Annotated in this window: 56 protein-coding genes and 2 pseudogenes (1 of these 58 only partly in view); 31 read left to right on the plus strand and 27 right to left on the minus strand. The window is 44.0% G+C overall.

Going from position 1 to position 57671, the window contains the following annotated elements; all coding sequences use genetic code 11:
* Positions 1-411: 411 nt before the first annotated feature.
* Together FTU00_RS01635 and FTU00_RS01640 are read left to right on the plus strand one after the other, a co-directional pair.
* Positions 412-1467: an MBL fold metallo-hydrolase gene (locus FTU00_RS01635; protein WP_180178949.1), complete on the plus strand. Its 1056-nt coding sequence runs from the start codon at positions 412-414 to the stop codon at positions 1465-1467.
* Positions 1468-1551: 84 nt separating this feature from the next.
* Positions 1552-1671 (plus strand): annotated as a pseudogene (locus FTU00_RS01640) (catalase-peroxidase 2); the annotation flags it as partial.
* Positions 1672-1816: 145 nt separating this feature from the next.
* On the opposite strand, the gene FTU00_RS01645 reads toward FTU00_RS01640, so the two are convergent.
* A complete protein-coding gene (locus FTU00_RS01645) occupies positions 1817-3337 on the minus strand; it encodes a catalase (RefSeq protein ID WP_004781832.1) in 1521 nt (506 codons plus the stop codon).
* Positions 3338-3974: 637 nt separating this feature from the next.
* Between FTU00_RS01645 and FTU00_RS01650 the strand changes: the two genes are divergently transcribed.
* Positions 3975-4151: a hypothetical protein gene (locus FTU00_RS01650; protein WP_004781833.1), complete on the plus strand. Its 177-nt coding sequence runs from the start codon at positions 3975-3977 to the stop codon at positions 4149-4151.
* On the opposite strand, the gene FTU00_RS01655 is transcribed toward FTU00_RS01650, so the two are convergent.
* The 3 genes from FTU00_RS01655 to FTU00_RS01665 all read right to left on the minus strand — a co-directional run bounded on the left by FTU00_RS01655 (position 4148) and on the right by FTU00_RS01665 (position 7562).
* On the minus strand, positions 4148-4648 hold the full coding sequence (locus FTU00_RS01655; protein ID WP_166138117.1) for a hypothetical protein: 501 nt from the start codon (positions 4646-4648) through the stop codon (positions 4148-4150). The genes FTU00_RS01650 and FTU00_RS01655 overlap by 4 nt on opposite strands.
* A 42-nt stretch (positions 4649-4690) precedes the next feature.
* Positions 4691-6988, minus strand: a complete 2298-nt coding sequence (gene ptsP, locus FTU00_RS01660; protein ID WP_180057641.1) for a phosphoenolpyruvate--protein phosphotransferase — start codon at positions 6986-6988, stop codon at positions 4691-4693.
* A 91-nt stretch (positions 6989-7079) separates the two neighbouring features.
* Positions 7080-7562 (minus strand): RNA pyrophosphohydrolase, encoded by a 483-nt coding sequence (locus tag FTU00_RS01665; protein ID WP_004781838.1) that lies wholly within the window; start codon positions 7560-7562, stop codon positions 7080-7082.
* 182 nt (positions 7563-7744) lie between these two features.
* Between FTU00_RS01665 and FTU00_RS01670 the strand changes: the two genes are divergently transcribed.
* Together FTU00_RS01670 and FTU00_RS01675 are read left to right on the plus strand one after the other, a co-directional pair.
* On the plus strand, positions 7745-8395 hold the full coding sequence (locus FTU00_RS01670; protein ID WP_034702389.1) for an HAD family phosphatase: 651 nt from the start codon (positions 7745-7747) through the stop codon (positions 8393-8395).
* A gap of 156 nt (positions 8396-8551) precedes the next feature.
* Positions 8552-8803, plus strand: a complete 252-nt coding sequence (locus tag FTU00_RS01675; RefSeq protein ID WP_005232362.1) for a DUF2789 domain-containing protein — start codon at positions 8552-8554, stop codon at positions 8801-8803.
* Positions 8804-8846: 43 nt separating this feature from the next.
* Here FTU00_RS01675 and ovoA read toward each other — a convergent pair whose 3' ends face one another.
* The 3 genes from ovoA to FTU00_RS01690 form a co-directional block, all read right to left on the minus strand.
* Positions 8847-10970 (minus strand): 5-histidylcysteine sulfoxide synthase, encoded by a 2124-nt coding sequence (ovoA, locus tag FTU00_RS01680; RefSeq protein WP_257229776.1) that lies wholly within the window; start codon positions 10968-10970, stop codon positions 8847-8849.
* A gap of 217 nt (positions 10971-11187) precedes the next feature.
* Positions 11188-12057 (minus strand): LysR family transcriptional regulator, encoded by an 870-nt coding sequence (locus FTU00_RS01685; RefSeq protein WP_004781845.1) that lies wholly within the window; start codon positions 12055-12057, stop codon positions 11188-11190.
* Positions 12058-12242: 185 nt separating this feature from the next.
* Entirely contained in the window at positions 12243-12479 is a 237-nt protein-coding gene (locus tag FTU00_RS01690; protein WP_159123642.1) for a DUF2061 domain-containing protein, read from the minus strand.
* Between the two features lie 262 nt (positions 12480-12741).
* On the opposite strand from FTU00_RS01690, the gene leuC reads away from it, so the two are divergent.
* The 4 genes from leuC (at position 12742) to leuB (ending at position 16620) form a co-directional block, all read left to right on the plus strand.
* On the plus strand, positions 12742-14175 hold the full coding sequence (gene leuC / locus FTU00_RS01695; RefSeq protein WP_004781848.1) for a 3-isopropylmalate dehydratase large subunit: 1434 nt from the start codon (positions 12742-12744) through the stop codon (positions 14173-14175).
* Between the two features lie 21 nt (positions 14176-14196).
* Complete coding sequence (gene leuD / locus FTU00_RS01700) at positions 14197-14847, plus strand: 3-isopropylmalate dehydratase small subunit (protein ID WP_005232352.1); 651 nt, start codon at positions 14197-14199, stop codon at positions 14845-14847.
* An 88-nt stretch (positions 14848-14935) separates the two neighbouring features.
* Positions 14936-15499 (plus strand): hypothetical protein, encoded by a 564-nt coding sequence (locus tag FTU00_RS01705; protein WP_180178951.1) that lies wholly within the window; start codon positions 14936-14938, stop codon positions 15497-15499.
* A gap of 41 nt (positions 15500-15540) precedes the next feature.
* On the plus strand, positions 15541-16620 hold the full coding sequence (gene leuB, locus FTU00_RS01710; RefSeq protein WP_004781852.1) for a 3-isopropylmalate dehydrogenase: 1080 nt from the start codon (positions 15541-15543) through the stop codon (positions 16618-16620).
* Positions 16621-16686: 66 nt separating this feature from the next.
* On the opposite strand, the gene FTU00_RS01715 is transcribed toward leuB, so the two are convergent.
* From FTU00_RS01715 to infA, 3 genes are all read right to left on the minus strand, one after another.
* Entirely contained in the window at positions 16687-17100 is a 414-nt protein-coding gene (locus tag FTU00_RS01715) for a hypothetical protein (RefSeq protein WP_180178952.1), read from the minus strand.
* 182 nt (positions 17101-17282) lie between these two features.
* Positions 17283-17678, minus strand: coding sequence for a hypothetical protein (locus FTU00_RS01720; RefSeq protein WP_180178953.1), 396 nt, complete (start codon positions 17676-17678; stop codon positions 17283-17285).
* A 140-nt stretch (positions 17679-17818) separates the two neighbouring features.
* Positions 17819-18040 carry a translation initiation factor IF-1 gene (gene infA, locus FTU00_RS01725; protein WP_001284370.1) on the minus strand — a complete coding sequence of 74 codons (222 nt, stop codon included), beginning with the start codon at positions 18038-18040 and terminating at the stop codon, positions 17819-17821.
* Between the two features lie 231 nt (positions 18041-18271).
* On the opposite strand from infA, the gene FTU00_RS01730 reads away from it, so the two are divergent.
* A complete protein-coding gene (locus tag FTU00_RS01730) occupies positions 18272-19279 on the plus strand; it encodes an AraC family transcriptional regulator (RefSeq protein ID WP_004781856.1) in 1008 nt (335 codons plus the stop codon).
* A 108-nt stretch (positions 19280-19387) separates the two neighbouring features.
* Here the strand turns inward: FTU00_RS01730 and truA are convergent, their stop codons facing one another.
* The 5 genes from truA to asd form a co-directional block, all read right to left on the minus strand.
* Positions 19388-20185 (minus strand): tRNA pseudouridine(38-40) synthase TruA, encoded by a 798-nt coding sequence (truA, locus tag FTU00_RS01735; protein ID WP_180178954.1) that lies wholly within the window; start codon positions 20183-20185, stop codon positions 19388-19390.
* A gap of 18 nt (positions 20186-20203) precedes the next feature.
* A complete protein-coding gene (locus tag FTU00_RS01740; RefSeq protein ID WP_180178955.1) occupies positions 20204-21172 on the minus strand; it encodes an asparaginase domain-containing protein in 969 nt (322 codons plus the stop codon).
* Positions 21173-21218: 46 nt separating this feature from the next.
* Positions 21219-22547, minus strand: coding sequence for a fimbrial protein FimV (locus FTU00_RS01745; protein ID WP_179992829.1), 1329 nt, complete (start codon positions 22545-22547; stop codon positions 21219-21221).
* Positions 22548-22612: 65 nt separating this feature from the next.
* Positions 22613-24217: a hypothetical protein gene (locus tag FTU00_RS01750; protein ID WP_180178956.1), complete on the minus strand. Its 1605-nt coding sequence runs from the start codon at positions 24215-24217 to the stop codon at positions 22613-22615.
* Between the two features lie 138 nt (positions 24218-24355).
* Positions 24356-25474 carry an aspartate-semialdehyde dehydrogenase gene (gene asd / locus FTU00_RS01755; RefSeq protein ID WP_004781864.1) on the minus strand — a complete coding sequence of 373 codons (1119 nt, stop codon included), beginning with the start codon at positions 25472-25474 and terminating at the stop codon, positions 24356-24358.
* Positions 25475-25662: 188 nt separating this feature from the next.
* Between asd and FTU00_RS01760 the strand changes: the two genes are divergently transcribed.
* Together FTU00_RS01760 and FTU00_RS01765 are read left to right on the plus strand one after the other, a co-directional pair.
* Entirely contained in the window at positions 25663-26793 is a 1131-nt protein-coding gene (locus FTU00_RS01760) for an endonuclease/exonuclease/phosphatase family protein (protein WP_034702373.1), read from the plus strand.
* Positions 26794-27129: 336 nt separating this feature from the next.
* Complete coding sequence (locus tag FTU00_RS01765) at positions 27130-27537, plus strand: GNAT family N-acetyltransferase (protein ID WP_180178957.1); 408 nt, start codon at positions 27130-27132, stop codon at positions 27535-27537.
* Between the two features lie 40 nt (positions 27538-27577).
* Here the strand turns inward: FTU00_RS01765 and FTU00_RS01770 are convergent, their stop codons facing one another.
* Positions 27578-28513: a lauroyl acyltransferase gene (locus FTU00_RS01770; protein ID WP_180178958.1), complete on the minus strand. Its 936-nt coding sequence runs from the start codon at positions 28511-28513 to the stop codon at positions 27578-27580.
* A 123-nt stretch (positions 28514-28636) separates the two neighbouring features.
* A complete protein-coding gene (locus FTU00_RS01775) occupies positions 28637-30544 on the minus strand; it encodes an ATP-binding cassette domain-containing protein (protein WP_180053352.1) in 1908 nt (635 codons plus the stop codon).
* A gap of 39 nt (positions 30545-30583) precedes the next feature.
* Here FTU00_RS01775 and FTU00_RS01780 point away from each other — a divergent pair, with 39 nt between their 5' ends.
* From FTU00_RS01780 to FTU00_RS01840, 13 genes and pseudogenes are all read left to right on the plus strand, one after another.
* On the plus strand, positions 30584-30829 hold the full coding sequence (locus tag FTU00_RS01780) for a SlyX family protein (RefSeq protein ID WP_004781873.1): 246 nt from the start codon (positions 30584-30586) through the stop codon (positions 30827-30829).
* A 102-nt stretch (positions 30830-30931) separates the two neighbouring features.
* Positions 30932-32310: pseudogene (locus tag FTU00_RS01785) on the plus strand (IS3 family transposase).
* Between the two features lie 211 nt (positions 32311-32521).
* The gene (locus FTU00_RS01790) at positions 32522-33523 is read left to right on the plus strand and encodes a hypothetical protein (protein WP_180178959.1); all 1002 of its coding nucleotides are present in this window, start codon (positions 32522-32524) and stop codon (positions 33521-33523) included.
* Positions 33524-33542: 19 nt separating this feature from the next.
* Positions 33543-34544, plus strand: coding sequence for a PIN domain-containing protein (locus tag FTU00_RS01795; RefSeq protein ID WP_180178960.1), 1002 nt, complete (start codon positions 33543-33545; stop codon positions 34542-34544).
* Positions 34545-34656: 112 nt separating this feature from the next.
* On the plus strand, positions 34657-35106 hold the full coding sequence (locus FTU00_RS01800; RefSeq protein WP_004781877.1) for an ammonium transporter: 450 nt from the start codon (positions 34657-34659) through the stop codon (positions 35104-35106).
* Positions 35107-35137: 31 nt separating this feature from the next.
* Complete coding sequence (gene topA / locus FTU00_RS01805) at positions 35138-37780, plus strand: type I DNA topoisomerase (protein ID WP_005232311.1); 2643 nt, start codon at positions 35138-35140, stop codon at positions 37778-37780.
* 353 nt (positions 37781-38133) lie between these two features.
* Positions 38134-38892: a hypothetical protein gene (locus tag FTU00_RS01810; protein WP_159123624.1), complete on the plus strand. Its 759-nt coding sequence runs from the start codon at positions 38134-38136 to the stop codon at positions 38890-38892.
* Between the two features lie 125 nt (positions 38893-39017).
* Positions 39018-39590, plus strand: coding sequence for an HdeD family acid-resistance protein (locus tag FTU00_RS01815; protein WP_180178961.1), 573 nt, complete (start codon positions 39018-39020; stop codon positions 39588-39590).
* Between the two features lie 121 nt (positions 39591-39711).
* Positions 39712-40857, plus strand: a complete 1146-nt coding sequence (locus tag FTU00_RS01820) for a glycerate kinase (protein WP_180178962.1) — start codon at positions 39712-39714, stop codon at positions 40855-40857.
* 274 nt (positions 40858-41131) lie between these two features.
* On the plus strand, positions 41132-43120 hold the full coding sequence (locus FTU00_RS01825) for an ATP-dependent helicase (RefSeq protein ID WP_180178963.1): 1989 nt from the start codon (positions 41132-41134) through the stop codon (positions 43118-43120).
* A gap of 83 nt (positions 43121-43203) precedes the next feature.
* On the plus strand, positions 43204-43455 hold the full coding sequence (locus FTU00_RS01830; RefSeq protein WP_004781890.1) for an RNA-binding protein: 252 nt from the start codon (positions 43204-43206) through the stop codon (positions 43453-43455).
* Between the two features lie 209 nt (positions 43456-43664).
* Positions 43665-44168, plus strand: a complete 504-nt coding sequence (locus FTU00_RS01835; protein ID WP_159123620.1) for a DUF6586 family protein — start codon at positions 43665-43667, stop codon at positions 44166-44168.
* A 104-nt stretch (positions 44169-44272) separates the two neighbouring features.
* On the plus strand, positions 44273-44551 hold the full coding sequence (locus FTU00_RS01840) for a hypothetical protein (RefSeq protein WP_004781893.1): 279 nt from the start codon (positions 44273-44275) through the stop codon (positions 44549-44551).
* Positions 44552-44751: 200 nt separating this feature from the next.
* Here FTU00_RS01840 and FTU00_RS01845 read toward each other — a convergent pair whose 3' ends face one another.
* The 4 genes from FTU00_RS01845 to FTU00_RS01860 all read right to left on the minus strand — a co-directional run bounded on the left by FTU00_RS01845 (position 44752) and on the right by FTU00_RS01860 (position 48655).
* On the minus strand, positions 44752-46479 hold the full coding sequence (locus tag FTU00_RS01845; protein WP_180178964.1) for a cation:proton antiporter: 1728 nt from the start codon (positions 46477-46479) through the stop codon (positions 44752-44754).
* Between the two features lie 153 nt (positions 46480-46632).
* Positions 46633-46788, minus strand: coding sequence for a 50S ribosomal protein L33 (gene rpmG, locus FTU00_RS01850; RefSeq protein ID WP_001205031.1), 156 nt, complete (start codon positions 46786-46788; stop codon positions 46633-46635).
* A 16-nt stretch (positions 46789-46804) separates the two neighbouring features.
* Positions 46805-47041, minus strand: a complete 237-nt coding sequence (gene rpmB / locus FTU00_RS01855) for a 50S ribosomal protein L28 (RefSeq protein ID WP_000048256.1) — start codon at positions 47039-47041, stop codon at positions 46805-46807.
* 165 nt (positions 47042-47206) lie between these two features.
* Positions 47207-48655: a coniferyl aldehyde dehydrogenase gene (locus FTU00_RS01860; RefSeq protein ID WP_180012677.1), complete on the minus strand. Its 1449-nt coding sequence runs from the start codon at positions 48653-48655 to the stop codon at positions 47207-47209.
* Positions 48656-48770: 115 nt separating this feature from the next.
* Here FTU00_RS01860 and FTU00_RS01865 point away from each other — a divergent pair, with 115 nt between their 5' ends.
* From FTU00_RS01865 to FTU00_RS01885, 5 genes are all read left to right on the plus strand, one after another.
* Positions 48771-49490: a TetR/AcrR family transcriptional regulator gene (locus tag FTU00_RS01865; RefSeq protein WP_034580311.1), complete on the plus strand. Its 720-nt coding sequence runs from the start codon at positions 48771-48773 to the stop codon at positions 49488-49490.
* A gap of 61 nt (positions 49491-49551) precedes the next feature.
* A complete protein-coding gene (gene purU / locus FTU00_RS01870; protein ID WP_004781900.1) occupies positions 49552-50418 on the plus strand; it encodes a formyltetrahydrofolate deformylase in 867 nt (288 codons plus the stop codon).
* 193 nt (positions 50419-50611) lie between these two features.
* Positions 50612-51388: a TonB-dependent receptor gene (locus FTU00_RS01875; protein WP_179993114.1), complete on the plus strand. Its 777-nt coding sequence runs from the start codon at positions 50612-50614 to the stop codon at positions 51386-51388.
* A 25-nt stretch (positions 51389-51413) separates the two neighbouring features.
* Complete coding sequence (locus FTU00_RS01880; RefSeq protein ID WP_179993113.1) at positions 51414-52037, plus strand: MotA/TolQ/ExbB proton channel family protein; 624 nt, start codon at positions 51414-51416, stop codon at positions 52035-52037.
* Positions 52037-52441, plus strand: coding sequence for a biopolymer transporter ExbD (locus FTU00_RS01885; RefSeq protein ID WP_159123616.1), 405 nt, complete (start codon positions 52037-52039; stop codon positions 52439-52441). Before FTU00_RS01880 ends, FTU00_RS01885 begins: the two co-directional genes overlap by 1 nt.
* A gap of 89 nt (positions 52442-52530) precedes the next feature.
* Here the strand turns inward: FTU00_RS01885 and msrA are convergent, their stop codons facing one another.
* The 6 genes from msrA to FTU00_RS01915 all read right to left on the minus strand — a co-directional run bounded on the left by msrA (position 52531) and on the right by FTU00_RS01915 (position 56907).
* Complete coding sequence (msrA, locus tag FTU00_RS01890) at positions 52531-53055, minus strand: peptide-methionine (S)-S-oxide reductase MsrA (protein ID WP_004781907.1); 525 nt, start codon at positions 53053-53055, stop codon at positions 52531-52533.
* 98 nt (positions 53056-53153) lie between these two features.
* The gene (locus FTU00_RS01895; RefSeq protein WP_180178965.1) at positions 53154-53615 is read right to left on the minus strand and encodes an META domain-containing protein; all 462 of its coding nucleotides are present in this window, start codon (positions 53613-53615) and stop codon (positions 53154-53156) included.
* A 103-nt stretch (positions 53616-53718) separates the two neighbouring features.
* Positions 53719-54765, minus strand: a complete 1047-nt coding sequence (locus FTU00_RS01900) for a DUF4105 domain-containing protein (protein ID WP_180178966.1) — start codon at positions 54763-54765, stop codon at positions 53719-53721.
* 26 nt (positions 54766-54791) lie between these two features.
* A complete protein-coding gene (gene dfrA40, locus FTU00_RS01905) occupies positions 54792-55304 on the minus strand; it encodes a trimethoprim-resistant dihydrofolate reductase DfrA40 (RefSeq protein WP_179993111.1) in 513 nt (170 codons plus the stop codon).
* 98 nt (positions 55305-55402) lie between these two features.
* Positions 55403-56245: a thymidylate synthase gene (gene thyA, locus FTU00_RS01910; protein WP_180178967.1), complete on the minus strand. Its 843-nt coding sequence runs from the start codon at positions 56243-56245 to the stop codon at positions 55403-55405.
* A 170-nt stretch (positions 56246-56415) separates the two neighbouring features.
* A complete protein-coding gene (locus FTU00_RS01915; protein WP_180178968.1) occupies positions 56416-56907 on the minus strand; it encodes a lipocalin family protein in 492 nt (163 codons plus the stop codon).
* A gap of 388 nt (positions 56908-57295) precedes the next feature.
* On the opposite strand from FTU00_RS01915, the gene FTU00_RS01920 reads away from it, so the two are divergent.
* Positions 57296-57671: the 5' portion of a CHAP domain-containing protein gene (locus FTU00_RS01920; RefSeq protein ID WP_179992412.1), read on the plus strand. The gene runs 170 nt beyond the window's last position; 376 of the gene's 546 nt are visible here — the first part of the coding sequence; it begins with the start codon at positions 57296-57298; the stop codon falls past the right edge of the window.

Consider the following 57671-nt stretch of genomic DNA (forward strand, 5'->3'; position numbering starts at 1 on the left):
GGAAGTGAAGATTTCAGCAGATAACTTTCGTCGGATAGTCAGAAGGGCATTAAGCGTGATTACATGAATACGGGATAAAAATTTAGGTCATGAAATCATGTACAGTCAGGTATGGAGTGAGAATTATCGGATGAATATCGATCATTCTCCTGTCTTTTTAGAAAGCAGAATGGACACAAACTTGATCGCGAGTATTCATTTTTTTAGAAGCTTTTCATCGGTTTTGGTCTTTCCATTGGCTCGATGTTTTGCTAAAAATAACAAAAACATAAATGAATCTTAGGCACGTATTTCATACTATGCTGGAATACCGAAGTATATAAGTTTGTATGCGATTTAAAGAGATGCTCCGTTTGAAAATTCCAGGTGGATGCTGTCTTGCATATAACAAATAATAAATAGTGGATATTTATGCAAGATCTTTTCAAGACTAAAAAATTTCAGCTTGAGACTAAGTCCAGTTGGAAACATCTCTGGTCCAAGCCGGTATTTGATTATCTACATTCCGATCATTTTAATGGTGAGCGGTTTAAGAATCTGGAGCATCATTCGCTCGAGCAGAGTCGCTTTGACTTGTATAAATGGTTATTCACCAGAAAATCCAGAACTTGGGAAGTAAATCTGGAACAGGAACGTGCCGAGTTTTTTTCACGTCCGCGTGCCTTGCCACAAAATCGGCCGGAAGCCACTTTAGATGACTGGCAAATCTGGTTTATTGGGCATGCCACCGCTCTGATCCAGATCGGGCCGTATAATTTTCTGACTGATCCGGTCTGGTGTGAATATGCCAGTCCTTCTGCATCCCGAGGGCCACAGCGCGTCATTCCTGCTGGCATTGCCCTGGATGAGCTGCCGCATATTGATGCCGTATTGCTCAGCCATAACCATTATGATCATATGGATCTGGCGACCTTGGCCTGGCTGCATCAGACCTATCAAATGCCGATCTATACCGGCCTTGGTAATGGCTGGTACCTGCCTAAAGACTATAATGTCATTGAAATGGACTGGTGGGAAAATGCATTTTTTGAAGATATCCAGATTGTCTATTCGCCAGCACAGCACGCTTCAGGGCGTGGAATGCGCGATCAGAACTGTGCATTATGGGGTGGTTTTTCCTTATTGAATGGCAAGGATCATTGCTATTTTGCTGGGGATAGCGGCTATGCGCCGCATTTCAAGGAAATTCGCAAACGCCTTGGACCACCACGAATTGCGCTGTTGCCGATCGGTGCCTATGAACCGCGTGAACTGATGCGCAATATTCATATGAATCCGGAAGATGCTTTTCATGCCCATCAGGACTTAATGGCACGTTGTTCTATGGCCATTCATTATCGGACCTTCCAGCTCACCGATGAAGCACGTGACCAGCCTGAAAATGAATTGCAGCATATTATCCAGCATTCCTCCAAGCTGATTAACCCGTTTTACTGTATTCGTGAGGGCAAACGGATTATTGTCTAAGGGCTTAAGATCACTCCTGTATAACGATTGAGTCGTTAGCTAGCATATAGAGTAGCTCTCATTTGTATAGGATTAAATCCTATGCTGAAGGGTACAGGTGCCAATCGTGGTGGAAACAAGCATGGCATACTGACTGATCGGGTGGGTGTGTTGAGCAATGATTTCTTCGTGAATCTGATGGATATGAAAAAGATCTGGGTACCGGTAGAAGAACCTTTTTGAAATCCGTGACCGTCAAACACATGACCTGAAATGAACTGCAATTCATATTCCTAATGCTTTAATTTAACACCAATAAAAAAAACCACCCTCGGGTGGTTTTTTATTCGCTCAGTTCAAGCTAAAAAACTTAGAGAAAGCTTGGTAGGCCTTTAGCTGGATCAGTTGCTCGAGCCATCTGGGCATCAGCTACGCTCATCCCAAGAGCTTGAGCAATACCTTCACCATAGGCGGGATCACAGGCATAACAGTTACGGATATGACGGTACTTGATGAAATCAAGCGCATCACCCATTGCGGCTGCGGTATTATTAAATAGAGCCTGTTTCTGCTCATCATTCATCAGGTTGAACAGGGCACGTGGCTGGCTGAAGTAGTCATTATCATCTTTGCGATAATCCCAGAAATCTGCATCACCCGTGATTTTGAGGGGGGGCTCTCTGAATTCTGGCTGTTCCTGCCACTGGCTGAAACTGTTCGGCTCATAATGCGGCAATGAACCATAGTTGCCATCCATACGGCCCAAACCATCACGGTGATTTGAATGTACCGGGCAACGTGCGGCATTGACCGGAATCTGGGCATGATTCACACCTACACGGTAACGCGCTGCATCAGCATAATTGACCAAACGTGCCTGTAGCATGCGATCCGGTGAATAGCTGATACCTGGTACCAGATTGCTTGGCGCAAAAGCGGCTTGTTCTACGTCCTGGAAATAGTTTTCCGGATTACGGTTGAGTTCGAATTCACCTACTTCAATTAGTGGATAATCACCTTTCGGCCAGACTTTGGTCAGGTCAAACGGGTGATAAGGCACTTTCTCGGCATCTGTTTCAGGCATGATTTGAACGTACATTTTCCATTTCGGATAATCGCCACGTTCGATTGCATCAAACAGGTCGGTTTGACTGCTTTCACGGTCTTTAGCAATTAGCTCTGCTGCCTCAGCATCAGTCAGGTTTTTGATGCCTTGCTGGGTACGCATATGGAATTTTACCCAGAAGCGTTCATTTTGGGCATTAATAAAACTGTAGGTATGGCTACCGAAACCGTGCATATGACGGTAACCAGCCGGAATCCCACGATCCGACATCACAATGGTGACCTGATGTAGAGCTTCCGGCAATAAAGTCCAGAAATCCCAGTTATTGGTGGCGCTACGCTTATTGGTTTTCGGATCACGTTTTACTGCTTTGTTTAAGTCAGGAAATTTACGTGGATCACGCAGGAAGAATACCGGTGTATTGTTACCGACTAGGTCCCAGTTCCCTTCTTCGGTATAGAATTTCAGGGCAAAACCACGAATGTCACGTTCTGCATCAGCTGCACCGCGTTCACCAGCGACGGTCGAAAAACGGGCAAAGAGTTCGGTTTTTTTACCGACTTCCGAGAAAATTTTTGCACGGGTATATTCAGTAATGTCATTGGTTACGGTAAAGGTACCAAATGCACCTGAACCTTTTGCGTGCATACGGCGCTCAGGAATCACTTCACGAACAAAGTTAGCCAGTTTTTCATTCAGCCATAAATCTTGGGCCAGCAATGGGCCACGGCTACCTGCCGTCATACTGTTCTGGTTGTCGACTACAGGTGCGCCAGCTTCAGTAGTCAGATGGGTGACAGGGCACTTTTTCATATCTTGGCTCATATTTCTCTCCAAGCGTTGAGAATTTTATTCGTTATTCCAGCATTCAAAAAAATCATCTATAAGCGCAGGAATAACATTAGGGGCTTTATTTCCAACAGATTTTTAATTAAGTGAGTTGTTGAATTGGGTGTTTTGGCAATAAGTTTGGTTTTTCTGTAACTTCAGAAAATACTGCCTAAATGAATAAAAATTAAGTCATTGAAAATAAATAATCTAATTTGAACATAAGATATTTCTAGAAATGTGACAATGTTAAAATATGCAAATTTTTCACTCAGTTTAAAATGATTAAGTAAGAAAATCAGAATTTAAGATGTCTTCTCTAAGTCAGAAAAATGCTTCAATATCTCTTTTAGATTTCATTAGGTTTTATTAAATATTTATTAAGTTATTAATTTTATAAATATTTTTTAAATAGAAAGATTTAAGGATTAAAATTCAAGGATTAAACAGGTAGTTAAATCAGCATTCTCTTGCTCACAATTTTCTGATTTTTACAGCAAGAATATCTACCAAATTATCTATTTTCTGGAAAATATTTAAGTCCTGATCTGCTTGAAAATTGGCCAGTCGCCCTTATAATCATTTCACATCCCGAGCGGATCATTTCCTTAGTCCAAATTAAACAGAGAGCAAGATGGCAAAGAAAAAAGCTGTAGAGGCAGTCATGCCAAACTTCGTGGCCAAACATATGCATGAAGTCAATAAAAGCCAGGTTTTTGTAGACCGGAAGAAAAATGCAAAACGTGGTTATACCAAGCACAAACAAGGGCGATATCAACAAGATGATCGCCCTTTTTTATGGGCGGCTTAGGGCGGCCAGGAAGAAGTGGATCTGCTTTGGACAGGAGCTGACTTTAAGGGATTCTGGAGGGTATAGTGAAAAGATGAATTTCTTTTCGAAGAATGCGGTGAAGTCCGCCGGGTGGTTGAAGAAGCTTCTTCGGGAAACATATTTTGAAAAAAACGGGGCAGGGTCGCAGAACTCGAAGATCTATTTGGATCAGCATCAGCCATAGGCCGGGTTTGCTGAAAACTGGCAAATTTTCCTAGCTGTTGCCGATACAGTTTTGCGGCAATGACCGATGGATCATTCTTGCCTAAACGCCGTTGCTGGGTACGAGAAATTTCAATTCCCCATAAGGGACAGGCTTTAGGACGTTCAGTTTCACGGATATACTGATGACTGGTACTTGTGTTATTACGACCACGAGAAGATGTATATCTGGATTTTTGCGAACGTAAGGCCGGTGCAACAATAATAAAATAAAACGCTGCAGCCAGCATAAGCAGGATAAGCACAAATTCCATAAGTACCTCGACAGATGCAGAGGAACCTGGAAAAGTTCCTCCTTAAGCGCTGACCATACGGGTGGTGGATTTCACCATATCTCCTAAACCATGTGTTCTAAAATAATGCTCCATCCAGCTTTTTACCATGAGTGGATTGTCCAGTTTTAGTACATGTTTGAGTAATTCCTGTGCATCAGGCATCGGTACATGACAAATCGTTTTTCGGACTCTCAAAATATTGCTAGAACTCATGGACAGGGTATTGAATCCCATGGCCATTAATAGTACGGCCGATAGAGGATCACCGGCCATTTCACCACAGATACTGATCGGTTTGTTATTACGGTGACAATCCTCTACCAGACGGGTCAGGGCACGCAGGATCGCTGGATGTAAGTGTGAATAGACATTGGCCACACGTGGATTATTCCGGTCTACAGCAAGTAAATATTGGGTCAAATCGTTAGAACCGACCGAGAAGAAATCGACCAGTTCAGAAAATTCATCAATCTGATGCAGTACGCTTGGTACTTCGACCATAATTCCGATTTGTGGCTTAGTAATCTTCACCTGTTCTTCTTCCTGAACGGCATGATGATCACGCTCTAATAGATACAGCGCTTCTTCAACTTCACTGACACTGGTCACCATCGGCAACAGGATATGCAGATTGTTCAGGCCAATACTGGCTTTTAGCATGGCGCGAATCTGTGAAGAAAAGATTTCAGGATGATCCAGCGTGAAACGAATTCCGCGCCAGCCCAATGCTGAATTTTCTTCCTCAATCGAGAAATATGGCAGGTCTTTATCTGCACCAATATCCAGCGTTCGCATGACTACCGGTTTATTGGCAAAGTGACTCAGTTGCTGCCGGTAAATGGCACGTTGTTCCTCTTCTCCCGGGAAGCGGTCACGTAGCATGAACGGGATTTCCGAACGGTATAGGCCAACACCTTTGGCACCACGCTGTACACCACGAACCACATCAATCATCAGGCCGGTATTTACAAACAGACGTACAGCGGTACCATCTGGCGTAATTGCATCTTTGGTCTCGTATTGACGTAGATCTTTGGCAATCTGTTCTTCTTCTTTCTGAATTTCTTTATAGCGGGTACGCAGACGACGTGGTGGATTGATAAAGATACGGCCCTGATGCGCATCGACAATCATCTCGACGTCATCCAGGGTATTGATTGGCAGTTCAGTCACACCCACGACAGTCGGAATACCGAGTGCGCGTGCCACAATCACCATGTGCGAATTCATGGCACCTTCAGTGGTGACAATCGCGGCAATCTTATCAACAGGCAGTTCCACCAGTGCAGCCGTTGAAATTTCTTCACCAATCAGGATACTTTCATCTGTCAGTTCGCGATGGCTTTCATCGGCTTCCTGCAACTTGGCCAGAATACGACGTCCCAGATCTTTTAGATCAGCGACACGTTCACGCAGGTAATCATCCTCCATCTGGGCAAACTGCGCCACATGGTTATCAATCACGATGCGAACCGCACCTTGTGCCCAGTGACCATCACGAATCAGTGCTTTAATCTCCGATGGGAGGGCATTTTCATCCAGCATACGCAGGAACACACTGAACAAAGCACGTTCTTCGGCCATCAGCGCATCCTGCATCTTGTCATCCAGGAACTGAATTTCTTCACGTACCGAATTTAAGGCATTATCCAGCAAAGCCAGTTCTTCGCTAATATCATCCGCTTCACGATCCGGAACAGCGCCCAGATCTGCAGGTGGATAAAGCACAATGGCACGGCCGAGTGCGATACCGCCAGAACCCGATACGCCTTGGAAGGTTTTATATGCCGGTAAATTATTTGGCTTGCGGAATACATCAATATTACCGACTGCGTGAGCGTGAGCGATTACGCCCGAAAGCTGGGCACATAGCGTAACCAGGAATGATTCAGCCGCTTCACTAAAATCCTGGGATTCTTTATTTTGGACCACCAGTACGCCCATGACCTTACGGCGGTACATGACCGGAACGCCCAGAAAGGAATTATAAATTTCTTCGCCCGTTTCCGGTAAATACAGGAAACGATCATGCTTAGGGGCATTGTCGAGGTTAACGATTTCCTCACGCTGACCCACCAGACCTACCAGACCTTCACCAGTATGTAAAGAGACGTGACCAACAGCTTCAGGTTTCAGGCCTTTAGATGCCATCAACAGATAGCGCTGGTTGCGTTCATCGAGCAGATAAATGGAGCAGACATCCACATGCATGGCCTCGGCCACCTGATTGACCATAATATCGAGTGATTCATGCAAACTGGCAGACGCATTAATCTCTTGGACAATGCGTCTCAGGGTATCCAGTTGCATATTCGACATGGGAGCTGCTCCGTATTTTTTTAGAAGTCCGGTAATTTAGTTTATTTATAACAATAGCCGAGCAAAAAATCTGCACATGCACGCGATTTTTTTAAGGTTTTTGTTGTGGTAATTGCTGACAGAGTTCAATCATGGCCTTGCGATAAACATCGCGTTTAAAATTCACCACTTGGCCTAATGGATACCAGTAACTGACCCATTGCCATTGATCAAATTCGGGCGGATCGGACAGATCAAGTTGAATGTTCTGTACGGGCGCCGTCAGTTTGAGTAAAAACCACTTCTGTTTTTGACCGATACATACCGGATCTGAATCCGTGCGAATGTATCGATACGGCAAACGATAACGCAACCATCCTTTGGTCTGCGCGATAATCTGGACGTGTTCAGGCAGTAAGCCAACTTCTTCTCTCAGCTCACGATAAAGTGCCTGCTCAGGGGTTTCTCCATATTGGATACCTCCTTGTGGAAATTGCCATGCATTATGACCAATGCGTTTTGCCCATAAAACCTGTCCAGCATCGTTTGCCAAAATGATCCCGACATTCGGTCGGAAACCTTCTGAGTCGATCATTTGGCTACCTAAAATTGTTTAATTTATGCCTTTGCTTTCGGGGAATATTATTTCTTTATCCAACTCGAAAAAAAGCAAAGTTTAAAAATGTTAAAATTGCTATGATCTTAACGAATTTCTATCGACTAGCGGAGATAGATTTACAATTTTTTTCTTAAATTTCAGTTTTTACGAGTATTTTCATGAAATTGGCGCTATTTGATCTCGATCACACCCTGTTAAACACCGATTCGGATCATTCCTGGGGGGAATTCCTGGTCAATGAAGGCCTGGTGGATCCCGTTCATCACCGCGCCATGAATGACAAGTTCTATGAGGACTATAAAAAGGGTCAACTGGATCCCTATGCCTATAATGAATTTGTGTTCCAGTTTTTGACCCAACATGACCATGATTATCTGACCGAATTACATCAACTGTTCATGCAAAAAGTCATTCGCCCACAGATGCGTCCGGAAGGTTTTAAAGCGATTCAGCGCCATAAAGATGCAGGGCATGAAATTGTAGGCATTACTGCAACTTCGGACTTTATTACTGCACCGATTTTCCGTGAGTTTGGGATTACTGAAATTATTGCCACCAATGCTGAAGTCGTTGATGGTAAATATACCGGTAAGGTGACCAATATTGCCTGCTATCAACAAGGTAAACTGACCCGTCTGGAACAATGGCTGGCAGGTCGTGACGTGACCGAGTCTTGGGCCTATTCAGATTCAATCAATGACCGTTTTCTGCTGGAACATGCAGATCATGCCATTGCTGTGAATCCGGATGATCGTCTGGAAGCATTGGCCAAAGAACAGGGCTGGGAAATTCAGGACTGGTCGATTTAAGCAATTCTTTTGATTTAATCAGGCACAACTTCGGTTGTGCTTTTTTATAAGCAGAATAGGGTACTTTTTGACATGCCCGTTGCTGAATAAACATGCTATGCTCAGAATAAATAAAGCAAGTCGACAATAACGATAGCAAGCGCTGAGGTAATGAAAATGACCCAAGTTAGACCGCGTATGACTCATCTATTTGCACAGTTAGGTCTGGATTCGAGTGCAGAAGGGATTGCCCAATTTATTCATGAGCATCAATTACCCAAAGATGTAAACCTGATGGAGGCGCCGTATTGGTCAGATGCACAGCGCCAGTTCCTGGCTGAAAAAATTGCTTCAGATGGAGAATGGGCCATTGTGGTGGATCAGCTCAATGAATCTCTGCATGAAGATGCTACCAGCGGGATTGAATAGTGAACAAAAAGCCAATCAACTGATTGGCTTTTTCATTTTGGAATTATCGTACCCTTTTCCATAAAGTTATTTGGGACAGGGTATGTTGATATTTACGCGCTGTTTCTCGGATCACAAAAGGCATATCCACAGGTTCGTCCAGCATTTCAAAATGTGGACTTAGCAAAGCTTTGATACCCTCTAAGGTACTCAGGTTTTCTCCCGCCTGCTTAAATCCGCCGATCCATTCACTGCGTGCTGTATGTTCTTCCAGCCAGGTATAAGGTGAGGCCAGCATCAAAATGCCGCCTATATTCAGGCGATTATGAATCTCACTTAGAAAAGCTTTAGGATGATGCAGACGATCAATCAGGTTAGCTGCCAGAATAAAATCATAATCTTTAAGCTGCGGTTTCAGGTTGCAGGCATCGCCCTGATAAAACTCGACCTTATTGGCAACCTGTTCAAGTCCAAGTTCTGCCAGTGAGCAGGATTTATATTCCACCAGTTCACCTTCAACAGGAATGCTATAGCGCAGGGTCTCTCCTTGCGCCAGCACCACACCTTGCTGAATAAAACGGGCTGAAAAGTCTAAACCTGTGACCTGATCAAAATCTTGGGCCAGTTCAAAGCTGGCGCGTCCGGTGGCACAACCGATATCCAGCGCTTTATGACACGGAATGTTTTGAAAATAAGGACGGGCCAGTTGAATGAGGCTTTGGGCAAAGTTTGGAACAGCAAAATATTCCGCCCCATACTGGAATTCCAGATATTGGGAAATCAGCTGATCACTTTCATATTGAGAGTGAAACTGCGGTGATGTCTCTTCCGCGGCAACATAGCGAAAACCGGCATGCTGGAAAAAATGTCGCCGGAACGCATAGCGTGAACTGTGCAGGGCTTCATTACCGGCTGAAATCCAGGAACCGCCTTTAATCAGATGATGTTGGCCATCGAAGGTTGGGGTACTAAAATCATCATAGAAAGGATGGACTTGAAAGCCTTCGAAAGGATAAATCGGGGTCTCGGTCCATTGCCAGACATTGCCCTGAACATCATAAAAATCGCCATGCTGAAAATGATCCACCGGAAAAGAGTTAGGGCCATATTTTAATTCAATATTGGCTTGCTCAGGACTTGGTAATTTTGGATCCAGTCCTGAAACTGCATACAATCGATACCATTCATCCTCAGTGGGCAGACGAATGGATTCTCCGGTCTGTGTTGATTTCCAGTTACAGAAAGCTTTGGCTTCATGATAATTCACTTCGACTGGCCAGTCCCAAGGCATTGGAACTTCTTCCAGCATCAGTCTTAAGGACCAACCCAGTTCCGTTTTGACCCAGAAGGTAGGATGTGTGGCTTGAGAAAATGCTAACCATTGCTGGCCCTCTTCAGTCCAGTAGTCAGCTGTCTGATAACCTTCTGCTTCAACAAAGGCTAAAAACTCCTGATTGGACACCAGATATTTAGAGGCTTCGAATTCTGCAATTTCGGCATGATGGTGGCCGTATTCATTGTCCCAGCCATAAAAAGCATGTTCGAAATTTTTATGTAAATTGACCTGACCTGCGGGTACCTTTATCAGACTATTTTCAGGCGCAATACCGGTAATGACATTGGCACGCCACTGCGGATGATTCTGTACATAACGTAACTGATGCTGGCGAATTAAAACTGAAGAGGTTTCCAGATGAATCCGTTCATGCTCAATGCCCATGATGATGGTCCACCAGGGATTGTGCCAGTTCAGTGGAAGTTGTAGCGGCGCATGTTCTATCACTTTCAAGACCAGGGCACGCACCTGATGCCGGTAATCACGTACCGCCTGAATGCTAGGCCAGTGATAGTTCTGTTCATCCAGATCATCCCAGCTCATTTCATCTACACCAATCGCGAAGATACTTTCCAGATGCGGATTTAAACGTTCCGGGATCAGTTGAGCCAGCAACAGCTTATTGATAAAAAAAGTGGCAGTATGACCAAAATAAAAGATCAGTGGATGACGTAAGGCAATCGGTTTGTCATAAAAGGCTTCTTCATTTTTCAGACAGTCAAACAGTTGCTCATAGGTGTCAAAGGTATTTAGAAAATAATCACGTAATACGGCACGCGCTGTCGGTTCATCTTCAAAATCAAGGTTGGGAGTCGGGTGTAGCGTTGGTTTAAGCGGTTTCCATAAACCCATTTCTTCGAGCAGGTCATGAGAAGAAGATAATAAAGTTTTGGAATCAGAAGATTTGATCTGCATTCTGTGCTTCCTTGAATACGTTTTAATTTTTCATCTTCAGGAAAATGAATTTGATACTTTTAAAAGTACTTGAAAGGAAGCAACTGATGCGATGTATTTAGGTAACAAAATGCTGCATCGATATCGATGCAGCAGAGAAATGTGAAAATTAATTTTAAATTGACGGGCCTTGCATCAGTTGAACCAATGCTTCAGCCGCCTTCGATTGAGTACGACCCGGATGCCAGACCATACCGAGCTGACGGTTCATTTCCAGATTCAGATCCAGTTCTTGCAGGTCATGGTTGACCAGGGTTTTGGGCAAGACTGACCAGCCTAAACCAATCGAAACCAGCATCCGGATGGATTCAAGCGGGTTATTGCTCATGGTCGTTTTCGGCTTGATGCCCTGCTTTTCAAACTCGGCCATCGTAATCTGCGTAGTATAGGTCTGCGCAGAAGGCAGCAGGCTTGGGTAATTCACCAGATCTTCAAGAGACAGGTTTTTTTGCTGAGCCAGTGGATGGAATGGTGCGACCACAAAAACCAGAGGATCATTCCAGATAGTGACATATTTTAGGCGTTCATCACCATGCGGTGGCAAGGTCAGGAAAGCCAGTTCCAGATCACCAGCAATGACCTGTTCATGCGCCTGTTCAGAATCTACAAAATGTACATCTAGCGTCACATTTGGATATTGCTGTACATATTCACGCAGATGGCTCGGTAAATGATGCAGGCCAATATGATGGCTGGTGCCAATTTTCAGTTTGCCTTGGACCTGACCTTGTTCATGACTCAGGGTGTAGTGAATATCACCCAACTCGTTCAGCCAGTTTTTTACCTTAGGCAGCAGGGAATGTGCCGCATGAGTGGCCTGAACACCACGGCCCGCAGATTCAAATAATTTCACCCCAAAATATTCTTCCAGACTGTGAATACGTTTGGTCACAGCCGGTTGGGTAATAAAAAGCTGATCTGCAGCCAAAGAAATCGAACCTGTTTCCATGACTTTTACAAAGGCTTCAAAAGCTGCGAGATTCATCTTGATCACCTATAAAGTTTTTTTATGCTTAAGTTTATTATTGTAATAATTTAAGAATAAATCAAAGTAAAAATATAGAACTATTGGTTTAATGTTGAATTAATACACATTTTTAAATGTTTTATTTTATGTCATAAAAAAAGCCACCGAGGGTAGGTGGCTCAAAGAGGAAGATCGACAAAAAATTATGCGGTGATTTCCTCATCCTGTTGCTGGCTTTTTGCTTCCCAGATTTTCTCGTGGAAGAAGAAAGCAACTGCCTGTACAGTCGGTTCTAATAAACTCAAGGCAATCGCCATGGTTAAACTGCCTGTGACAAAATAGCCCACTAACATCGCGACAGTGATGTGCATGATGTAATAGCTAAATGTCTTTTTGAACATGCGCTGATTGTTGTCTACGAAACGTTGAATATGTGCCATGTGGATCTTCCTCAAAACAAATGATCTGTGCCGATGAGGAAATAATAATAATTCTCATTTAATTTGTAAAAACGAATATTTTTAATAAAAAGATCGGAAAATTAGATTTATAAAAAGAGAGCTAAACCATGATTTAATTTAAGTTTTAAAAGATTCCAAAAAGTTTTTTAACTAATAAAAATGATAAATTAGATTTATGTGAATGCAGCGATATAATCAAAATTAGCGAAAGAATTTACCCAGTCCAGTGGAGCACATCGACATGGCAGGCGAGACCCAAACAGCAAAAACATTATACGATAAGTTATGGGATGACCATTTAGTAAAACAACGAGATGATGGTTCAGCTCTACTTTATATCGACCGTCATTTATTGCATGAAGTGACTTCGCCACAAGCCTTTGAAGGCTTGCAACTTGCTGGCCGTAAGCCATGGCGTTTAAGTGCCAATATTGCGACACCTGACCATAACGTACCGACCTCTAAAAAAGAGCGTGAGCAGGGCGTGGCTGGGATTGAAGATGATACTTCACGTATCCAGGTACAAACCCTGGATGATAACTGTAAGACGTTCGATATTGTTGAATTTGATATTAACGATATTCGTCAAGGCATCGCGCACGTTGTTGGTCCTGAGCAAGGCTTAACCTTGCCAGGTATGACCGTTGTATGTGGTGACTCACATACTGCAACACATGGTGCATTTGGCTGCTTGGCACACGGGATTGGAACATCAGAAGTTGAACATGTATTGGCAACCCAATGCCTGGTTCAGAAGAAAATGAAAAATATGTTGGTACGCGTTGACGGTAAATTGGGTCAAGGCGTAACACCGAAAGATGTGGTTTTAGCCATTATCGGTAAAATCGGAACTGCAGGCGGTACAGGTCACGCGATTGAATTTGGTGGTCAGGTGTTCCGTGACATGTCGATTGAAGGCCGTATGACCGTGTGTAACATGGCAATCGAAGCGGGTGCACGTGTCGGTATGGTCGCAGTCGATGAAAAAACCATTGAGTATGTTAAAGACCGTCCATATGCACCGAAAGGCGAGCAATGGGATCAGGCGGTTGCGTACTGGAATACTTTGCACTCCGACGAAGGTGCTCACTTCGATACAGTTGTAGTGTTACAAGGTGAAGAGATTGAACCGCAAGTGTCTTGGGGGACTTCTCCTGAGATGGTGATTCCGGTGTCTCAAGCGGTTCCAACTTTGGAACAGGCCAAAGATGATGTACAGCGCAATGACTGGAACCGTGCTTATCAATATATGGGCTTAACTGCAGGTCAGCCTTTAGCAGATATTCAGTTAGACCGTGTATTCATCGGTTCTTGCACCAACTCACGTATCGAAGATATTCGTGCTGCGGCTGAAGTAATCAAAGGCCGTAAAGTGGCTTCTAGCATTAAGCAGGCCATGGTCGTTCCGGGTTCGGGTTTAGTGAAACAGCAGGCAGAATCTGAAGGTTTGGACAAAGTCTTTATCGAAGCTGGTTTTGAATGGCGTGAACCAGGCTGTTCTATGTGCTTGGCAATGAATGCTGACAAGTTGCAGCCAGGCGAACATTGTGCCTCAACTTCAAACCGTAACTTTGAAGGTCGTCAGGGTAATGGCGGTCGTACCCACTTGGTGAGTCCAGCCATGGCGGCGGCGGCAGCGATTGCCGGTCACTTTGTTGATGTCCGTTCATTTTAATTGGTACGCAGGAGCAGAAATATGAAAGCTTATACCGTTGAACAAGGTATTGTTGCACCCTTAGACCGTGCCAATGTCGATACAGATTTAATTATTCCAAAACAGTTTTTGAAATCGATCAAACGTACCGGTTTCGGTGAAAACCTGTTTGATGAATTGCGTTATTTGGATGAAGGTTATCCGGGTCAGGATAACTCGGTTCGTCCGATTAACCCGGACTTCGTGTTAAACCAGCCACGTTATCAAGGTGCATCCATCTTAATTTCTCGTGCTAACTTTGGTTGCGGTTCAAGCCGTGAGCATGCGCCGTGGGCATTAAATGAATACGGTTTCCGTACTGTGATTGCGCCAAGCTTTGCTGATATTTTCTTTAATAACTGTTTTAAAAATGGCATGTTGCCGGTAATTTTGCCGGAAGAAACGGTTGATCAGTTATTTAAGGAATGTGCAGCAGCTGAAGGTTATCAGTTAACGATTGATCTGGAAGCGCAGGAAGTTCGTACACCAAATGGCGAAAGTTTCAAGTTTGAAGTGGACCCATTCCGTAAGCATTGTTTGTTAAATGGTTTGGATGATATTGGCTTAACTTTGCAGGCAGCAGATGATATTCGTGCCTACGAAGAAAAAACCAAACAATCACGCCCATGGGTATTTGCTGAAATTCATTCATAAAACAGCAAAAATTGTCATGGCATGACTGCGAAGGCCTTGCTAATATCAGAAGATTATTAATTTTTTTTGATAGGTTAATACAGACATCATGGCAACGTATTGGAAACAGTGGCTTGCTCTAAGTGCAGTATCAGTGCTGATGACCGCGTGTCAGAGCATTGATACCTTCAAACTTAAACATGCCAAAGAAGATGCAGAAAGCAAATCCAATGCCTTGATTTATTGTGTAGGCACACCGGATTGTCAGTTTGAACGTTTAGATCGGACCATGATTGTGGATGAGGCCACCAAGCGAATCAGCCCAGAAGCGCTGGATCAGCGTCTGGTTCGTTTGCAGGCCAAAAACCTGAAACAGGATAATCCGATTTATTTATCTGTACCGGAAGGGCAGCATGAACTGGTGGTGCGTTTCTATCCGATTAGCAAGGATAAGGCTGAGACCTTGCATCTGTTCCAGCAGTTTAAGGCGAATAAACGCTATACCCTGAAAATGTTCCGTGACCGAAATGCACGTAGCACCAGTTTATTAAATGCCTCTGCACCTGATCCATTGTGTGTGGACCTGTTGCAAGAGCAGAAAGTGATTCGTCGTTTTTGCAAACCTTATAATGTCATCAATGGCATTGCAGAGTTTGTAGAAAAAAAAATTTAACCTAGTCAGGTGGATGCCTGACCTTATAAATGGAAAAGCTCATGTCTAAACAAATTTTGATTTTAGCTGGTGACGGTATTGGCCCTGAGATTGTAAAAGCCGCAGAACAGGTGCTTACACGAGTTAATGAAAAATTCAATCTGGGTTTAACATGGGAACAAGGTCTGTTGGGCGGTGCTGCGATTGATGCACACGGTTCACCTTATCCAGACGTAACGTCTGAACAGGCGAAAAAAGCAGACGCGATTCTGCTCGGTGCTGTAGGCGGTCCAAAGTGGGATACGATTGAGCGTTCAATCCGTCCAGAACGTGGCCTGTTAAAACTACGTAGTGAATTGAATCTGTTTGCGAACTTGCGTCCAGCAATTCTTTATCCGCAATTGGCTGATGCCTCTAGCTTGAAACCGGAAATCGTCTCTGGTCTGGATATCCTGATCGTACGTGAATTGACTGGTGGTATTTACTTCGGTCAACCACGCGGGATTCGTGAACTGGAAAATGGCGAAAAACAAGGTTTCAATACTGACGTTTATGCAGAGTCTGAAATCAAACGTATTGCCAAAGTTGCGTTCGAACTTGCTGGCCTGCGTGGTGGTAAAGTATGTTCAGTCGATAAAGCCAACGTGCTTGAAGTGACTGAGCTTTGGAAACAAACCGTGACTGCACTGAAAGAAGAGCAATATCCAGACATTAACCTGTCTCATATGTATGTAGACAATGCTGCGATGCAGTTAGTACGTGCGCCTAAGCAGTTTGATGTAATTGTGACTTCAAACCTGTTTGGTGACATTCTGTCTGATGAAGCTGCAATGCTGACTGGTTCAATCGGTATGTTGCCATCAGCATCATTGGATGAAAATGGTAAGGGTATGTATGAACCTTGCCATGGTTCTGCACCAGACATCGCAGGTCAAAACCTGGCAAACCCATTGGCAACCATTCTGTCTGTAGCCATGATGCTGCGTTATACCTTCCGTGAAGAAGCAGCCGCAAAAGCCATCGAGGATGCAGTAGGGAATGTTCTAGACCAAGGTCTGCGTACTGCTGACATCATGTCCGAAGGCATGACTAAAGTGGGTACGGTGGAAATGGGTCAGGCAGTGGTAACTGCATTGAACTGAGTTACTCATTAGTTCCACGTAAAAAAAACGCAGCTTTGAGCTGCGTTTTTTTATGACTGTTTTTGATTAACAGGTTTGACCCGTAAGGCTGACAGAAGTTGCAATATTGTCTTTGAGTAAAAAGGTAATCTTGCATTGCAAATTCACATCATAACCTGATGTAGGACTCACAGTGACTGGAACCGGAACTGTGCCCGTACCTGCTGCCGGAAACTGGGCAATCGGTAAGGGAACGGTCACAGGACGTTCCACAACATAGCTGAGCTGCTGGGAACTGAGTTCAGGCTCACTGATTTGCTGATAACCCAAACGTTTCAGATCTAAATTGCGATCAATATACTGGCTGCTCTGACCAATAAATTGCTGTAAATAAGCTTCACGGTCGGTCTGGCTGATCGTGGGTGTTTGTGCACACCCTGACAGACCGAGCAACAGGATGCTCAAGCCCAATACCAGAGAAGTACCTTTGCTTAACAACATCACATTACTCCTACTCAAGGAACGCTTAAAAACAGTGTAATAGCAAAGTGTGAGAGGAACTGTTGTAATTTATTATTAGGCAAGACAGGATCAATCAGCCAGTTAGCTGTAGCTGTCAAATTCAAGACAACTTAGAACGCTCTTATATCCACTTTAAAATGAATAAAACGCAAAAATAAGTCTTAACAGGCACGTCCGCTATATTGCACGGATTGAGCAATCCCTTGTTCTAGTTGAAAATGAATCTGGCAGGGCATTTCAACCTGATAACCCGGGCCGGGTGCAGTTGCGAGTCGTACAGGGGCACCTATACTGACACTTTGCTGAATGGCCGGTGTTCCCAGCGGAAGTTCAATGGTGCGAAGTACAGTATAACTCAGACGTTTTTCCGTTTGTACAGGTGCTTTTGAGGTCTTAAAACCGAGTGCAGTTAAATCCAGATCCTTGCGAATTGATTCTGCAGATTTGCCAATATATTGCTGTAGTTGCTGATCTAGTTGTCGTGATTTTATCGAACTTGTAGTGGCGCAGGCACTCAGGCTGATTCCTAGGATCAGAGAAAGCAAGATTTTTTGCATGAATGATTCACTGTTTTTATTAGAGGAAAAATAGAAATTATTATCTTCGAATGCAGTATAGGGAATGTGCAGGGGAATTGATATAAAAGAAAAGACAATAAAAAAGCCACTGGATGAGTGGCTTTTGCTTCCGCTAAAACTTAGCGCGCACGGTATGTGATACGACCCTTAGTCAAATCATAAGGAGTCATTTCGACCTTCACGCTATCGCCAGTCAAAATACGAATATAGTGTTTACGCATTTTACCAGAAATATGGGCAATTACTTCGTGACCGTTTTCTAAACGTACACGGAACATAGTATTAGGAAGCGTCTCGGTGACAACGCCTTCGAACTCGATGAGTTCCTCTTTATTGGCCATAGCCTACCTGAATGAATAAATTGGAAAGGCGCAAATTATAGTCAATTTTTTCGCAAAACACAAGGTGTAACGGGCGTTAGACTGATCATCTGTCAGTAAAATAAGCGAAGTGTGAGTTTAAACTTTTTAACTAAAAAGCGTGTGGTATCTGTTGTCAGTTTGGTCAATCACAGTTAATCTAATTTCAATCTTTTTAAGTATAAATGAAGTACATACAAGGAAGGTTTTTGAGTGAGTCAGCTAACGGATGCATCAGTCGTATTGCGTTTAGGCTATCAGGCGATTCGTCGTGCAGGTTTGCCAACAGAAGAACTTCTGACAAAAGCAGGAGTCGCTTTAAATCAGGTGGAGACCAATGATCGTACTCCGCTCAGTGCTCAGTATGCCTTCTGGGTTGCCGCAGAAGAGGTCAGTAAGGACCCGGATATCGGATTGCATCTGGGTGAACATTTGCCGCTCTATCGCGGACAGGTGATCGAGCATCTGTTTATTTCATCAGAGAATTTTGGTGAAGGCTTGAAACGTGCACTGGCTTATCAGCGTCTGATCAGTGATGCCTTTCATGCCAAGCTGGTGGTCGAAGACGATCGCTGCTATCTGACCAATGGTGAGCAGCCTTTCGCTGAAAGTCTGGTCAATCGTCACTTTACCGAATGTGCAATGTCAGGTGTGTTGCGTTTCTTTAAATTTATTACTGAAGGTCGCTTTGAACCGATCTATATCGATTTCAATTTTTCCAAAGGCGCGGCAGATGAAGAATATTTCCGGGTCTATGAATGCCCGGTAAGTCTGGGGCAGAAAGAAACCCGTTTGTATTTTGATCCAAGCATTCTTGATTTCCCGCTTTGGCAGGCAGAACCGGAACTGTTGCAGCTACATGAACAGCTGGCAATTGAAAAATTACAGGAACTGGCTCGTTACGATTTAGTCGGGGAAGTACGTCGTGCAATCGGTTCTACTTTAGAAAGTGGTGAAACGACTTTGGAAACTGTAGCCGCTCAACTGAATATTACCCCACGCCGTTTACGTACCCAGCTCAGTGAGGCTAATACCAGTTTCCAGCAGATTCTGTCCGATTATCGCTGTCGTCTGGCTAAACGTTTATTGGCGAGTACCAATGAAAGTGTAGAACGTATCGTTTATCTGACTGGATTCTCGGAGCCAAGTACTTTTTACCGTGCGTTTAAACGCTGGACCAATGAAACACCGGTTGAATATCGAAAGCGGAAACAGCGTTAATCTTTAAAATCTAAAATCCTCCCCCAACCCCTCCTTTAATAAAGGAGAGGAGTTCCTCCCTTTTTCAAAGGGAGGTTAGGAGGGATTTAAAAATTAAAAATAATTAGCTTATTCCGGCATATTTAACCAGTATGGACCCAAAGGTACTTTGGGTAGGTCAAAATACTCTGGATATTCAGCCTGGATAAAATACAGACCATCCGGTGGTGCGGTAACACCGGCTGCTTTACGATCTTCTGCTGCAAAAATATGGTCAATATGGTCAACCCCATACATGCCTTGGCCGATTTCCAGCAAACAGCCCATGATATTGCGTACCATATGATGCAGGAAGCCATCCGCCTGAATATCTAGAATCAGATAAGGCCCATGCTGGATCAGGCGGCAGTGACGGACGTGACGTACCGGCTGATTGGACTGGCAGGCTGCTGCACGAAAACTCTCAAAGTTATGTGTGCCTTCAAACTTTGCAGCCGCTTCAATCATCTTTTTGATATCAAGTGGATAGTAAATATGGGTGACCTGTTTATGCAATAAAGCAGGACGCACCGGATGATTATAGACAATATAACGATAACGGCGTGCCTGTGCTTTAAAGCGTGCATGGAAGCCATCATCCATCTCCTTGATCCATTGGATTGAGATATCCTTAGGTAACTGGCTATTTGAGCCCATTAACCAGCCTCGTTCAGAACGCAAGGCATGGGTATCAAAATGTGCGACCATATTGGTCGCATGCACGCCGGCATCGGTTCGGCCTGCACCATGCAGAATAATCGGTTCATCGGCAATTTTACTGAGAACCTTCTCGATGGTTTCCTGAACACTGATTACGCCCGGTTGTTGAGTCTGCCAACCTCGATAATTCGTTCCACAAAACTCAATTCCCACCGCAAAACGCTGCATAATGACCTCAAAACCTGACTAATCGTACCAATGGGCATGCCATTGCTCTACCGTGTCATATTGTAAATACATTTTTAGGGCTTTTGCATAAAGATCAGCATGGCCATAACTTTCATTGAGTAGAATTTTGCAATCATGCACCCATTCAGCAATGGCATAACGCTGATCGGTGGCACCGAAAGGCACTTGAGTAGTTAAGACCGAGATACAGCCTTTGGCATAGAGCTGATTGATAAAATCTACGATCTCTGGATTGACGGCCAGATTGCCGGTTCCAAAGCCTTGCAGGAATAGAAAATGCGGAGGATAGGCCAAAATATTTTTCAGATTATTGAGCTGTTGAACTAAATCGATCGGCTGCATCATCAAGCTCATACAGTTAAAATCCAGAGCTTTGGCAATATCGTCTGCTGTAACCTGATGACTTTGCTGGTTGGCCTGAATAGCGATATGCGCATCCAGACCAGTAAAGGCATTCAGCTCAGTGGTATGTTGCTTTAAGGCAGTTTGAGCATGAATCAGTTGCTGATGAAAAGCCAGATAAACACCTGCATTACACTGAGTTACTGAAGAGAGCGCAAAGCTCAGATTGTCCATGGCATCGCTAAATTCGCGTTGCGCATCGCCTTCAGCATTCAGGAGGGGATACTGGCTGCCAGTCAGCACAATATGAGCCGAATTCCCCATAAAATGTGCCAATACTGCGCTGGCATAGCTCAGGGTATCTGTCCCGTGAATAATCACAAAATGTTGTATCTGCTGTTCAGATTGCAGATTTTGGATAAATTGCACCAGTTCTAACCAGTCTGTAGCAATACAGGCACTACTGTCCTTAATCACAGGAGCGCAGTAATACTGAATGAACGGTTGATCTGTAAGTAGCTGTTCCAGTTTTGGAATAAATAAATCGGCAGACATAGGGGCGAGCGGATCACCGACACAGCCAAAGGTGCCGCCCATATAAATCAGTGCAATATCTTTCATCATAAAAAAAGCAGCCAAATGTGACTGCTTTAGTGTAAAGGGAAATTGATTAAGATGCGATTTGATTCAGCAACTGATCGGCTTGCTGACGTTGTGCTGCTGTATATTCAGCTTCACGTTCAGCTATGACTTCACGGGCAGCTGCATAAGCGCCTAACTGGATATATTGCTGTGCCAGCTCCAGGTTAAGGTCCGCTTCATTAACTTCCATCAGTTCCGGGAAGGACTGCACCAATGGATCATGTTGATCGGTTGTTGAAGTCACAGGCGCTGTCGGAATCTCAAAATTCACCCCTGTAGAAACAGGAGCCTCTTTTACAGCTTCGACATTATCAAGTTTAAAATCTAATCCAGATGTTTCAGTCGCAGCAGGCGTTTCAGTTGCAGGCGTTGCAATATCGAGGCTAGACAGGTCAAACTCAGTCACAGGTTCGGCTGTTTTTTCTGCTGCAGGTATTGGAGTGTCTAAAGAGAAAGAGAAATCTAAAGGCTGGATTTCTTCTGTTGTTGCAGGCGCTGATTCTGTTTTTAAGGATATAGATGGTTCAAGCTCAAGCTTAAAATCCAGAACCGGTGCTGACTCAGTTGCTGCTGTTGGAGCAGTCTGGGTTTCAGCAGTATTCATCTGAAGATCAAATTCAACTGAATTATCTGATACAGGCGGAACTTCTTCCGTTTTTACTGGCTCAGCCGCTGGAATCTTCGGTTCAAAGTTGAACTCTAAGGGTTGGATATCAGGTACTGGTTCCGCTACAGCAGCTGGTTTACTCGGTTGCAGTTCCTGTTGTAATGCATCAAATGCCTGTTCGTTTGAAGCGGGGGCGGCAACCAGGTCTGCAAAGGCATCTGTAGAAGGTTTGCTTTCCTGTACAGGAGGGGTTTGTGGCTGAGCACTTGGGAAATCAATAGTATCCTGAACAGCGACCGAAGAGTTTTCAAACTCACGCTTTTTGACCTCAGCCTGAGCCAGAATATCTTCCAGTTCCAGAGAGCGAACATGGTTAATCAGCTGTGAAATCGCAAATTCATCTTTTTGCAGGATATGAATGTCGAGTAGCAGTAAATACAACTCATGTTGAGAATTATCGCGATTCAGTGCCTGATTGATTTGCGCTTCGGCTGCAAAGAAATTACGTTCCTGAATCAGACCTTCAATTTTCTTGCGTGTCTCTGCTGATAGAGGCGTTGCTGATTTTTTAACGACTCCGGCTGGCTCGACCACTTTGGTTCTTTGGGAAGTGGATTTTGACGCAGCGCCAGGTTTTTTCGCTTTTACAGTTTTAGTTTTTGCTTTATCTGATTCTTGAGCATCTTGTCGTTTTTTTATGACAATTAATACGATGATCAATATCACTAATGGAATCACATAAATCAGCATGTTTTACCCCTTGGGGATAGAGTCATTAAGTTCGCCTATCCCAATAAATCGTCATGTGTAACTTTTTAATTAATTGGCTTTTTATCTGCCTGTTGTGCTTTAAGCTGTTGTTGCAGCTGGGCAAGACGAGCATTTAATAATTGAATTCTGTGATCCTTCTGATTGAGTGCCAATTCTAGTTCAGTTACGTTTCTCTGTAATTTAACGGTTTTTTCACGGGCTGTCATAACTTTTAATGACAACTCTTTCGAAGTTCGATTTTCTTTTGTGTTTGAGTTGGCAGAAACCTGGCCGGAATCACGCTGATTCTCGGCAACCAGACTCATTTCAGCCTCATTCAGGCGATATTTGGTTTTTGCAGTAGGTTTGGAGGGTACTTGAGTAGACTTAATTGCTGCGGCCTGGATCGGAGTTTTCGCAGTATGGATGGTCGCTAAATTAAGCGCTGCGCCTTTACGCAAGCGGTTGGCATCGCCCCCAATAAAAGCATGTTCATTTTCACGCTTGATCTGCTGCATGACCTCACTCACTGGACGCTGCTGTTCATTGGCAATCCTGGAAGCAATGCCCCAAAGCGACTCATTTGACTGTACTACATAGGTCGGTTTGACCTGGGTTGAGGTGCTTTGTTTGATGGCTGCCGGCTGTGCTTGAGTTATAGCTGCTAAATTTGGTTTGTCCTGTGCAGTAGTGGATGCCGCCTGCTTGCGTGCCTGTTGTTCTGCATATTTTTTGACAAGTGGATCACTGGACACCATCTGATTTTCAGTGCTTGTCGGTGCAGAAACTTGCGCTGAGGCTGCATTTTTATTTGTTGGATCTACTGCAACTTCAGCTGGTTTTGTTTCAGCCTGAACTTTTGTCACTGCAGCCTGTAAGTTGGGCGTTGCATCTGCTTGAGTCACCGCTGTGTTGACTGCTTTGGATGGAGTATTTACTGGCGTAGTGTTTACAGTACTAGCCTGCTGTGAACTATGACTTGTCGCTGCTACCGCAGTTTCGGTATTAAGTTTTGTTGGGCTTGCGACTTGAGCTGCAATACTCGATGTCGGCTCATGGGTCACAGCAGCTATCGCTGTTTTAGGAATCGAGCTGGCTGATAATGCAGGAGGTGCTGTGTTTTGTAAGGCTAACGGTTTTTCTGCCACAAACGGGGTGGCTGGTTTGGATGAGGCATTGGTATAGCGCGTACTCACCGGTAAGTTCAGGGCAATGTCTTTTTCACTCACGACCACCACAGGCGCGAGAGGCTGTTCATTCTGTTTCAGGCTGGCCTGTAACAAATCAGTTTTAGGTCTTAATGCCGTACGGATATGCTGTAGGCGTACTGCATTGCCTTCCTTGATTTTAACAATGATATTTAATTCACGATCAGTAACCGGGCGCGACGAGGTAATGGTAATGACCCCAGTTCCATTACTGTTGCGACGGGTGAAAAAATTCAAATGACCCGGTGGCTGATGCGATGCACCCATAGAAATCAGGTCTTCTGGCGAGGCTAAACTTACCTCAATTGGCAAGTTAATATCTGATTGACGGAAATTCATTTCCGCATAAAGCAATTCCCCAGGTGCAGACTGGATTTGTACCGGATCTACATTAATCGCATAAATATTTTGTGAAGCAACAATGGCTAAAATGGCAAGCTTTAATTTGTTATATACAGTCATCTGTGAGCTCAGTCATTATCGCATAGCGAAAATTATAGATTAACGGGATGTTTGTTTTTTGTAAAATACTTACGCAATAGTTACACAAAAAAGCCGATCAATAAAGATCGGCTTCATGCTTTATTTCCTGACGGAAACTTAAGAGTTTTTATAGTCAATCAAGATGCGCAGCATACGACGTAAAGGTTCTGCAGCACCCCAAAGTAACTGGTCACCTACTGTGAATGCACCTAGGTATTCTTTACCCATGTTCAGTTTACGCAGACGACCAACAGGTACAGTTAATGTGCCAGTGACTGCAACAGGAGTCAGGTCAGTCATTGAGGCTTCACGAGTGTTTGGCACGACTTTAGACCAGTCATTTGCATTTGCAATGATATCTTCGATCTCATCCAGTGGAACGTCTTTGCGAAGTTTCAGGGTTAATGCCTGAGAGTGACAACGCATTGCGCCGATACGTACACAATGGCCATCAATCGGTACGATCTGCTGGTTACCTAGAATCTTGTTGGTTTCAGCCTGACCTTTCCATTCTTCTTTAGACTGGCCGCTTTCCAGCTGCTTGTCGATGTATGGAATCAGAGAACCTGCTAAAGGTACACCGAAGTTTGCAGACGGGAAGCCTTCACCACGTTGCAATTCAGCAATTTTAGAATCAATGTCCAGAATTGGAGAACGTGGATCATCCAGCAAGTCTTTGGTATTGTTATATAAATAACCCATACCAGTAATCAGCTCACGCATGTTTTGCGCGCCAGCACCAGAAGCTGCCTGATAAGTCATTGAAGTTGCCCATTCCACCAGATTGTTCTGGAATAGACCACCTAAGCCCATCAACATCAGGGAAACAGTACAGTTACCGCCCACGAAAGTTTTGGTGCCTTTGACCAGACCGTCTTTGATCACATGCATGTTCACCGGATCAAGTACGATGATTGCTTCATCATCCATACGCAGGGTAGATGCTGCATCAATCCAGTAGCCATCCCAGCCTTCAGCTTTGATTTTTGGGAAAACTTCAGTGGTGTAATCGCCACCTTGACAGGTAATAATGACATCCATTTGCTTCAGACTGTTAATGTCTGTTGCATCCATAAGTGCTGGGGCAGTCTTACCACCAAATGCCGGAGCTTCACCACCCGCATTACTGGTAGAAAAATAGAATGGCTCAAAATGAGCAAAATCATTCTCTTCAACCATACGTTGCATAAGGACGGAACCCACCATCCCGCGCCAACCGACCAGACCTACTTTCATGTCACTTTGCCTCGGTGCGTTAAAAAATCAAAAGGGATTCGAGTGTATCAAAAAGGGACGTGACTGCAAGAGCTACACAATCAAAACATCAATATTCTTGAGCGAAATATCTGCTTTATGATACATACAAAATTGATAAAGCAATTTTTCTTTTAGAAAAAATAATAACTTAGTAAAGAGTGTATCTTATGGTAGGGTTTATCCAGATCATGGCAATCGTGGTCATCTGGTTAAGTTTCTGGTCGCTGATTCCCCGAGATGAATGGTGGATTCGTGGTGCAGATTTTCCACGTTTACAGATTCTGGTTTTGGGCTTCATTGCCTTTGTTCTTTTTCTCCTGGTCGATCACCCATGGACGGCCTTCAATCAGCTGCTTTTTGTCGGCCTGATCGCTGCTTTGGCGTATCAGCTGAAAATGGTCTTGCCTTATACCTTTGTTTGGAAAAAACAGGTCAAGCAGGTCAAGCAGGATCAGCTGGATCCGGATCGTCAGATTTCCCTGATTGTTTCAAATGTTCTGACCACCAATACTAAATATCATTTACTGATTGAACAGATCCAGACCCATCAGCCAGACTTGGTCTTAACGCTGGAAACCGATCATGCATGGCAGGATGCGCTGGCCGTCATTGAGCCAGATTACCCCTATCGGGTACCTGTACCTTTGGATAATCTGTATGGCATGCATCTGTACAGCAAACTTGAGCTGAGTGAAACCGAGGTTAAATTTATTCTGAGTGATGAAATTCCCTCGATTCATACCAAGGTCTTGTTACGTTCCGGACAGCCGGTACAGCTCTATTGTCTGCATCCGAAACCACCAAGCCCAACTGAAGCCAAAGATTCAACCTTACGTGATGCGGAATTGCTGATTGTAGGGGACCAGATTAAGGATCTGGATGAAAGCTGCATTGTGATGGGAGATCTGAATGATGTGGCCTGGTCACGCACGACACGTTTATTTCAGCGTATTAGTGGTTTGCTGGATCCGCGTGTTGGCCGACGCTATGTAAATACCTTTCATGCCGATTATCCCTTGTTGCGCTGGTCACTTGACCATGTGTTTCACAGCACCGATTTTGCCCTGGTGCATATGGAGCGTTTAAAACACGTCGGATCAGATCATTTTCCGGTTTATCTGGTTTTACAAACTGGGCGGGTATTTGAGCATCATCAGGAAGAACTGGAAGAAACGGATCAGGATGATCAGGAAGCCAAAGAAGCCATTCAGGAAGGAATTGAAAAGGCAGAGAAAGAAGAGAAGAAAGTCACTGATAAGATTGCGATGGCTTATAAGAATGAGGAGAAATTCTTATAGTTTTAGCTGAAAAGTGTACGATATTGCTTACAGCAGTTTCCGCTTCTTGCGAATGGGCAGTACAGAGGAATCCACGTATTCTAAGCTTATCAGCACAGGGAGTCGAGAAAGGATATTCTCATAAGGAAGACGAAGCTGAATGAAAACATCATGGAAATGATGCTGAAAGGGAAATCACAACAACGAAGAAGCAATTATAACATATGAAAGCACAACCTCATTAACCCGGGTTTTACAGGATGTAGAACCCGGGTTAAATTATTTTTGGCTCATTTTTTTATTATAATTAATTGATTATTAAAATAAAATTTAGATTAAAAAATGGATATTACCTGAATGGAAGTTATGATTTCCGATCATGATTCAGTCAATGAATCTGAAGTGTTACAGCTCTATCTTGTCAATCAATGGTCAGCTGCAGAAAAATCTCAATCGCTTTTACAGGCTTTGCAACATTCTCATAGTCTGGTGACGGTACGTATCAACGGTCGGCTGGTTGGCTTGGAAAATGCGATTTCAGACGGTTATCTGGTGGTGTATTTCCCACATTTATTGGTTCACCCAGAGGTGCAGCGACAGGGTGTTGGCCGTCTGATCATGCAAGAAATGCTGCAACGTTATTCAGGATTTCATCAGAAAATTCTGGTGGCTGATCAGCATGCCACTGAATTTTATAAAGCTCTAGGTTTTGAGCGTGCAGGGCATACACAAGCGATGTGGATTTATCTGGGAACGGATCATTGATTTTTCTTGCCAATAATAGCGTTCATATTAATTCTAGTTCTTAATAGATTTTGTCGTAGCCTTCAGGACGGGTCTTAAAGCGACGGTGGAACCACATATATTGTGTCGGTGCAATGCGCAACTGGCGTTCAATAATCAGATTTACCCGGGTTGCATCGTCGACTTCATCCGTACTCGGTAAGTTCTCTACCGCAGGCTCGATCAACACACAGTAACGTGGATCTTTAATATCGCCAGCTCGATAAAAATAGAGTGGAATGGCAGCGGCTTTGGTCATTTTCAATAAGCGACGATGTGCAGTTACTGTGGCTGCAGGTACCCCAAAAAAGGGCGCCATTACACCCTGTTTTAAACCAAAATCCTGATCCGGACTGTACCAGATGGCATGACCATTTTTCAGGTTACGCACCAAACCACGCATATCATCATGGTCAATCTGGTTGGCATAAATGGTGGCACGACAGCGGTAAATCAGCATATCGAGCAAGGGATTATTTTGTGGTCGATACACCACATCCGGCTCAAAATACTGTGCACATAAATAACCACCAGCATCCAGCAAAGTCGAGTGGGTACCGAGCAATAAAGCCCCTTTACCTTCTGCCTGAGCCTGCTGGATATGTTCCAGCCCTTCAATCTGTACCCGGCCTTTAAACCATTTTGGACAGTACCAGGCATTCAAGGTCTCAAATACACCGAGCATCTGGTCAATAAAGACCATACGAGCATTGTCCTGAACTTCTTGAGCTGACCATTCAGGGAAACAAACTTCCAGATTGCGAAGCGTGGTTTCACGGCGAGATTTCAAATATTTAAATGCCATCTGGCCGAGTAGGCGTGCCAGACGATGCTGAGTCGCCCAAGGTAAGATAGCCAGAATCATCAGAAATACAATACCCACCCAGATGCCCCAGTATTGCGGCAACAGGAATGACCATTGAAATTCACCGGGTTTGTATTCTGGCGTTCGACTCATAAATTCAATATTTGAAATCAAAGATGTCAGCAGTGTAGCAGAAGAGCTTTTTGAAATAAAAAACTGTAAAATAAAAAAGCACCTGTACGAATACAGATGCTTAGTGACTAGGCGATTTAAAGATTAGCCTTTGGTCATATTTTCCAGTTCGTCCCAACGTTCCATTTTTTCCAGCAAAATCTCATCAATTTCGCCTAAACGTTCAGAGGCCTTGGTCGCTGCTGCTGCATCTGTGACAAACCACGAGCCATCCGCCAGTTTGTCAGAAAGTTCAGCTTGTTCTTTTTCCAGTGCTTCAATTTCAGCCGGTAACATTTCCAGTTCACGCTGATCTTTGTAGCTGAGTTTTTTCTTCGGAGCCGATGCTACAGGTGTAACTGCTGCTTCAGCTTTGGCCTGAGCTTTTTTGACAGCCATTTTCTGGTCAACCACAGTTTGATCTGGACGTTGTTCCAGATAATCCTGATAGCCACCGACATATTCATCAATATTGCCTTTGCCATCAAAGACCCAGGTTGATGTGACGACATTGTCCATAAAAGCACGGTCATGCGAGATCAGTAGCAGGGTGCCTTTGTATTCCGCCAGCATTTCTTCCAGCAGTTCTAGCGTCACCATATCCAGATCGTTGGTCGGTTCGTCCATCACGATCAGGTTAGATGGTTTCAGTAATAGTTTGGCGAGCAGAATACGGTTGCGTTCACCACCTGAAAGGGCTTTAACTGGCGTACGGGCACGTTCTGGGGAGAACAGGAAGTCTTGTAAATAGCTATAGATATGACGACGTTGGCCATTCACATCGACATGATCTGAACCTTCCGAAACGTTATCTTTAACTGATTTTTCCAGATCCAGCACATTACGTAGCTGGTCAAAATAAGCAATTTCCAACTGGGTACCGGTTTTGACTGTACCGCCATGCTCGATTTCTCCCAGAATGGCTTTGATTAGTGTAGTTTTACCGACACCATTATCACCCACCAGACCAATACGGTCACCACGCATTACCAGCGCCGAGAAGTCATTGATGATCGGTGCATTGTCACTAAACTTCACGCTCAGATGTTCAATCTCGAACACCACTTTACCTGAACGCTGTGCTTCCTGAGTCGACATGTTGACTTTGCCTTGCTGGAAGCGGCGTGCTTTAGACTCTTCACGCAATTCTTTCAGAGCACGAACACGACCTTCGTTACGGGTACGGCGCGCTTTAATACCTTGACGAATCCAGGCTTCTTCTTCAGCGAGTTTTTTCTCGAACAGGGCATTCTGTTTTTCTTCTGCTTCCAGCTGCTGAGCTTTTAGGTCGAGGTAACGTGAATAGTTGCCTTCATAGCTACGCAAAATACCACGGTCCAGCTCGACAATACGGGTCGCAATACTGTCCACAAAGGCACGGTCATGCGAAATAAACAGTAAGGTCAGGTTGTTCTGCTCGAGCAGGAATTTTTCCAGCCACTCTATACTTTCGACATCCAGATGGTTGGTCGGTTCGTCGAGTAACAGCACATCAGGTTGGGTGAGCAGGGCACGTGCCAACAGGACACGGCGTTTACGACCGCCAGATAAATCGGCCAGATCCGCTTCAGGATCCAGTCCCATTTTACTTAGGATTGAATTAACCTTAGTTTCTAAAGCCCAGCCATCCAGCTGATCCATCTGATGCTGCAAATGTCCCATGCGGTCACAGGCTTCCATATCACCGAGCACGCAAGCTTCACTGGCTTCATGGTAAGCACGCAACACTTCTGAAGCTTCACCAGCGCCGTCGGCAACAATATCTGCAACCTTGCCGGAATCCATTGGCACGTCTTGGGCCAGCATGGAAATGGTGATGCCATTTTGTAACGAAACTTCACCACTATCCGGGAGTAAACTTCCTTCAATCAGTTTAAGTAAGGTAGACTTACCCTCACCATTACGGCCAATCAAACATACTCGTTCACCGCGTTCCAAATTAAAGTTGGCGCCGTCGAGCAAGGCAGGTCCGCCAAATGCCAGTTGGACATCCCTTAAAGTAATATAGGCCATAATGTTAATGTTTCCTGAAATCCCAAATGAGGACTTAAAATGACTAAACAACAAAATCTAAATGATCAGGCGTCATTTTCCGCACCCATTGAAGATTTGCAAGTGCGAATTGCATTTTTAGATGATTTAGTTGAACAGCTGAATCAGCAGGTCACTCGCCAGAATCTGGAAATTGCCGATTTAAAAAAACAAATGCAGTTGTTATATCAACGTGTTGAGTCTGCAGATTTGTCCGAAGGGATTGATGCTTTTGATCCGGTCACCAACCGTCCACCGCATTATTAATTTACAAATAATTTTAAAGAAAGAAAGCAAAAAAAAGCCCTCCAGTCTAATCTGCACCCCGAAAGTTGGACACTCTTAGTCTAATTTGAAGGGTGCTTTTTAATGGCTAAATATTCTCAAGAATTCAAATTAAAAGTTGTTGAACATTACTTGTCTGGTCATGGTGACTCTGTGACAGGTCAACTTTTTAATGTTCATAGATCAGATGTTTAAAAGTGGAGTAAAGCATTTAAACTTTATGGTCTGGTAGGCTTAGAACGTAGAAGATCTAAAACAACTTTTACGGTTGAGTTTAAGTATCAAGTTGTCAAAGTAATACATGAAGAAGGCATTTCATTAAGAGAAGCTATGCAACGCTTTGATATTAATGAAACAAGCACGTTAAGAGATTGGTTGAAACAATATAAAGAAAATGGCATAGAGGGTTTGCAACCAAAGCCTAGAGGAAAACTTAACAGTATGCCGAAGCCTAAGATGCCCAAAGCTAAGACAATTAAAGCAGATCAGGATAAAACCCATGAGGAACTGCTTGAGGAGTTGGCATATCTACGTGCTGAAGTTGCTTTCCTAAAAAAGCGGAGAGCCTTGATTCAGAAGCAGAAAGAACAGGAAAAAGTCGAACAGCAACAGCTGCAAGATTCATATCTGAATTAAGGCAAAACTACCCACTAAAGCATGTGCTATGTGCAGCTAAGATGGCGCGTAGTATCTATTTCTATCATCAGAAGTCATCAAAACTCAATGATAAATACAGTGATTTAAAACAGCAAATCGAAGTGATCTATCATCAGCATAAAGGGCGTTATGGGTATCGCGGAATTACGCTTGCATTGAGAAATACAGGCTTGATCGTGAACCATAAGTGTGTACAGCGATTGATGATATCTATGAAGCTTAAATCACGTATTAGGGTTGTGAAATACCGTTCGTATAAAGGGCAAGTGGGTAAAATTGCAAACAATGTATTGCAGCGTCAATTCAAGGCTGAGCGACCTAATCAAAAATGGGTTACTGATGTGACTGAATTTAATATTCGGGGTGACAAGCTTTACTTATCTCCCGTCATGGACCTGTTTAACGGTGAAATCATTGCATTTCAAATGGAACGTAGACCAGTATTTGGACTGGTCAAAGATATGCTTAAAGAAGCTATAGAGACACTCAATATAAATGAGAAGCCAATGATCCATTCTGATCAAGGTTGGCAATATCAAATGAGATTTTACCAGAAACAATTAGCAGAACGAGGGCTCACCCAAAGTATGTCACGTAAGGGGAATTGTTTAGATAATGCTGCTATGGAGAGTTTCTTTGGAATACTTAAATCTGAATGTTTCTATGGAGAAGAATTTAAATCAGTTGATGAATTGGAGCAAAAAGTGAAAGAATATATTCACTATTATAACCATGAGCGAATCAAGGTTAAATTAAAAGGACTGACCCCTGTAGAATACAGAAATCAGTTCTTAGAAATTGCCTAACTTACTGTCTAACTTTTGGGGGGCAGATCAGTCGTGAGGGTTTTCTTTTAAGCAGGTGAAGCTCGATAAACCTAAACCAAGTCACCACTTTTACGCCATCCAAGATGATCTTTAGAATCTAAATATCGTCATGGATGGTGGAAACTATTTGACCTTTCACACACTTCCTACTCTAATAGTATTTTTCTAGCTCAGTTTTTAATCTTGCCTTATGCGCCAAAAAGTTGTCCTTCTTGATCTCGAAAATAACTTTCCTACAGCCAAACTGTTACGTGACATCGTTGAACATTATCCGACCTTGTATCTGTTTAACTGTGCCGGAAAATTCGAGTTTGCCCTAGAAGAACTGACTGAGTTGGCGAGCTGGATCAGCAGTGGACAAATTATCATTCTGGATGTCCCGGAAGGAGAGCATAAGGAATATGAATATGCCGTGATTGTGGGCCAGCTGATGGCTTTGCTGGAAGCAGATACTCATGTCGAGCTGATCTCTGCGATGGATAGCAGTGAAATGCTGATGCAAATGCTACAGGCTTCAGATATTGATTGCAGCTTGATTCAGGTGCTGCCAGAGGATGCATCCACAGAGACTCAAGATAAACCCAAAATCCAGTTGCCAAGTATTGAAGCCATTAAAGCTAAACCGGCTTTGCAGCTGGTGAAAAAATATTGTGATGCGCTCGGCAAGATGAGTGGTAAACCGACCACGCTCGAAACCTTAAAAAATTCTGTCACCAATATTCTGCAAGTTTTACCAGGCAAAGCCCAGCATGTAGTTGGCATGCTGATTAATCTGAAAATAGTCAAACGTTATGACGAGCAAATCAGTTTCCGTAAAAAAGTGCTGAAACAGTGGGTGCAGCTGGATCTCAATGAACATGTACCCATTGAAAAACCAGCTTTGAATCAGGTGATCTCGAAGCTTAATCCTGAAGAGCCTGTTGTTGAACCTGCTCAATCTCTAATCCAGTCTGCCCAGCAAGGCCTGTTCAAAAACTTTAATAAAATTGATCCGGTACAGCTCGAAGTTGCACGCAAGCTGCGCGAATTACAGGGAAATAAGCCTAAAGATATTTATGAATTACGTGATTTGCTCGAGCAATTATTTCCAAAATCCGATGTCCGTCTTTTACTTAAAGAGTTGATTGAAAAAGGATATATTTATTGGAATGGTCACGAAGTGTTATATAGTCATGAGATGTTTCTAAATTAGAATAATCTCATGAGGGCATATGAAAAAAATACTGTTATTGGATATTGAAAATCAGCCTAAAACAGAAAATGAGTTACTCAGCCTGCTCAAATCCTATGCCCTTGTTTATCTGGTTTATGCAAAATCCCCTGTAGCCTTGAGTCTGGATGGATTGCAAAATCTGTCTGCTCATGTAGTTCAAAAGCGTCTGGTCTTAATTAAAATGCCAAAAACCGGACCTGATGCTGCTGATTTTGGCTTGGCATTTGTAGCCGGGCAGTTGTCTATACAAATGCAGGCATCTGAAGCTGAATTTGATGTCATGTCGAATGACAAGAAATTTGAATATATTGTCGATTTACTCAAAGTGATGGGGTTTCAGGCACAACAGAAGAAAAAAGAAATTCAGTCCACATGTTCCACTAAATTATCTTTAGAGCATATTCATCCAGAAAAAGCTGAATTCAAACTACTTTTCGCTGCGGTTAAACTATTAGTAAAAAATCAGCCCAAACAGTTTAACTCTCTAAACAATGCCTTAAAGTCCTGGCTAAAAGGCACTTCTGCCACTATCAAGCAGGTCATTGGCCAATTAAAAAATTATCAGCTGATTCAGATTCAGGGTCAAAAAGTAAGTTATGAGCTAAATCGGATGCACGAACTGTTAAAACTGGAAGCGCTCAAAAAATCGAAACCCATAGCGATTACTTTACCAAGTATTGCTGATATTCAGTTAAAGCCTCATTTACAGCGGGTCAAAATCTATAGTGATTATCTGGCGAAGAGTGGAAGTAGCCGTCCGGCCAAAACTGCAAGTTTATTAAATTCAGTACGCTCAATCTTAGGCTTAGAACACCAGCAAGCGGCGCAAGATTTCATTCAGGTTTTAAAGAAGCAGGATATTCTCAAACAGGACAATACCAAGCTGATTTATAACAGCCAGCTCATACTGGCTTGGGCTAATCTGGATAAGTCCTGCCTGATTCCAATGGCGATACAAGCGCATATCATCAATCAGCCAAACACTGAAATCTTATCTTAAAACAAAGACGTAAAAGTAATAAGTACAGAGAATAAAATAGTATTTCGCAAGCGGTGCTTGCCTTTTATAGCGGGCTTATGCAAATCTAATATAAGAACATAAAGGTTGAACTATGGAAAATACCGGAATCTGGGTGGCAGTTGTCATCATCGTTTTCGTACTGGGGTCTATTTTTGGTCTGCGTGTGAGTCCTAGAGAAAAGGCATTAGGACTTATGCGTGATAAAGCCCGCAAGATGGGCTTACATCCACGTCTGGTGGTTGCACCGGACTGGACCAACATTCCCAAGGCGACTGAAAGTCGTGCCAGTATGGTGGCCTATTATAGTGTGCTGCTTCCAGATGCCCGTTTACCGCTGATGCGTGCCCGCGTGGTTGATAACAAACTTGAACTGGTGCATGGGGATGACAAATTTAAAGATTTTCCCATTGCATTAAAGGGCATTTATGCTATTGATATGCAGGCAAACTGTGTAGGACTCTATTGGGATGAAGAATCTGATCTTAGAGCCACACAACTTGATGACATCAAGGCACTATTACATTCTTTGGCTGAACTTTAATTTTAGAAATAAACAGGATTAAACGGTTAATATGGCGAACGCTCCTCGGTCCACATCAAAAAGCAGCACGGCGAAGTCTTCCGACGCTGGAAGTAAACGTGCCTTGGTGATTGTGGAGTCGCCTGCAAAAGCGAAAACAATCAACAAGTATCTCGGTTCAAACTACATCGTGAAATCCTCGGTGGGTCATGTGCGTGACTTGCCGACGGGCGGCTCTGCGAAAACTGCAGAGAAAAAACCGGTGACCCGAACCAAGCTGACTGAAGCAGAAAAAGCGGAAAAATCACAGCAGGCGTTGATTAACCGGATGGGTGTCGATCCAGAACATGACTGGAAAGCCAAATATGAAGTCCTTCCGGGCAAGGAAGGCGTAGTCGCTGAACTGAAAAAACTGGCATCGCAAGTCGATGAAGTGTATCTCGCAACGGATTTGGACCGTGAAGGGGAAGCGATTGCCTGGCATTTAAAAGAAGTGATCGGCGGCGATGATTCACGCTATCAACGTGTGGTCTTTAACGAAATTACCAAAAATGCCATTCAGGAAGCGTTTAAACAGCCCTCACGTCTAGATACCAATAAGGTCAATGCCCAGCAGGCACGCCGTTTCCTGGATCGTGTCGTCGGCTTCATGATTTCGCCACTGCTATGGGAAAAAATTGCCCGTGGTCTGTCTGCGGGGCGTGTACAGTCTGTCGCTGTAAAGCTGGTCGTGGAACGCGAACGTGAAATTCGTAAGTTCATTCCTGAAGAATACTGGCAGGTTTTTGCAGATACCAAATCCAAGAAAGATGATATTCGTCTGGAAGCGGTCAAGCAAAATGGCAAGACTTTAAAGCTGCATAATAAAGCTGAAACAGATGCTTTACTGAATCTGATTAAAGACGCTGAATATAAAGTTATTAGCCGTGAAGATAAGCCGACCAAGGTGAATCCAAGCGCGCCGTATATCACGTCTACCTTGCAACAGGCCGCAAGTACCCGTCTAGGTTTCTCGGTGAAGAAAACCATGATGCTGGCACAGCGCCTGTATGAAGCTGGTTTCATTACCTATATGCGTACTGACTCCACCTTCCTGAGTGATGATGCAGTCAATATGGTGCGTGGTCATATCGAGTCTGAATATGGCGAGAAATATCTGCCAGCCAAGCCGAACCGTTATGGTAATAAAGCTGGTGCGCAGGAAGCCCATGAGGCCATTCGTCCATCCAATGTGGCATTGAAAGGCGATAGTCTGGCTGGAGTGGAACGTGATGCACAGCGTCTGTATGACCTGATCTGGCGTCAATTTGTAGCTTGTCAGATGACACCAGCAGAATATTTATCATCGACTATTTTAGTGGATGCGAATGGTGTTGAACTGAAAGCCAAAGGTCGTACTCTGGTATTTGATGGTTTCACCAAAGTTCGTGGCCAGAACAAATCTGATGATGATGTACTGTTGCCTGCTGTGAAAGTTGGTGAAGTGCTGAAGCTGGAAAAACTAGATCCATCTCAACATTTTACCAAACCACCGGCACGTTTTACTGAAGCATCTTTAGTCAAAGAGCTTGAGAAAAAAGGTATTGGTCGTCCTTCGACTTATGCTGCCATTATCTCGACCATTCAGGATCGTGGTTACGTAAAACTGGAGAACCGTCGTCTCTTTGCTGAGAAGATGGGTGAGATCGTCACCGATCGTCTGGATGAAAGCTTCAATAACCTGATGAACTATGACTTTACTGCAGACCTTGAAGGTCAGCTGGATAAAGTGGCAGATGGTGAGCGTAACTGGAAAGATCTGTTAGATAGCTTCTATGGTGACTTCAAAAAACGTCTGACCAATGCTCAGGGTGAAAACGGCATGCGCCGCAATCAGCCTGTCGAAGTTGAAGCAGTCCATTGTAAAGAATGTGACCGTCCGATGCAGATCCGTACCGGTACAACAGGCGTATTCCTGGGCTGTTCGGGTTATAACTTGCCACCGAAAGAACGTTGTAAAGGTACATTGAACCTGACTCCGGTTGAATCTCTGGCTGCACTGTCTGATGATGATGCAGCAGAAACTGCTGACCTGATGTCGAAAAAACGTTGTCCAGTCTGTGGCACTGCAATGGACAGCTATGTGATTGATGGTGGCCGTAAACTGCATATCTGTGGTAATAACCCGGACTGTACAGGTTATGAGCTGGAAGAAGGCGAATTCAAGATTAAGGGTTATGATGGCCCAACCATTCCATGTGATAAATGTGATGGTGAAATGCAGCTGAAAACTGGCCGTTTTGGTCCATATTTTGCCTGTACCAGCTGTGAGAATACCCGTAAAGTCTTGAAGAATGGTCAACCTGCGCCTCCGCGCGTTGATCCGATCAAGATGGAACACCTGCGTTCAACCAAGCATGACGATTTTTTTGTTCTGCGTGATGGCGCAGCCGGTCTGTTCCTGGCCGCGAGCAAGTTCCCGAAAGTCCGTGAGACTCGTGCACCGAAGGTGGCAGAGCTGCGTACTGTGGCGGATCAGCTGGATCCAAAATATCAGTTTATTTTGCAGGCGCCAGATGTGGATCCTGAAGGGAATCCAACCTTGGTGAAATTCAGCCGTAAGAACCAGTCTCAATATATTGGTTCGGAAACCCCTGAAGGCAAGCAAACCAAATGGTCGCTGGTCTATCAGGATGGCAAATGGGTTGAGGCCTAAGCTATAAGACATCAAGAAAATGCTGACGAAAGTCGGCATTTTTTTATGACGGACTATTTTTGATCAATATAGTTCTAGGATATTCTAGGCGTTAAATAATAAAAGATTAAAGTAGGAATCATGCATGACTTGGCTAGATAAATTCCTGTTCTTAAGTATCGGATTAGGATCTATCCTGTATTTCATGCTTAAAAAGATTAATGAATGGGTATTCCTATGGATCGGGGAATGCTGATGATTCTGGTGATTATTATGTCACTGGTTAGTTTGAGCTGTGTTTTATATCTGCGCTCTGAAGATCAAAAAACGAAACAAAAATAAAATTTAAATTAACTCTCTATTGGCGTGTTCATATGTGGAAAAAAATCCGAATCCTGATTTTATTGATGATTTTGTTTGTGGTGGCAGTAAATGCTTATCGAGATCAGAATCAGGACTGGAACAAACCAATCTTTGTTCTGTTGCATCCGATCAATGCAGATGGATTGGCGACCACACAGCAATATATCCAGCAATTGTCTGCTCAGGATCTAAAAGGAACACAAGAATATCTGGAAAAAGCGGCCCAGCAGTACCGTGGACAGCCCACTTATTTTTATTTTAATCTGGGGCGTGAACTTAAAGAATTGCCGCCTAAAGTGCCGGAGCAGGCCTCCTTACTTGGCAATATTTTATGGAGTCTGAAATTCCGTTTCTATGCCTGGCAACAGCAGCAAGGTTCAGATCCTTCATCGAATGTTACTCTCTTTTTAAATTATTATGATCCTGCACACACTCAGCAGTTAAAACATTCTACAGCTCTGCAGAAAGGCCGGATTGGTTCAGTCAATCTATTTGCTTCAAGCAGACAGTCTGACCAGAATAAGATTGTTCTGGTGCATGAATTACTGCATGCCTTTGGCGCTTCAGATAAATATGATCTCGCCACAGGCCAGCCGATATACCCCGTGGGTTATGCGAATCCGAATCAGCAGCCTTTATTTCCCCAGACCAAAGCTGAGCTGATGGCAGGGCACATTCCGGTATCGCAAAGCACCAGTAAAATGCCGGAATCTTTAAATCAGACCCTGATTAATGAAATCACGGCGATTGAACTTGGTTGGAAAAAATAATTAACGAAGTGCTGAATAAACCGGCATAACTTACTATTTTTATAGATAAACTCAGTGAATTTTTAACAAATTTATCCATGATTTAAGGGCATAATCAAAGTCATAGCTAATAATTTGAGAAGAATATGAAGACTGTTGGAAATGATCTGGTTCGGCATCAATTGCATGAAAACCATAAATGGTATTTAGGCCTGGGTGCCTTATTAGTGTTATTTGGAATCGTATTGTTAGCGTCGCTGCCTTTTGCCACCTTATCCATCGTATTCCTGTTTGGTGTCCTGATGATGATAGGTGGAGTGGTTCATCTGATCGCCGGGATTAAAATCTTCGATGGGGCATTTCGCTGGCTCTGGCTGCTATTTGGTATTATCTATTTTATTGCGGGCTATTATGCTTTTAGCACGCCAGCGAAAACTGCGATTGTACTGACCCATCTGCTTGCGATTGCTTTGATTGTGGCGGGAATAATTCGCATCTTCAATGCTTTTATCTTTAAAGCATTCCGCGGCTGGGGCTGGACTTTATTTTCCGGGATTTTGACTTTAGCTACAGGTATCCTGATTCTATTGTCACCGAATGCACCGTTCTGGGTTCTAGGTGCTTTTCTGGCAATCGATATTTTGTTCCAAGGGATTAACTATCTGACTTTGGCTTCCTATATCAAGCATCGTGTACCAAAAAGCTCCGCAGATCTTTAAGTAAGACCAGTATAAAAAGAGTGCAATGAGCGCTCTTTTTTATTGGCATGTTCAGCTTTGGCTGTAAGATGGGTATGCATTTCAAATTAGTATATAACCTATCACGCGGCCGATCATATTCATGAAAACCTTTGTTCTAGCTCCAGATTCTTTTAAGGAAAGTATGACTGCCGAGCAGGCCTGTCAGGCGATGCAGCGTGGTATTTTGCAGGTCTTTCCGGATGCAAATTGTATTACTGTACCCATGGCAGATGGTGGTGAGGGGACTGTAGATGCATTAATCTCAAGCCTAAAGGGTGAACGAGTAACGTGCCAAGTCACCGGGCCATTAGCCAGTCAATCGATCGAAACTTACTTTGGCTTGGTTGATGCTGGTCAGACCGTAGTGATTGAAATGGCCAAGGCAAACGGGATTCATCTGCTCGAAGTTGCTCGGCGTAATCCTATGCTGACCTCAACCTATGGTACAGGGGAAATGATCAAACAGGCGCTGGATCTTGGCGTAAAGAAAATCATTATTGGACTCGGTGGTAGTGTTACCAATGACGGTGGTGCCGGTATGGCTCAGGCTTTGGGAGTCCGATTCTTAAATACTGCAGGAGAATCAATTCAGGTCTGCGGTGGTAATCTGGATCAGATTGATCAAATTGATTTTTCCCAACTCGATGCTCGTTTAAACAATACGGAAATCTTGATCGCTTCAGATGTGAATAATCCGCTCTGTGGGTCGAATGGTGCTTCAGCGATCTTTGGGCCGCAGAAAGGTGCAACATCGGAAATGGTGCAACAACTGGATCGAAATCTAAGTCATTTTGCTGATCTGGTTGAAGCAGGTTTAGGTATTTCTAAAAGAAACATTCCAGGTGCTGGTGCAGCCGGTGGGTTAGGTTTTGGGTTGATGGCGTTTGCAGGAGCAAAGCTGCAATCCGGTGTAGCGTTAATTATGGAACAGAATAAACTGGCACAAAAAATTGCAGATGCAGATTATGTTTTCACTGGCGAGGGCAAGATTGATCATCAGACTGCTTTAGGAAAAACACCATTTGGTGTGGCTCAGGTCGCCCAGCAATTAAATAAACCGGTAATTGCGTTTGCAGGTTTGGTCGGTGAGGGGATTGAGTCACTGTATCAGGTTGGTTTTAGTCAGATTGTCGGGATTAATCCACCAGGTTGTTTATTGGAAGAAGCATTAAAAAATGCTGAGCAAAACCTAGAGCAAGCGTGTGCTCGTGTTATGAAAGAAATTAAAACAAAGTTTGAACAATAAGATAGATAAATTTTTATGAGCTAACTTAGCTTAATGCACGACCTCATTTACGGTTTAGTAAACTTATGCGTGCGGGTTACGTAGGTACATTGTTACTTTGACGGAGCAAAGTAACCAAACTCCAGTGTTATTCAGATGATGCATCCCTGCATCACTGAATAACGGCGGCATCCATGCCGCCTGGCCGGAATCAAATGCTTTCTAGAATATTGAGGATACGTTTTCTAGGAACAGCTCTGTTAAACTACACCTATCCACAAATTGATGAGTGACCATGAGTTTAGCCTCCCTGATTGATGAACTGAATCCGCAACAAAAGCAAGCTGCGACAACAGAAGCAAAGCACAGTTTGGTTTTGGCTGGGGCAGGCTGTGGCAAGACCAAAACTATCGTGGCACGTGCAGCTTATCTGATTGATCAGGGTGTACCAGCGAATCAAATTCAGATTCTGACCTTTACACGTCGTGCGGCGAGTGAAATCGTGGCACGGGTGGAACTGGCACTCGGTGAACAGGCCAAAGGCTTACGTGCATCTACGTTTCATACCTTCTGTATGTATCTGCTGCGCCGGATTCCAAAGGCTTTTGGTCTGGAACAGTTTTCAATTATTGACCGTGATGATCAGCTGATGATGTTCCGCCTGATTCGCGGGCGTGATGACAAGAAAAATCCGAATTACCTGCCGAAGCCACAGGAACTCTGTGACCTATATTCCTTTGCGCGGAATACCCGGCAAAAACTGAGTCTGGCTTTGGAGAAACAGATGCCGGAATATCTGGCGCTGAAAGACCAGATTGCCGACATCATGAAAGAATATGAAGCGCGTAAGCGTGCGCGTAGTTTTCTGGATTATGATGATATCCTCGCTGTGGTAGCGACTGCTTTGGCACAGTCCGAAGGTCTGGTGGACTATGTGGCTTCGATCTGTCGGCATATGCTGGTGGATGAAATGCAGGATACCAATCCACTGCAATGGGCATTGCTGGAACCTCTCAAAGAACATATTAGCCTATTCTGTGTTGGGGATGATGCGCAGTCGATTTATGGTTTCCGCGGTGCCGATTTTGAAAATATTCACCATTTCAAAGAGCGTGTGCCGGATGCAAAAATTTTTAAACTAGAAAAGAATTACCGATCAACCCAGGAAATTCTGGACCTGTCCAATTGGTTACTGGATCAGTCCGAAATCAAATATGACAAACGTCTGGATGCGCATCGTGGTGAAGGCATTAAGCCGAAGATGCACATTTTCCCGAATGAATTTGATGAAGCCAAATGGATCGCGATTGATATAAAAGAGCGCCATTATCTGCAAGGCAGCAAATGGTCCGATCATATGGTGCTGGTACGTTCCAGTTATGCAGCGCGACATATTGAAGCAGCTTGTATCGCGGCCAATGTTCCGTATCGATTCATTGGCGGGATGAAACTGTTAGAAACTGCACATGTAAAAGATCTGCTCAGCCTGTTGCGTGTGGTGGCGAACCCGCTGGATGATATCGCCTGGATGCGCTTTTTGACATTATGGAATGGTGTCGGTGATGTCGGTGCAAGCAAACTGTCACAGCAGCTTTTAGCTGAGCCAGAGATGGAAAAGATTGCCAACAAGCTGGAAAAATTTGGCAAGATCCCGCTAGAAACCATTTTGATCATGAAGCAAATGGCGGTACTCAAAACCGAAGTACAGGCCTGTGTTGGTCTGGCAGTACAGGCGATTGAAGCACAACTGGCCGAGAACTATAAAAAGGACTGGAATCGCCGTCAGGGTGATTTTGAATTGGTTAAACAGCTAGCTTCTAAACATGCTCAAGTGAGTGAATTTCTGGAAGAGTATGTGCTCGATCCGGTCTCTATTTCTGAAATTGAACGCCAGTCGGATACGGATGTAGTGACCCTCATTACCATTCACTCGGCCAAGGGTACGGAACAGAAAGTCTGTTATGTGGCTAATGTTACGCCGGGACAATATCCGCATGCACGGGCGCAAGGGGATTTTGATGATGTCGAGGAAGAGCGGCGTGTATTGTATGTGGCGCTGACTCGTGCACAGAATGAACTGATTCTGACCAAGCAAAACCTGAATCACTGGGCGCGTGAAACGGTAGATGAGCAGGGGCGTAAAATTGAAAGCTATTTTCTCAATGATTTGACCCGCAATTTATGTGTCACAGAAACTCATTACAAAACCCGTCAACAGACTGTGAAAAGTACTTTAATTGAGCGCCAGTCGATTAATTTAGATTTTGGGATTGATCTCGATTAAACTATCCCTTCTGGGTTTGACGCAAAAAGTAGAGTAGGCACGTGCTTTTTGATTATTTTTGCCTATCTTCTTAAGGTTATCCGATGAAAATTTTAGTTCGTAACTTGGCGCGCACTGTAACAGAAGCTGAATTGCTGACCCTGTTTCAGCAATATGGTACTGTTGAGTCTTGTACGCTGGTCATGGATGCAGAAACAGGCAAGTCTAAAGGTTTTGCCTTTGTAGAAATGCCACATGGCCGTGAAGCTGTTAAAGCGATTAAAGGTTTAAATACACTGCGCCTGCATGGTCAGGGGATTCGTGTGAAGCAAGCTGAAGAAAAGCCACAGGCTTAAATAACAGCTGATAAAAAAGAGCATGTATGATGCTCTTTTTTTTGCCTTTAAAAAGGCCTAGATTTTTACTGAAGGGTTAATATCAGCAGTCTGAAGTATCAAGATCATGCAGAATAGATCGACAGCGTAGACAATCTTGCATTGCGTAATGCGAGCGGACGTTTTACTTTATAAGAGCCAAAATTTGTTTTAATGCTTAGGAAATCTCGATGACACGAGTTGCTCGCTATCATGCGGACCGTACCAATCAAAAACTTTATTTCGCCCGTATGGCCTGTCAGCAGGCTGAACAGACTGATCATGTGCAGCAGGCACAAGCTCATCGTGAAGCTGCCGTATTCCATCTGCATGGGGCGCTGCTGGCCTTTTTGCAGGAACTGGTACGCTATTACCGTCTGAATGACCTGAGCCCGACGCTGAAATCGATTGAAGAGCTTATGGCGGCTAAGGGGCAGGTATCACCTGAAGTGACCGTATTACAGCATTTATCCAAAGATGGTTTTCTTGCTGAACTGAAACGTGCTTACCGTCTCTGCCAATATGCGCCAGAGCCAAGTTCGCCACAACCCGAAGACGAAACTTCTTCAAATCTCATCATTAAAGTCACACAGACACCACAAGCTTGGTTACCTGATACTGCTATATTACGAGAATGGCATCGTGACCTGACGCAGCTTATTGATGGTTTTCGTAATGAGATGGTTGAATTTTAATCTGATCAGCTGTACTTGAAATTGCGATTATTAACCCTATATCAATTACTCTAATGATGCAAAGTGCAATCGCTCTTTGCCACCATGTTGAACATGGAGGATATATGTCTATAGAACAGTTGAAAGATTTATTTGGTAATCAAGACGCGATTTTGGAACTCGTTCAACTTGAAGGTGGCGCGTTGGCATTACGAAATGCGGGCTCAAAAAAACAGCCATTAGTCATGATTCAGTTTAATGACGAGGTCAAAGCCCTGTTGGGTGATCAAACGCCTGTGATTGCACAACACATGATTCAGGCCGCTTTATATGGTTTGCTGGAACAGCAGGTCAATGAATGGCAAGCTGAAGTTGTGGATGAAGAGCCAAAATATATGAGCTGAATTGCCTACCTTGGCGAGCAGAAAAGCACACTTGAAGTGTGCTTTTTTTGTTTTTATCAAATGAAAAAAATAGAGAATAAGAGAAAAATTAAGTCGGTTAGATTAGAGACGCAATTTGAAATTTTATGGTTTAGCGATCTGATAAATTCCAGTTCAATCAAAAAAAAGAAGTTGCCAATTCTGACAACTTCTTTAAGAAATCAGCCTGAATAATGCGTAGGCGGATGGTTATGCGCAATCTCGATCTGGTTCAAAATATGATTGCTCATATTTCTCGCCATTTCCTCTTTGGCATAGTACACCTCGCCAATATTGTCACGGCGAATCACTTCGGCTTCTTCCTTGCTTTCCGCACATAGCAGGATCTGAATAGCAGGGTTTAGGGTCTTGGCAATATCCACGATTTTATGGATATCAATAATATCCATCGGTGAGATCACCAATAGACGTGCATGCTGAATGTGAGCCTGAATCAACACACCGGGTTCAGTTGCGACACCAGAAACTGCCGCAATGCCTTTTTTACGCAAGTTCTCTACGATCTCACGGTTTTCTTCGGCAATCACGACCTTGATGTTTTGTTCCATCAGTGACAGGGTAATCCGACGACCGACTTCACCATGACCCACAATCACCACCTGATCACGCAGATAGTCCTGCGAGACCTCATCCGGTAGCATGGCAAGCGGATCACCACTACGCTCCAATAAGCGCGCCAGAGACGAACGTTCGCGGATCCATTTTTGTACCGGTTCTACTGCTGAGAAAATAAACGAGTTCAGGGTAATCGAAATCAGGGCACCCGCTAGAATCAGGTTTTGTCCATCGAGTGACAATAGATTTAGCGATACACCAAGTGCGGCCAGAATAAAAGAGAATTCACCGATTTGTGCCAGAGATGCACCGACGGTGAGTGCCGTATTGATTGGGTAGCGGAAGAACAGCACCAGTGCCATCGCTGCGATGGTTTTACCAATCATGATAATACCGAGCACCGCCAACACATGAAGTGGCTGATCCATCAGGATACGCGGATCAAACAGCATACCGACGGACACAAAGAACAGAATCGAGAAGATTTCACGCAGCGGTAAGGTTTCTTCTTCGGCACGGTGGCTGAAGTCAGACTCTTTCACTACCATCCCGGCAAAGAACGCACCGAGTGCCATGGATACGCCAAAGACCTTATAAGCCCCAAAGGCAATCGATACGGCTGCAGCTACGACGGTTAAGGTAAATAGCTCACGTGAGCCTAAACGTGCCACCACCTGCATGATCATTGGCACTAAACGTTTACCAATAATCAGCATGAAAGCAATAAAGCCGGCTACTTTGAGCAAGGTAATGCCTAAGGTGATCCAGACATTCTGATTGCTACTACTGCCTTCCAGTGCCTGACCACCGAGAAGTACTGCAGTTGCGGGTAATAATACCAGTGCCAGAACCATAACCAGATCTTCAACCAGAAGCCAGCCGACTGCAATTTTCCCGTTAATGGATTCGAGCAGGCCACGATCACCCAGGGCTTTGAGAAGCACGACGGTACTGGCACAGGACAGGCTTAAGCCAAAGATCAGGGCAGAGCCAAAATTCCAGCCCCAGAGCATGGAGACCCCGACCCCGAGCAGTGTCGCGACTGCAATCTGCAAGACTGCACCCGGCAAGGCAATACGCCTGACCTGCATCAGGTCATTCAGAGAAAAGTGCATCCCGACACCAAACATCAGGAACATGACGCCAAGTTCGGCCAGCTGGTTCGCCAGATGCACATCTCCAACCACGCCTGGGGTGTTCGGGCTAATCAGAATCCCGGCAACCAGATAACCAATCAGTGGGGGAAGGCGTAGACGTGCAGCGATATAGCCAAAAACCAAGGCCAAGCCAAAACCGACAGCTAACAGGATAATGAGCTCTACGTCATGTGGCACTAAACACTCCTTTAAAATGAATTTTATGAAATTTCAGTTTTTTATGGGAAATAAGCACAGAAAATGCCAGAAGAAACAGAAAGTTTATCAAGCCGCATAAAAAAAATGCAAAAAAAAACGACCGGGAAGGTCGCTTTTTTCAAAAAACTAAAATTATTTGATTTTAGCTTCTTTGAAGATTACGTGTTGACGGATTTTTGGATCAAATTTTTTGATTTCCATTTTTTCCGGCATAGTACGTTTGTTCTTAGTAGTGGTATAGAAATAACCTGTACCAGCTGAAGAAACTAAGCGAATCTTATCACGCATTGTCCTGACTCCTTACTTAGATCTTTTGACCTTGAGCACGAAGGTCAGCAACAACCTTTTCAATGCCCAATTTGTCGATAATACGCATACCTTTAGTGGTTAAACGAAGACGTACAAAACGTTTTTCGCTTTCTAACCAGAAACGGTGGTGGTGCAGGTTCGGCTCGAACCGGCGCTTAGTTTTGTTGTTGGCGTGTGAGACGTTGTTACCAACGACTGGACGCTTGCCGGTAACTTGGCAAACCTTAGACATGGTGTAACTCCATTGATTTAGCCAACAGCAAATCTGTATGGCCAGTCAAAAATAAACGGATTGAATTCATTCAAGGGGCGTTTTATATCAAAAATGCGCTTAAAAGACAAGCGATTTTGTCTAAAACGAAGCACGAGCCCGTGTGATAGCTCATGCCTTGATCATTTATCGAAGAAGTGTCTTCGAAATCAGCTTATGGATCGGCTTATTAAACGGAGGCAGAATGTATTTCAAGCTATACAGCTTAGGATTCGACATTACAGACCGTTCATGCGACAAACTGAAGAAGCCTTCTGGCCCATGATATTTACCCATACCGGAAGCACCGACACCACCAAATGGCAGGTCATCCTGTGCGACATGGGTTAATACAGTGTTTTGCCCGAAATGCCCTGAATGGGTACGCTGTGCGACATAATCAGCACGCGCCTGATCAAAGTCGAAATAGTATAATGCAAGTGGACGCGGACGGCTATTAATAAAGTCGATAACGTCGTCAATTTGATCATATTCCATGATCGGCAGGAGCGGCCCAAAGATTTCATGCTGCATGATCTGCATGCTTGGCATAACATTGGTCACGATGGTCGGTGCAATTTTACGCAGGTCTGCTGGCGATTCATTACGTGGATTGATTTCAATAATCTGCGCGCCTTGCTCACGGGCATCATCCAGATAACCTTGCAAACGATTGTACTGCTTGTCATTGATAATCGAGGTGTAATCCTGATTATGGCTAATGTCCGGATACATGCTTTCGACACAGGCTTTAAAATGATCGATAAACTCGGCAGTTTTGCCACGCGGCAGGAACATATAATCCGGTGCCACGCAGGTTTGACCCGCATTCCAGAGCTTGCCCACGGCAATACGCTGAGCCACATCACGCAGGTCAATCGATGGATGCACCAGTACAGGGGATTTGCCACCCAGTTCTAGAATTACTGGTACCAAATTTTCCGCAGCTGCCGCCATCACGGTTTTACCGACAGCCGTTGAACCAGTAAAAATCATCTTGTCAAAAGCCAGTCGGCAGAAGGCATCAGACACCGTACCGCCACCATTCACCACGGCAACCAGTTCTTTAGGAAAGGCTTCAGCTAAGGCTTTTTCCAATACCTTGCCAAAAGCAGCCGATGAACTGGAAATTTTGATCATGGCATGGTTGCCCGCAGCTAACGCACAGATCAGAGGACCAATGGATAATAATAAAGGGTAGTTCCACGGTGCGATGATGCCGATCACGCCTAGAGGTTGATACTGTACCCAGGCTTTTGCCGGCTGGTGAATAATACCGACATGACGCTTGGACGGTTTCATCCAGCCGGTCAGGTTTTTGCTGTAATATTTAATATGTTCAAGACAAGTCAGTAACTCGCCAATTTTGGTTTCTCCGACAGAGCGGTTACCATAGTCCTGATTAATTGCATCGGCAAATTGATCTTGATACTTAACTAAGATACGCTTAAGCCGAGCTAAACGATCGATACGTTCCTTTGCAGTCGGCAGTGGGTAGCGTAAGTAGGCGTGTTTTTGTTGAGCCAGAATTTCATTGAGGTGCTGGCTATCAAGAAAATGTGGTGTCATTGAAGTTGTTTTTGTGTGACTGTTCATGCCGCACTACCATTATTCAAAATCGATTAATTAATTTTTAGAGCAAATACTCTAATTAGTCAAGTTACTTTGTGTGTTAGCCTTACTAATGCATGAACTGAATGGTTATTTTAGGATGTCCCAAACCAAAACGTTAAAAACCAAAGAGCGTATCTTACAGCTCAGCTTGCAGTTGTTTAATGAACGTGGCGAACGATCTGTAACCACCAACCATATTGCTGCTGAACTCGGCATGAGTCCGGGTAATCTGTATTACCATTTCCGTAATAAAAATGAAATTATCAAGGAACTGATGGAGCAGTATCAGCATCAGACGCTGGAAATGCTGGCACTTCCGGAAGACCGTGCTCTGGATGCCAATGACAAGATTCATTATTTTCAGGTACTGAGCAGTCAGCTTTGGGCTTATCGTTTTCTGCACCGTGATGTATACCATCTGGTCGAAAATAACGAAGATTTCCGCAAGCTTTATCCGCGTTTTGCCGGACAGGTGATGCAGCAGGGACAAAAAATTTATAAAGCCTTCGTAAATGCCGGCCTGATGGAAATGACCGATTCAGAAATTGAAGCGCTGATCATTAACCTCTGGATCGTGCTGACCAACTGGACCAACTTCCTGTATATGTCGGGTCATATTACCGATTCCAACACTCTGGAAGAAAAATGGGTCTGGCAGGCACTGCGTCAGATGGTGTTCCTGGAAGGTGCCTATTTGCGTGGTGAAAGCCGTCAGACGTATGAAAGCTTACTTAACTCGTTCGGTTCCTCAGAGCTGTTTGCCAGTCTGTCGTCGCCTAAACCGCCTGAATCTGAACAAACTATTCAGAATATCTAAGAAACGCGTTAGAATACTCGGCTTATTTTTTTAATTTAACTAATTAGTGACCTTAACCAACATGAATATGACGACTGCTAATACCGCACGTTTATTGATTACTTGTGAAGACAAGCCAGGCATCGTGCAGGCTGTTTCAAGCTTCTTGTATCATCAGGGTGCCAACATTACGGCGCTTGATCAATACGCGACAGCAGCGCAGGGCGGACGTTACTTCATGCGTGTTGAGTTTGAACTGGACAATCTGCAAAGCCGTAAAGAAAGCCTGTTGCAGACTTTTGCTGGCAATGTTGCAGAGCGCTATGGCATGCACTGGCGTCTGGCACTGGTCAGTGATGTGAAAAAGGTCGGTATTCTGGTTTCTAAAGTCGACCATGCGTTGCTAGAGCTGTTATGGCGTCATGCACGCGGCGGTCTGCCATGTGAAATCACTAAAGTGGTATCTAACCACGAAACTCTACGTGAATCAGTAGAAAACTTTGGTATTCCGTTTGAAGTGGTTCCGGTGACCAAAGAGAACAAACGTGAGGCCTATGCACAGATTGATGAACTGATGCAGGGCAACGATCTGCTGGTATTAGCCCGTTATATGCAGATTCTCGATGAAGAGTTCGTAAGTAAATGGGAAATGAAAGTGATCAATATTCATCATTCATTCCTGCCAGCATTCGTGGGCGCCAATCCATACAAACAAGCTTATGACAAAGGTGTAAAATTGATCGGTGCAACTGCACACTATGTGACAGCCGATCTGGATCAGGGTCCAATCATTGAGCAAGATGTGGAGCGTGTGAACCATGACTTTACTGTGGAACAGCTGCGTGAACTGGGTCAGGACGTTGAACGTAATGTGCTGGCACGTGCAGTGAGATGGCATCTGGAAGACCGTGTGATTGTCGACGGCAATAAAACTGTCGTGTTCCAATAAGCGCTTGCATCTCGGTTTAAAAAAGGCATACTTTAAGTATGCCTTTTTTGTTTGAAACAAAAATAATGGAGAAAAGTGGGATTAGTAGTTGAAAATGAAAACACTTCTCATTTATTATTGGCGTACTTTAATTGTGCTAACCGATGAGCTTGATAGTTTGTTTCGCATCATCTCTTCGAGGTAAATAGATTTAATGAGTCAAGTTGCTGCTCCCATGACACCACCACCGTCAAATCAGATGAAAAAGAAAGTCGTTTCTATTCTGGCGGCGGTTCTGGTTGGACACGTGGGTCTCTTATGGGCAGTCAGCCAGATGGAAGCACCTGAACTGAAACAGGTCGATAAAGAACCTTTAAAGGTTCGTTTTGTCAAACTTCAGGAAGCCCCAAAACCTTTACCACCCAAGCCAAAGCCGCCAGAGCCTAAACAAGAGCCACCAAAGCCGAAAGAAGTTAAAATTGTAGAAAAACCGCTGCCACCGCCACCCAAAAAAGTAGAAAAAATTGAGCAGGTGAAAAAAGCAGAAACGCCTAAACCTGTTACTGCACCGCCAGTTGAAGCCAAACCGGCACCAAGTCCAGTGGTTCCTGCGGTCGTGACTGAAACTAAAAAAGTGGCACCTGCGCCTGCACCGGTTGCGCCACCCGCACCTGTCGCACCGCCGACTCCACCTGCACCGCCAGCACCGAAAAGTGTTGCAATTGGCGGCGGCGTATCCTGGCAGCGTGCACCAAAAGTGTCGCTCTCGGCAGGAGAGTTAAAATCAGCCTGTTCATTGGTAGTGGATGTATCTGCAAATGAGCAGGGGAAAGTGGTCTCTGCGACCGCACGAAATTCGAGTTGTAGTCCGGCCGTTACGCGCAAAGTTGAATCAGCGGTACGTCGTGCACAACTGACCAAATATGTTGAAAATGGTGTGGCTTATCCAACCCGAGTGGAACAGCCTTTCGATTTTCAGATTACCAAATAACGGCTAACCCATTAGGAGTTCGAATATGAACTTTTCAGTTTATTGGCAACACGCTGATGCAGTCAGTAAAACACTGTATTTCGTGTTATTGGCAATGTCGATTGCGACATGGACCATTTTTGTGCTGCGTTTAATGGGCACTCGCCAACTTAAACAGATTGCCTATGCTCAATTATCTAACGCATTAGGGCAATTGAAAAATAAAATGACTCCTTTGGCATTTGAACAACGTAAAGCTGTAGCTGAGCAGGCTTTATTGCGTCAGATCGCATTAGAAAAAGGTAATGCGGAAAAAGGTGTATCTGTCTTGGGTACCATCGCTTCAATTTCACCCTTTGTCGGTCTGTTCGGTACAGTATGGGGGATCTTCCACGCACTGGTTGCCGTGGGTAAGAGCGGTCAGGCAGGTCTGGCACAAGTAGCCACTCCAGTGGGTGAAGCGCTGATCATGACCGGTCTGGGTCTGGCTGTGGCGATTCCTGCAGTACTTGCATATAACATCTGTGTACGTGTCAACCGTACTTTAAGCAATGAACTGCAAGACCATGCGCATAGCTTATTGATTGATACCATGTTGCAACAGGACTCTTCTGCAAAGAAGGCTGATGCAAAAGTAGCACAAGACAGTTTAGTTGGAGGTCAAGCTTAATGGCTTTTCAATTGGGTGAAGACAACGATACAGGCATGAATGAGATGAATCTCATTCCCCTGATCGACATTATGTTGGTATTGATGATCATCTTTCTGGTGACAGCGACCGTTGCGAACCCATCAATTCCATTAACCTTGCCGCAAACCACTGCAGAAATTATTGACCTGCCACCGGAAAATGTCACCATCAGCATCAATGCGAAAGGTGATGTAGCATGGAACGGCGATGTGCTGACCTTGGAACAACTTGAAACCCGTTTCAATGAGGCGAGCCAGGCACAGCGTCAACCGACCATCGTATTGAAAGCAGATAAAGAATCACGTTATGACACCGTTGCTCAAGTGATGTCACGCGCGAGTGGAGCCGGACTCAGCGATATTGCCTTTGCAACTGATAACTAATTTTTTACTCTCAATGAAAAAAGCGACTGATCTCAGTCGCTTTTTTATTACCTTAATTTAAGAGGGCATTTGATCAAGCCGCATCCAGATTAATGAGTTTTGAGCAGCGTCATAAACTTATGTTGTAATTTGTTCAGCTTGGGCGGAATCGCGAAATTACAGTAGCCCTGATTCGGATTCTTGGCAAAGAAATTCTGGTGATATTCTTCAGCAGGGTAGAAAGTCGGTGCAGGGCTAAGTTCAGTCACAATATTCAATCCTTCAGCTTTCAATGAGTCTATTGTGAGCTGTGCAGTTTCTTTCTGCTCATCATTAAAATAATAAATCACAGAACGATACTGCGTGCCGACATCATTGCCCTGACGGTTTAATGTCGTTGGATCATGGGTTGCGAAAAAGACTTCGAGCAACTGACTATACGTAATCTGATTTTCATCGAAATCGATCAGGATCACTTCGGCATGATTGGTATCACCGCCGCAGACTTGCTCATAGGTCGGATTAGGATTTTGTCCACCCGCATAGCCGCTGACGACCTTCTGTACGCCCTGAAGCTGTAAAAATACTGCTTCGGTACACCAAAAGCATCCACCACCAAATAGTGCTTGTTGCATGGTTAAGTCCTCATCATTGTAGAGTGCTGATTATTGAATGTTCATATGAGTATGAAAGATATAAAGCCTGCACGACACAGGTTTTTTGTAGTCAAAACTTAGCGAGGCTGTACTGCACTTTCTAACTGAATGAGTAAATTGCCATGACGGTCCATTAATTTCAGGGTTTTACCATAGACCTGATAATGAGTCACTTTGCTCAGTGCCTCCTTAAATTTCTGATCCAGACCTGCATTATCCAGACAAGCCATTTCGGTACTCGCCATCTGGCTTAAGTTAAGGGTGTCTTTGCCGGCAGTGTAGCTGCCCATTATACGATTACAGCCATCTGCGCCAGACACGCGTTGAGTCGCTGCATCGAATTGCAGACTTGGAATATTGCGTGCTGTCGGTGCTGTAGTAATTTCGGTATTACCAATCTGGTTCACAATCCAGGTGCGATTTTGCAGGAGCTGTAAATTATTTTCAGTTTTGACTGATGAAGTACTCGGTACGGTTTCACAACCTGATATAGCAAAGACTGAACCTAAAATCATGATTGCTGTTAATTTTTTTAGCATGAGAGAGACTCTAATTCTGAGTTAGCTATTTGTATATAAACAAAAAAATGCAATATATGCCAGTTGATTTTGTATCTTTCTTTAAGTTGGATAACTTAGAAGATTATCTGGAACTCGGCTCAGGTAGGCCCTGACGCAGGCGTTGTGAATACTCCTGACTGGAAATCTGACCGGTATCTCTAACTCGTGGATTAACGTGTGCACGCTGATACCAGGTTTGTATATCCCAGCGTTGATCTAGCGCTTTTAAATCATATAAATAATCAGGTAAATACCCAGAAGCCAGCAAGCGGTAATCTGAAGGAAGCTGTTGTTGAGATACTGCCTGAGCCATATCAAAGACCAGCGTCGTGCAGTTACTGCTCAAGGTGTTATACCATTTAGGTTCTTTGGCCAGTTCATCAGCCTTACGCAGATATTCTTTAAATAGAGCCTGAGCTTCTGCTTGCGGCATTTTGACCGGAAAAAAGTAAACCTGCTCACCACGAATATTGCTACGCGTATATACAATATCTTTCTCATCTGAGGCGACCAAACTCAGTTCATATTTTCGGAAGAAGCCACCAATAGCAGAAAATTTCTCATCCTTTTCTTTGCGAATTTCGATCGAGAAGGCGAGCGGTTTCTGATTGGCAAAATCAAAACTGACCAGCGTATGGGCAATTTTAGGTCCCATCCAGTAAGAGGTAATAATGTTTACCCCGGTAATGTCGTTTAGATCAAAACTCCGGCTTTCCCAGCGTTCGGTATATTGACCCTCTGCTTGCCAGTCAAAATTACGGATATTGTGTAAGGTGACTTGATTGCCTTGCTGCTCATAGGAGAGTAGCCGGGAAACCTCAGGATTCCAGTCCCGATCCTGACGAGGCTCCATGCTTAAATAAGCCAGTAAGCTGACCAGAAAGGCCAGCAGATAAAGCACTGTATCCACCTGGCGGGAAATCAGATGCTTGGTGAAATAAATGCCCAAGACCACACAGGCAAATAGAAGCCAGAGACCGATCAGAATGATGCTGCCAATTTTACCCAAGGGTTGTTGCACCCAGAGCATCAGGCTCAGCCAAAGACTTGAACACAGGACAAATACACTAAACAGACTCCCTAATAACCACAGGCTCCAATGCTTTTCTGAATGGTCTTGTCCTTGCATGTTCAATCTTTTATAGAAAATAGGCTTTATTTTCTGTATGTTGCGAACTCAAATGCAATACCGGTTTTGTCATCGATATGTTGTTCTGATGCAACTTTTTTGAACTGGGCCGGAATTTCCGGATAGTAGGCGTGACCTTGCACATCCAGTTCAACATGGGTCAGTTCCAGACGATCAGCGATCTCCAGAGTCTGTTTAAAGATTTCACCACCGCCAATAATAAAAATAGCATTCGGTTTTTCTGAAGTCTGCACATCGGCCACGGCTTGAGTCAAGGCATCTTCAATCGTATGCGCGACTTTGACGCCTTCAAAAGACCAGTCAGGATCGCGGGTAATCACCCAGTTCACACGTTTAGGCAGCGCACGGCCCATCGACTCAAGCGTTTTACGGCCCATGACAATCACGCCACCCTGGGTAATTTCCTTAAAGTGCTTGAGATCTGCTGAGATATGCCAAGGCAGATCATTGTCTTTACCAATACAGCGCTGCTGATCCATTGCCACGACATGAACGACTTCTAAATCCTGAAATGCCATACCCATACTCAAAAACAGATAAAAATTATTGCTATTAAAATGCAAAATCCCACTTTAAGCAAAGTGGGATTTGAATATTTTCCGGGGCTTAACCAGAATTAAACTGCAACTGGTGCTTTAATTCCTGGATGTGATTCATAACCGACAATTTCAATATCTTCGAATTTGAAATCAAACAGGTCTTTAACTTCAGGATTCAGTTTTAACTGGCATAGGCCTAAAGGCTCACGACTGAGTTGAAGTTTGGCCTGTTCAAAATGATTGGTATATAAATGCGTATCACCGCCCGTCCAGACAAAATCGCCTACATCCAGATCACACACCTGTGCAATCATATGAGTCAATAGGGCATAGCTGGCTATATTAAATGGAACGCCAAGGAAAACGTCAGCACTGCGTTGATAAAGCTGGCAAGACAATTTGCCATTATGTACAAAGAACTGGAACAGGGTATGGCAAGGCGGTAAAGCCACCTGACTCGCTTCATTTGGATTCCAGCCAGACACAATCAGACGGCGTGAATTCGGATTGGTCTTGATTTCATTGATCAGCCATTTGATCTGGTCAAAACCATCCTGATTGTAGCTGCCATCCGCATTTTGAGTAGCACCAAAATTACGCCATTGATGGCCGTAGACTGGACCGAGTTCACCTTCTGGACGACCAAAACGCGCGGTCTGTTCCGCAGTTGCCCATTCATCCCAGATGGTCACTTTATTATCCTGAAGATACTTTACATGGGTATCGCCTTTCAGGAACCACAGCAGTTCAATCACGATCGAACGGAAATGAACTTTTTTAGTGGTGAGTAAAGGGAAGCCCTTGGAAAGATCAAAGCGCATCTGATGACCAAATACCGAGCGTGTACCTGTGCCGGTACGGTCGCCTTTATCGCCGCCGTTGTCGAGGATATGTTGTAAAAGGTCAAGATATTGGCGCATAGGTCTCTCTTAAAATCTGTTGCAAATTGCTTTTCTTTGAATTGGGCAATTTAAAATTGCGCTCATCATAACATTTTTTTGAGCACTTCCGCATAGCAGTGAAAATGATTAAACATAAGAGAAAAGGGCATAAAAAAGCATCCATGATGGATGCTTTTTTATCATCTTTTTTAAGCTGTTGGCTTACCGGTATGTACCGTATGGATCAGATCAGACAGGTCATAACCCAGAGATTTAGCATAGGCCAGATATTCCTGTTTGGTTGCTTCATCCAGTGTCGGCTTACGATGCAGGAGCCATAGATATTTCATGTTTGGCTCACCAACCAATGCAGTTTCATAATTGTCATCCAGTTTGAGAATCCAGTAATCCCCTTTGGTAAAAGGTACCCAGCGCAAACCTTCAGGCAAGAAACTGACTTCCAGTTTGCCATGTTCCGCATCAACAATAGTGGCTTCCCCAATAGATTCATCGAGTCTGCCCGCACCATCCAGACAACGGTTCTGGACGCGGACTGTGCCATTTTCATTCAGGCTGTAGGCTGCGGAAATATCAGTACTGTCTTCAGGTTGGTGTTTCATAGGCAGACGGGCAATTTCGTACCAGATCCCTAAATATTGTTCTAAATTGAAATTTGAAATAGTCTTTACATCATGACTCATATTTTTCTTCCTCATCATCTCAATTTAAATTTACTAAATCAGTCTAATACGAGAGTTGTTAGCCGGAATGATGTAATCCTGTAGTGAAATGTTGACTTTATTATCGTGAGTAAAATTACAGATTTAGTCAGAAAGGCGCTCAAATATTGATTTAGAAATAGTCTGAGCAGAACTGCTAATTAATTTGAAAAGTAGTGAATTTATAACTTTTTTGTGAAAATTGTAAATTTTATAAATCTAAAAGAAATAACAAGTTAAGTAAAATTAAACAAATGCGGAAAAATATATTTACATTTTTAACGTGAAAAGTAACATTTAACCGTCTAGTATTCACCGCGTGTTGAAGATTTGAAAGCCAAACTTACAGGCGAGGAGTACTTGGTCCAATATGATTTATGATCATCAAGTGAATATGAGCGAAGTGCATGCTCCTGTTCAAGCGAACGTCATAATTCGTTCCCAATCGGGACAAAATTCCAAACGTCAGCCTCAGCGCTATACCTCTGTGTCAGCTCGTAACAAAAGCTCTGAATCTCGCAAGACTTTCGGTGCAATGAACGGCCAGCGTTTCGATATTGAAAAATTCACCAGCTACCTGCAAGGCATTACCCGCAGTACTAGCACACAGAAATGTGCACGCAGTATTCGCGTCGGTTTGCAGTCTTCAGGCGCAAAAATTGTGAATCATCCTGTTGCCGCAGCTGACTGGGGCAATACCCTCCAGCAATTAGGCTATCGAAAAATCAACCTGTCTTTTGACCGTC

The sequence above is a fragment of the Acinetobacter sp. YH12041 genome, assembly GCF_013419975.1.
Classification (GTDB): domain Bacteria; phylum Pseudomonadota; class Gammaproteobacteria; order Pseudomonadales; family Moraxellaceae; genus Acinetobacter.

Coding starts and splice junctions, on each gene's coding strand:
- FTU00_RS01635 (WP_180178949.1), top strand. CDS start 412: ATGCAAGATCTTTTCAAGACTAAAAAATTTCAGCTTGAGACTAAGTCC.
- FTU00_RS01645 (WP_004781832.1), bottom strand. CDS start 3,337: ATGAGCCAAGATATGAAAAAGTGCCCTGTCACCCATCTGACTACTGAA.
- FTU00_RS01650 (WP_004781833.1), top strand. CDS start 3,975: ATGGCAAAGAAAAAAGCTGTAGAGGCAGTCATGCCAAACTTCGTGGCC.
- FTU00_RS01655 (WP_166138117.1), bottom strand. CDS start 4,648: ATGGAATTTGTGCTTATCCTGCTTATGCTGGCTGCAGCGTTTTATTTT.
- ptsP (WP_180057641.1), bottom strand. CDS start 6,988: ATGTCGAATATGCAACTGGATACCCTGAGACGCATTGTCCAAGAGATT.
- FTU00_RS01665 (WP_004781838.1), bottom strand. CDS start 7,562: ATGATCGACTCAGAAGGTTTCCGACCGAATGTCGGGATCATTTTGGCA.
- FTU00_RS01670 (WP_034702389.1), top strand. CDS start 7,745: ATGAAATTGGCGCTATTTGATCTCGATCACACCCTGTTAAACACCGAT.
- FTU00_RS01675 (WP_005232362.1), top strand. CDS start 8,552: ATGACCCAAGTTAGACCGCGTATGACTCATCTATTTGCACAGTTAGGT.
- ovoA (WP_257229776.1), bottom strand. CDS start 10,970: ATGGGTTTATGGAAACCGCTTAAACCAACGCTACACCCGACTCCCAAC.
- FTU00_RS01685 (WP_004781845.1), bottom strand. CDS start 12,057: ATGAATCTCGCAGCTTTTGAAGCCTTTGTAAAAGTCATGGAAACAGGT.
- FTU00_RS01690 (WP_159123642.1), bottom strand. CDS start 12,479: ATGGCACATATTCAACGTTTCGTAGACAACAATCAGCGCATGTTCAAA.
- leuC (WP_004781848.1), top strand. CDS start 12,742: ATGGCAGGCGAGACCCAAACAGCAAAAACATTATACGATAAGTTATGG.
- leuD (WP_005232352.1), top strand. CDS start 14,197: ATGAAAGCTTATACCGTTGAACAAGGTATTGTTGCACCCTTAGACCGT.
- FTU00_RS01705 (WP_180178951.1), top strand. CDS start 14,936: ATGGCAACGTATTGGAAACAGTGGCTTGCTCTAAGTGCAGTATCAGTG.
- leuB (WP_004781852.1), top strand. CDS start 15,541: ATGTCTAAACAAATTTTGATTTTAGCTGGTGACGGTATTGGCCCTGAG.
- FTU00_RS01715 (WP_180178952.1), bottom strand. CDS start 17,100: ATGTTGTTAAGCAAAGGTACTTCTCTGGTATTGGGCTTGAGCATCCTG.
- FTU00_RS01720 (WP_180178953.1), bottom strand. CDS start 17,678: ATGCAAAAAATCTTGCTTTCTCTGATCCTAGGAATCAGCCTGAGTGCC.
- infA (WP_001284370.1), bottom strand. CDS start 18,040: ATGGCCAATAAAGAGGAACTCATCGAGTTCGAAGGCGTTGTCACCGAG.
- truA (WP_180178954.1), bottom strand. CDS start 20,185: ATGCAGCGTTTTGCGGTGGGAATTGAGTTTTGTGGAACGAATTATCGA.
- FTU00_RS01740 (WP_180178955.1), bottom strand. CDS start 21,172: ATGATGAAAGATATTGCACTGATTTATATGGGCGGCACCTTTGGCTGT.
- FTU00_RS01745 (WP_179992829.1), bottom strand. CDS start 22,547: ATGCTGATTTATGTGATTCCATTAGTGATATTGATCATCGTATTAATT.
- FTU00_RS01750 (WP_180178956.1), bottom strand. CDS start 24,217: ATGACTGTATATAACAAATTAAAGCTTGCCATTTTAGCCATTGTTGCT.
- asd (WP_004781864.1), bottom strand. CDS start 25,474: ATGAAAGTAGGTCTGGTCGGTTGGCGCGGGATGGTGGGTTCCGTCCTT.
- FTU00_RS01760 (WP_034702373.1), top strand. CDS start 25,663: ATGGTAGGGTTTATCCAGATCATGGCAATCGTGGTCATCTGGTTAAGT.
- FTU00_RS01765 (WP_180178957.1), top strand. CDS start 27,130: ATGGAAGTTATGATTTCCGATCATGATTCAGTCAATGAATCTGAAGTG.
- FTU00_RS01770 (WP_180178958.1), bottom strand. CDS start 28,513: ATGAGTCGAACGCCAGAATACAAACCCGGTGAATTTCAATGGTCATTC.
- FTU00_RS01775 (WP_180053352.1), bottom strand. CDS start 30,544: ATGGCCTATATTACTTTAAGGGATGTCCAACTGGCATTTGGCGGACCT.
- FTU00_RS01780 (WP_004781873.1), top strand. CDS start 30,584: ATGACTAAACAACAAAATCTAAATGATCAGGCGTCATTTTCCGCACCC.
- FTU00_RS01790 (WP_180178959.1), top strand. CDS start 32,522: ATGCGCCAAAAAGTTGTCCTTCTTGATCTCGAAAATAACTTTCCTACA.
- FTU00_RS01795 (WP_180178960.1), top strand. CDS start 33,543: ATGAAAAAAATACTGTTATTGGATATTGAAAATCAGCCTAAAACAGAA.
- FTU00_RS01800 (WP_004781877.1), top strand. CDS start 34,657: ATGGAAAATACCGGAATCTGGGTGGCAGTTGTCATCATCGTTTTCGTA.
- topA (WP_005232311.1), top strand. CDS start 35,138: ATGGCGAACGCTCCTCGGTCCACATCAAAAAGCAGCACGGCGAAGTCT.
- FTU00_RS01810 (WP_159123624.1), top strand. CDS start 38,134: ATGTGGAAAAAAATCCGAATCCTGATTTTATTGATGATTTTGTTTGTG.
- FTU00_RS01815 (WP_180178961.1), top strand. CDS start 39,018: ATGAAGACTGTTGGAAATGATCTGGTTCGGCATCAATTGCATGAAAAC.
- FTU00_RS01820 (WP_180178962.1), top strand. CDS start 39,712: ATGAAAACCTTTGTTCTAGCTCCAGATTCTTTTAAGGAAAGTATGACT.
- FTU00_RS01825 (WP_180178963.1), top strand. CDS start 41,132: ATGAGTTTAGCCTCCCTGATTGATGAACTGAATCCGCAACAAAAGCAA.
- FTU00_RS01830 (WP_004781890.1), top strand. CDS start 43,204: ATGAAAATTTTAGTTCGTAACTTGGCGCGCACTGTAACAGAAGCTGAA.
- FTU00_RS01835 (WP_159123620.1), top strand. CDS start 43,665: ATGACACGAGTTGCTCGCTATCATGCGGACCGTACCAATCAAAAACTT.
- FTU00_RS01840 (WP_004781893.1), top strand. CDS start 44,273: ATGTCTATAGAACAGTTGAAAGATTTATTTGGTAATCAAGACGCGATT.
- rpmG (WP_001205031.1), bottom strand. CDS start 46,788: ATGCGTGATAAGATTCGCTTAGTTTCTTCAGCTGGTACAGGTTATTTC.
- rpmB (WP_000048256.1), bottom strand. CDS start 47,041: ATGTCTAAGGTTTGCCAAGTTACCGGCAAGCGTCCAGTCGTTGGTAAC.
- FTU00_RS01860 (WP_180012677.1), bottom strand. CDS start 48,655: ATGAACAGTCACACAAAAACAACTTCAATGACACCACATTTTCTTGAT.
- FTU00_RS01865 (WP_034580311.1), top strand. CDS start 48,771: ATGTCCCAAACCAAAACGTTAAAAACCAAAGAGCGTATCTTACAGCTC.
- purU (WP_004781900.1), top strand. CDS start 49,552: ATGAATATGACGACTGCTAATACCGCACGTTTATTGATTACTTGTGAA.
- FTU00_RS01875 (WP_179993114.1), top strand. CDS start 50,612: ATGAGTCAAGTTGCTGCTCCCATGACACCACCACCGTCAAATCAGATG.
- FTU00_RS01880 (WP_179993113.1), top strand. CDS start 51,414: ATGAACTTTTCAGTTTATTGGCAACACGCTGATGCAGTCAGTAAAACA.
- FTU00_RS01885 (WP_159123616.1), top strand. CDS start 52,037: ATGGCTTTTCAATTGGGTGAAGACAACGATACAGGCATGAATGAGATG.
- msrA (WP_004781907.1), bottom strand. CDS start 53,055: ATGCAACAAGCACTATTTGGTGGTGGATGCTTTTGGTGTACCGAAGCA.
- FTU00_RS01895 (WP_180178965.1), bottom strand. CDS start 53,615: ATGCTAAAAAAATTAACAGCAATCATGATTTTAGGTTCAGTCTTTGCT.
- FTU00_RS01900 (WP_180178966.1), bottom strand. CDS start 54,765: ATGCAAGGACAAGACCATTCAGAAAAGCATTGGAGCCTGTGGTTATTA.
- dfrA40 (WP_179993111.1), bottom strand. CDS start 55,304: ATGGCATTTCAGGATTTAGAAGTCGTTCATGTCGTGGCAATGGATCAG.
- thyA (WP_180178967.1), bottom strand. CDS start 56,245: ATGCGCCAATATCTTGACCTTTTACAACATATCCTCGACAACGGCGGC.
- FTU00_RS01915 (WP_180178968.1), bottom strand. CDS start 56,907: ATGAGTCATGATGTAAAGACTATTTCAAATTTCAATTTAGAACAATAT.